Below are 56,570 nucleotides of genomic sequence, written 5' to 3'. Positions count from 1 at the left end.
GGCTGAGCGAGGACGACCGGCCGGGGCTCAGGGGGTCCGAGTCGGCCGGTTCACGGACACCAGCCCCGCCTCGTACGCGATGATCACCAGGTGGACGCGGTCCCGGGCGTCCAGTTTCGACAGCAGGCGGGTGAGATACGTCTTCGCCGTGGCCACGCTGATGAAGAGCCGCGCGGCGATCTCCGTGTTGGACAGCCCGCTGCCGACCAGCGTCAGAACCTCGCGCTCACGCTCGGTGACACCCTTCAGCTCGGCGCTCCCACGGGCCAGTTCGGGACGGGCCGCGGTGAAGTCCTGGATGAGCCGGCGGGTGACGCCGGGGGCGATGAGGGCGTCCCCGGCCGCCACCACGCGAACCGCCGCGATGATGTCGTCCAGACCCATGTCCTTGACCAGGAATCCGGACGCGTCGGCCCGCAGCGCCCCGTACACGTAGTCGTCGTCGTCGAAGGTGGTGAGGACGACGATCCTCGTGGGGTCCGCGGGTCCGGCGGCCTCCGACGTGATCCGGCGCGTCGCCTCGATGCCGTTCATACCGGGCATGCGGATGTCCATGACGACGACATCGGGGCGCAGTTCCCCGGCGAGCGCCACCGCCTGCTCGCCGTTCTCGGCCTCCCCCACCACCTCGATGTCCTCGATGTCGGCGATGACCATGCGCAGGGCGGTGCGGATGAGTTGCTGGTCGTCGGCGAGGACGACCCGCACCGTCATCGGACGCCCGCCTGGCCCGTGGCCGGGATCGGGAGGCGGGCGCTCACCCGGAATCCGCCCTCGGGACGCGGGCCCGCGGTGAACTCGCCGTGCAGCAGGGCGGCCCGCTCGCGCATGCCGATGAGACCGAACCCCGTGTCGGTGGTGCTGCCCCTGCCCCGGCCGTCGTCGGTGATCTCCACCGCGACCTCCGTGTCACGGTGGTCGACTCTCACCCGGCACACGGCCGTCGCCGCGTGACGTATGACGTTGGTGATGGACTCCTGGACGATCCGGAACGCGGACAGGTCTATCTCCGGAGGGAGTTGGCGCCGCTCGCCGGTCCAGTGGATGTCCACGCGGACCCCGGCCGCGGTCGCCGCGGCGGCCAGCCGGTCGAGGTCGGCCAGCCCCTCGGCGGGGTTCGGTGTCACGTCCCGCGCGCTGCCGGAGCGGTCGTCGGCCGAGGCCTCGGAAAGGTCCGCCGCTCGGGGGCCGTCCGCACGGGCCGGGCTCGGCGGGTCGGACTCGCCGCGCCCGCCCGGCCCGTCCGGGGTGTCGGAGGTTCCGCCGCCCGGCCCTCCTGACGAACGGGACCGCTCGCCCCGGTCCGTCCGGCCCGCCGTGTCCCCGTGGTCCGCCTCTCGCAGCGCGACGAGCATGCGGCGCAGCCCGGCGAGGGTCTCGCGGCCGGCGGTCTCGACCGCCGTCATCGCCTCGCGGGCGGCGTCCGGCTGGGTGCGCACGACCCGGGCCGCCGCGCCCGCCTGGAGGGCGATGATGCCGATGCTGTGGGCGACCATGTCGTGCATCTCGCGGGCGATGCGCAGGCGTTCGTCGGTGACGGCCTGGCCCGCGGCCCGGGCCCGCAGTTGCTCGGCGTGGACGCGGTTGCGGTGGGTGGCGTCGCCGAGCAGCCAGGAGACGAAGACGGTCAGGGCCACGGTCAGTTCGACGAGTGTGCCGACGTCCCATCCGCACAGCACTCTCACCGACAGCCAGACCACCAGGAGGGCGAGCGCCATGGTGAGCGCGGTGACTCCGGTCCGGCGGGAGCGGGAGGCCGCGATGAAGTAGAGGGCGACGTCGACGGCCAGGTACTGGGCGAGCTGGATCGCGCCCACGGCGAGGTTGGTGGTGAGCGCGGCAGCCGCCGCGAGCAGCAGGGTCAACGCGGTCAGGGGCTGCCGCCCGAGCCGTAGGCTGCCGGCCAGGGCCAGGGCACAGGCCACCGCGAGGAACAGCAGGCCGTCCCAGCGGTAGAACTGGACGGCGGCCATCTCGTTGGCCGCCTCCTCCCCGGGCAGCCGGATCCGCGCGAGGTAGGTGAACACGGTGCTCGCGGACCAGGCCAGCGCCACCCAGACGCCGGGCGGGACACGCTTGAGCGGGGGAATCGACGGCGTGACATGCATGCGCCGATCGTAGGCAGGCGGTGCGGCGCGGACATCGGACCGGGGACGTACAACCGGGGTCGACACCGCTCCGGCACGCCCCGCCGCCCCGCCTGCCCGCGAGGGCCGTTCAGGGCCGGGGCGGCCGCCCGGATCAACCCCGCTCGCCGAAGCGGCGTACGTACGCGCGCTGCCACGGTGTCTCCACCGCGTGCCGGTCGTAGTGCCGGCGTACGTATGCCACCGCGTCCTTGGGCGGTACGCCGTCCAGGACGGCGACGCAGGCCAGGGCGGTGCCGGTGCGGCCCCGGCCGCCGTAGCAGGCGATCTCGACACGTTCGCCTGCGGCTCTGCGCCAGGCCTCCATGAGCACCGCGCGGGCCTTCGCCCGGTCGGCCGGAAGCCGGAAGTCCGGCCAGCGCAGCCAGTGGGCCTCCCAGCGGACCGGGGGCGGTTCCTTGCCGAGCAGATACACGGCGTACGCGGGCTCGGGGCCTCCGCCGGCCGGAAGCGGCCTGCGCAGTGCCCGGCCCCGGATCAGCCGGCCGGAGGGCAGCGACACCACCCCGGCGCCGTCCGCGTCCCAGGTACCGCCGTCGGCGCCGGTTCCGGGCCGCGCGTCGGTGTGCGCGTGGGTGTGTGCGTCGGGTGCGGCTTCGGTCCTGGCTTCGGTTCTGGGTTCGCTTCTGGGTTCAGTCCTGGGTTCGCTTTCGGCCACGGCACCAGCCTAGGGCGGTGTGCGGAGCCGGTGACCGGGGTTGCGGAGCCGGTGACCGGGCCCTCGTTCAGCTCACTCCGCGGGAGCCCTGGGCGGCACGCGTCTCGATGCCCCGGAAGTGGTCGGCCATGGCGCGCTGGGCGCCCTCCACGTCCCGGACCCGCAGGGCGGTGAGGATGTCGCGGTGGCGGCGGGCCGTCACCTCCGGGGTGATGTCGTCGGTCCAGCCGCGCACCACGGCGACCCGCCGGAAAACGGTCCAGAACGCGCCGAGCAGCTGGGGAACGAGCGGGTTGCCGAGCGAGGCGTAGAGCAACTCGTGGAACCGGCTGTCGAGTTCGGGGAACGAGCGGCCGTCGTCGCCCGCCGTCTCCATCTCCGTGACGACGGCTTCGAGCCGGTCCAGCTCCTCCTCGGTCAGCACCTGGGCCACCCGGCTTATCAGGCCCTCCTCCAGCACCTCGCGGACCTGGAGGATCTCGGCCAGCGCCGCGGTCGGATCGTCCGGACGGGCGAGTGTGCGGAAGGTCAGTCCGTCGACGAACGGCGACATGGACGCCTCACCCACATAGGTGCCGTAGCCGTGCCGGATCTCGACTATGTCGAGGGCCTGGAGGGCCTTGAGCGCCTCCCTGACCGAATTGCGGCTCACCCCGAGATTGTTCATCAACTCGGTCTCGGTGGGCAGCGGCGCACCGGCCGGAAGGCCCTGGTCGAGGATCAGCTGCATGACCTCGCGCTGGATCTGGCTGCTCACCCGGCGCTCGGGCCGGCGCCGGTTCCCGGTCTCCTCAGGCATGCGCCGCATCGTACGCTCGCTGGACATCGGACGTCCCACCTCCGGGCTGATTAAACGCCAAGTTCGGCCAACTGTCCCTGTTTCATACCGCCATTGGTCGTGCCTGTGGAAGATACGCCATTCGTGTGCGGGCCCTTGACCCTCTCCGCGCCCCCTTTTATGGTCGCGCTGCCCCCAATGACGTAGGACGTCGTATCTCCTGCTCCCGGGCCATCGCACCGACCGCTCCACCGGACGACACCGACCGCTCCACCACCTCACCGGACCGTTCAACCGGACCACTCCCTGCTGGACCACTCCTTGCTGGAGGAACCGTGCGCGACGTGACCGACACTCCGGCGCCGCACCGCCGGTCGTTCCTGAAGTACACCGGGGCCCTGGGCGCGGCCGCCGCCCTCTCCTCGACGCTCGGCGCCTGCTCGTCCGGACCGGAGTCGACGAACGACACCGGCGGTTCGGGCGGCGGGCAGAACGCCACGCTGACGGCCGTGATCGGCTACGGGAACGACGGCAGCTGGGATCCGACGCAGACCGCGTCCGCCTTCTGCATGGCCGCCAACAACCATGTCTACGAAGGCCTGCTCGACACCGACCCGATCTCCCGTGAGCCCTACGCGGCGCTCGCCACCCAGGTGCCCGCCGACCTCACCGGGACGTCCTGGAGGTTCACACTGCGGGCGGGAGCCACCTTCCACGACGGGAAGCCGGTCACGGCCGACGACGTGGTCTTCGTCTTCGACCGGATACTCGACCCGAAGACCCAGACCCTGGCCAAGGGCTTCTTCGCGAGCTGGCTGAAGGAGGTCCGGAGAATCGACGCGCAGAACGTCGAGCTGGTCCTCAAGTTCCCCTTCCCCGAGGGGATCTCGCGGCTCACGCTGGCGAAGATCATGCCCAAGCACGTCTTCTCGCAGCCGGGTGCCTGGGACGACGCGATCAAGGGCAAGGCGATCGGCTCGGGGCCGTACCGGCAGACCGCGCACCACCCGAAGTCCAACACCACGTTCGAGGCGTTCGCCGCCTACAACGGGCCGCGCAGGCCCGCCTTCAAGAAGATGAACTGGCTGACCATAGTGGACGCCGCTCCCCGCGTCGCGAAGATCTCCGGGGCGAGCGCGGGCGCCCAGATCGCCGACAACATCCCGTACGCCAACATCGCGCAGCTCCGCAAGGGCGGTATGACCGTCCAGGGCGGCGCGGGCATGAACAACCTGTTCCTGATGTTCAACACCCGGCACAAGCCGTTCGACGACGTGCGCGTGCGCCAGGCGCTGCACTACGCCATCGACACCGGCAAGATGGTCGAGGCCGCCCTCAGGGGGCACGGGAAACCGTCGAGTTCCTTCCTCAACGAGGCCAACCCCTCCTACCGGCCCGCGAAGACCGTCTACTCCTACGACCCCGAGAAGGCGAAGAAGCTCCTGAAGGCGGCCCGGGTCGAGGGGCTGAAGATCGAGATCCTGTCGGTGAACGTCAGCTGGATCGTCGACTGTCTACCGACCATCAAGGCGTCCTGGGACGCGATCGGCGTGCGGACGACGCTGGCCCCGCAGGAGACCACGGCCGTGTTCACCAAGATGGACCAGAAGCAGGACTACCAGGTCGTGGCCGCCGCCTCGAACCCCAACCAGTTCGGCCTCGACGCCGACCTGATCATGCACTACAACTACGGCCCCCAGAACCTCTGGATGGGCTACGCCCGCTGGGCCGGCGACCCGGTCGCCAGGCAGCTCTTCAAGGACATGGACCGGGCGACGCGGGAACCGGACGCCGCCAGGAAGAAGGCGATGATCCAGGACTACATCGACGTCGTCGCCGAGCAGGCCGTGCTCTACCCGGTCGTGCACAACGAGCTGATGACGGCGTGGAATCCGCGCCGGCTCGCCGGGATAAGGCCCCAGCCCTACCCGGGCATCAACCTGCTGCAAGCCAAGTGGGCATAGGCGACAGGAGAGTTCGTACGTGGTCGCCATCGTCAGGATCCTGCTGCGCCGTCTGGCGCTGCTCGTACCGCTGATGCTCGGGATCGTCCTGTTCGTGTTCCTGGTGATGCGGTTCTCGGACGTCGACCCGGCGTCCGCGTTCTTCCAGGGCGCCAACCCGACCCCGCGGCAGCTCCACGACTTCAGGGAGCAGAACGGACTGCTCGATCCGCTGCCCGTGCGCTACTTCGACTTCGTATCCGACCTGCTGCACGGCGACATGGGCACCAGCGCGCTGACCCGGGCGCCGGTCGCCGAACAGGTCACCACCGCGCTGCCGCTCACCCTCCAGCTCACCTTCCTGGGGCTCGGCATCGCGGTGGTGCTGGCGCTGCTCGGCGGGGTCACGGCCGCGATCCACCGCGACCGGCTGCCCGACCAGATCATCCGGGTGGTGTCCCTGACCGGTGTCGCCGCACCGGGCTTCTGGCTGGCCCTGCTCATGATCCAGTACCTCGCCGTCGACCAGGGCTGGTTCCCGACCGGCGGCTACATCAACCCGGCCGACTCGCTGTCCGGCTGGCTGAGGACCATGGCGCTGCCCGCGCTCGCGCTCTCCCTGCCGGTCGCGGCCCAGCTCACCCGGATCGTCCGGACCTCCGTGGTCGAGGAACTCGACAAGGACTACGTGCGCACCGCGATCGGCAGCGGGCTGCCGCCCCGGGTGGTCGTCGGCCGCAACGTCCTGCGCAACGCCCTGATGAATCCGCTGACCGTGCTGGGCCTGCGGGTGGGCTATCTGCTGGGCGGCGCGGTCGTCATCGAGACGATCTTCTCGCTGCCCGGCATGGGCAAGCTGATGATCGACGCCGTGCAGAACGGGGACCCCGCAGTCGTCCAGGGCGTCGTCCTGACCACGGCCATCGGCTTCGTGGTCGTGAACCTCGTCATCGACATTCTGTATCTGCTGGTCAACCCACGACTGAGGGAAGCCTCCTGATGTTCACACGGAAGGAACTGGCCCTCGCCCTCGCCCGGCCCGGTGTCCGGCTGCGCGGCCTGCGCAGACTGCCGCCGCTGTCGAAGGTCGCGGTCTGTTTCCTGGCCGTGGTCCTCGTGGTGGCGCTGTTCGCCCCCCTGCTCGCGCCGCACGACCCGCTCGACCAGCAGCCGCAGACGGACGGCACCGGGCATCCCTCGGCCGCCCACTGGATGGGGCAGGACAGCCTCGGCCGGGACATCCTCAGCCGGCTGATGTACGGGGCTCGCTGGTCCCTGGCGATCGGTCTCGGCGCCACCGCGCTCGCCCTGGTCGTGGGTGCGCTGCTCGGCGCGCTCGCCGCGACCTCGCGCAAGGCGGTCGACGAGACGCTGATGCGCTGCCTGGATGTCGTGATGGCGTTCCCCGGGATCGCGCTCGCCGCCGTGCTCGTCGCCGTGTTCGGCGGCGGCATCACCGTACTGATCTGCGCGATCGCGTTCCTGTTCACCCCGCCCGTCGCCCGGGTCGTACGGGCGAACGTCCTCGACCAGTACGGCGAGGACTACGTCACGGCCGAGCAGGTGATCGGCGCCCGCACCCCGCACATCGTGCTGCGGCACGTGGCCGTCAACTGCGCCGCTCCGGTCCTGGTGTTCTGCACCGTGCAGGTCGCCGAGGCGATCGTGTTCGAGGCCTCGCTGTCCTTCATCGGCGCGGGCGTACGGCCCCCGGACCCGTCCTGGGGCAGTGTCATCGCCGACGGCAAGAACATGGTCCTGACCGGCGGCTGGTGGGCCACGGTCTTCCCCGGCCTGCTGATGCTGGTCACCGTCCTGTCGCTGAACATCCTCTCCGAGGGGGTCTCCGACGCGTGGGCGGCGCCGGCCGGCCGGGAGGTGTCCGTGCCTCCCGCCGAGGACCGGCTCGAAGCCCCGGAGCCGGGCAGCGGCACGGTCGTCGAGCTGCCCGGTCTGGCGCGGGCCGCGGCCCGGCTGCGGGCGCGGGCCCGTCCGCCGGTCACGGGCGGGCAGCCCGTTCTCGCCGTCGAGCGTCTGGCCATCGGCTTCGACGACCGGCACGGCGGAGTGGACATCGTCGACGGCATCAGCTTCGAGGTGTATCCCGGCGAAGTCCTGGGCCTGGTGGGCGAGTCGGGCTGCGGGAAGTCGCTGACGGCCCTGGCCGTGATGGGCCTGGAGCCGAAGGGCGCCCGCGTGCGCGGCCAGGTCCGTTTCCGGCAGCGGCAGTTGGTGGGCGAGCCGATGCGCGTGCGGCGCCGGCTGCTGGGCCACGAGATGGCGATGGTCTACCAGGACGCGCTGTCGTCCCTGAATCCGGCGATGACGATCAAGGCGCAGCTGAAGCAGGTGATACGGCGGGGCGGCAGGCGCACCGCGGCCGAGCTCCTCGCCCTGGTGGGCCTCGATCCCGAGCGCACCCTGCGCAGTTACCCCCACGAGCTCTCCGGGGGGCAGCGCCAGCGTGTCCTGATCGCGATGGCGCTGTCCCGCGAGCCCGCGCTGATCGTCGCGGACGAACCGACCACGGCCCTGGACGTGACGGTCCAGGCGCAGGTCATGGAACTGCTGCTGCGGCTGCGGGCGGAACTGGACTTCGCCCTGGTCCTCGTCTCGCACGACCTGGCGCTGATCTCGGCGGTCACCGACCGGGTGGTCGTGATGTACGGCGGCCAGATCGTCGAGACGGGGGTGACGGCGGACCTGGTGGAATTCCCGGCCCACCACTACACGCGCGGACTGCTGGGCAGCGTCCTGTCCCTGGAGTCGGCGGCGGAGCGCATGACGCAGATCAGGGGGGTCGTCCCCTCCCCCGCCGACTTCCCGGCCGGCTGCCGGTTCGCCGACCGGTGTCCGCTGGCGGACGAGGTCTGCCGGACGACGGCACCGGACCTCATCGGCCCGCACACGCACACGGCGGCCTGCCATCACCCGGCCGTCGACCTGGTGACCACGGAGAGCGAGGCCGTGACGTGAGGATCGCGCGCGAGGCACACAAGGCGCCCGAGGCGCCCAAGGCGTCCGAGGCTCCTGAGGCGCCCGAGGCGCCCGAGGCTCCTGAGGCGTCCGAGGCGCCCGAGGCTCCTGAGGCGTCCGGGGGATCCATGGCCACTGAGGCGTCCGGGGCCGCCGTATGACCGGGCAGCCGCCGGAGGCCGGGGCCCTCCCGACGGACGCGCTCGTCCGGCTCACCGACGCGCATGTCGTCCACAAGGCGCGCAGCGGCGGTGTGTTCACCCGGGACCGGGTGTACGCCCTGACCGGCGCCGATCTCGCCGTCGCGCCCGGCGAGACGATCGGTGTCGTCGGCGAGTCCGGCTGCGGCAAGTCGACGCTCGCGAAGGTGCTGGTGGGGGTGCAGCGGCCGACGTCGGGCACGGTGGTCTTCGGCGGCCGCGACCTGTGGTCACTGAAGCCGGACGAGCGGCGCACGGCCGTCGGCGCGGGCACGGGCATGATCTTCCAGGACCCGTCGACGGCCCTGAACCGCCGGCTGCCCGTGCGGCGGATCCTGCGCGATCCGCTGGATGTCCACCGGCGCGGAACGACGGCGGCACGAGACGACCGGGTAAGGGAGTTGATGGCCCTGGTCGGTCTGCCCCGGGCCCTCGCGGACGCGCTGCCCGGGCAGCTCTCCGGCGGTCAGCGCCAGCGGGTGGCGATCGCCCGCGCCCTGGCCCTGGACCCCGGGCTCGTGGTGGCGGACGAGCCGACGAGCGCGCTGGACGTGTCGGTGCGGGCGCAGATCCTCAATCTTCTCCTCGATCTGAAGGAACGCCTCGGTCTGGCCCTGGTGTTCGTGTCCCACGACATCCAGACGGTGCGCCGGATGAGCGACCGGGTGATCACGATGTATCTCGGCCGGATCGTGGAGGAGTCACCGGCCGGCGAGGTCACCGACCGCTCCCGGCACCCGTACACCCGGGCGCTGTTCTCGGCGACCCCGGGCCTGCTCGATCCGATCGAGCCGATCCCGCTCACCGGTCCCGTCCCCTCGGCGACCCACCCGCCGAGCGGCTGCCCCTTCCGCACCCGGTGCTGGCGGGCGGACGGGGAATGCGCGACCCGGATGCCGGACTTCACGGCCGCGTCGGCCCCCGGCCACCGCTTCCGGTGCCACCATCCTGTGGAGGAGGGCCGGTCGACGCGCACCCTCGTCGCGCAGGCCGAGTCCGCCGCCGAGGCCGCCACCCCGGCCGACGTTCCGCCCCAGCAGCACATCCGGGAGCCTTCATGACCTTCCCCGCCCCGCTGACCGGTGTCGTACCGCCCGTCTGCACGCCCCTGACACCGGACCGCGAGGTGGACGTCCCGTCGCTCACCCGGCTGATCGACCATCTGGTGGACGCCAGGGTGCACGGACTGTTCGTCCTCGGCTCGACGTCCGAGGTGGCCTATCTGACGGACGCGCAGCGCCGGCTGGTGGTGGAGACGGCGGTGGCGCATGTCGCCGGTCAGCTTCCCGTGCTGGCCGGGGCGATCGACATGACGACGCCCCGCGTCCTGGAGCACGCGAACACCGCCCGTGCCGCGGGCGCGGACGCGGTCGTCGTCACGGCCCCCTTCTACACCCGCACCCATCCCGCGGAAGTCGCCCGTCACTTCCGTGTCGTCGCCGCCCGCGCCGCGCTGCCCGTGTTCGCGTACGACCTGCCGGCCTCCGTCCACACCAAGCTGAGCCCCGAACTCGTCCTCGAACTCGCCGCCGACGGTGTCCTCGCCGGCCTCAAGGACTCCAGCGGCGACCTCGGCGCCTTCCGTACGGTCGTCACCGGCGCCCGTACGCGCCCCGGAGCCGGCGGCTTCAGCGTGCTCACCGGCTCCGAGGTGATCGTCGACTCGGCGCTGGCCCTCGGCGCGGACGGCGTGGTCCCCGGTCTGGCCAATGTGGACCCGGCCGGCTACGTACGGCTGTACGAGCTGTGCGCGGCGGGCGACCTGGAGCGGGCCCGGGCCGAACAGGAGCGGCTGTGCGAGCTGTTCGGCCTGGTGGGCGTGGGCGACCCGGCCCGGATGGGCGGCAGTTCCTCGGCGCTCGGCGCCTTCAAGGCCGCGCTGCACCTGCGGGGCGTCATCGACTGTGCCGCGACGGCGGAACCCCAGGTGCCGCTGTCGCCTGGCGAGGTCGAGCACGTGGGCAAGTACCTGGCTTCGGCGGGACTGCTCTAGGTCGTCGGTGCCGTTCGGGCACGTACGGAGGTGACGCTCGGGTACGGCTGTCCGAGCAGCCCGCTCAGCGGCAGCCGCCGGAACTCGATGGTCTCGTACGGTCCCGTGTCACCCGTCTCGTAGAGGATGCCGACCCGGGAGGCGCCGAGCTGGACGAGGTCCGAGTAGGCGGCCCGCCGCGTGGACAGGGTGGCCGCCTTCACGAAGTCCGCGCCGCCGGTCGTACTGCGCCAGACGGACATGGACTGGCGGACGGTGGGGACCGAGGGACCGGAGAAGAGCAGCGGGGCGGAGCTGCCGGTGAGCTGGAGGACGCTGCCCTGGACGACGGGGACGTCGTTCAGGGAGGGCTGGACGGCGAAGGGGCGGTCCAGGGTTTCGGCGCCGTCGCTCGAATAGGAGTCGAGGCGGTTGCCCGGGCTCGTGCCGTTCTGGTCACGCGAGGTGAAGTAGAGCCGTCCATCGGGGAGTTCGGCCACCGAGCTCTCGTTGGCGTTGTCGAGTCCGTCGTAGGTGTCGTCGACGAAGCCGAGCCGCCAGGTGCGCCCGCCGTCGTCGCTGTAGAGCGCGTGCGCTCCGTAGTACCTGGGCTCCTGACCGGTGTCGGAGGACCCGGCGGGCGGGGCGGCGGAGTGGTTGGCGGGCACGACCAGGCGTCCGGCGTGCGGTCCGTGGCGCAGGGCGATCGCGTGGCCGGGCCCGGTGGCGTACCAGCGCCAGCCCGGCCGCTTCGCCTGGTCCGTGATGTCCCGCGGCGCGGTGAAGTGCCGCCCGTCGTCACGGCTGGTCTGGACGAAGACGCGCCGGCTCTGCTCCGCCGTGGCCTCGCCCCGCATGATCTGCGCCTCGGTCACCGCACCGCTGTTGTAGGACGTGAGCAGGACGATCCGGCCGGTGCCAGGGTCCACCACCGGCGCCGGGTTGCCCCGGGTGTCGCCGTCCCCGGACGCGACGACCCGCAGCGGGCTCCAGGTGCAGCCGCCGTCGGAGGAGCGTCTGAGGACGACGTCGATGTTCCCGGTGTCGCCCGCTCCGCTGTGCCGCCCCTCGGCGAAGGCCAGCAGCGTGCCGGCCCTGGTCATGACGGTCGCCGGGATGCGGTAGGTGTCGTAGCCGTCCCGGCCGGCGGTGTACGGGACCGAGGAGGTGCAGTCCCCGCCGCCCCGGGGCGCGGCCGAGGCGGTGCCGGTGGCGGCGAGGGCGGTGAGGAGTCCGGTGGCGGCGGCGAACGCGAGCATGCGGCTCATGCTGGTCATGACACTCCCTGGACTGCGTCGGACATGGGACGTGGGATGTCCCGGTGAACCCAATGTGCCCGGGGTGCCGCAGCGATACCCGTTTTCCCACGGCATGGTGATGGGACGTCAGTCTTCACCGGCCGCGTTTCGGGCGGCCGGCGGGTCAGGCCGGGCCCATGTCTCCGGGAGTCACCAGGCCCGACTCGTACGCCACGATGACCAGCTGGGTCCGGTCGCGGGCGCCCAGCTTGCCCATGATGCGGCTGACATGAGTCTTCGCGGTCAGCGGGCTGAGCCCCAACGCGGCGGCGATCTCGGTGTTGTTGAGGCCGCGCGCGACCAGGGTGAGCACCTCGCGCTCACGATCGGAGAGTCCTTCGGGACCGCCCGCCGTGAGTGCGGGAACGGACGGGCCGCGCAGGAAGCGGGCCACCAGACGGGCGGTGGGGCCCGGCGAGAGCAGCGCGTCCCCGGCGGCCACCGTGCGGATCGCGTCGAGGAGTTCGGCGGGCCGGGTGTCCTTCACCAGGAAGCCGGAGGCGCCCGCGCGCAGCGCCTCCACGATGTGCTCGTCGGTGTCGTACGTCGTGAGCACGAGCACCCTGACCCCGGCGAGGTCCTCGTCGGCCGCGATGAGCCGGGTCGCCTCGATGCCGTCCAGGTCGGGCATGCGGATGTCCATCACCACCAGGTCGGCGCGCCCGGCGCGGGCCAGCTCGACGGCTTCCCGCCCGGTGGCCGCCTGCCCGACCACCTCCATGTCGCGCGCCGACTCCACGAGCATGGCGAACGCGGCCCGTACGAGGTTCTGGTCGTCGGCGAGGACCACCCGGATGGTCATCGCGGCCCTCCCTGTCCCGGCTCGACCGCGGCCACGGAATCGGCTCCGGCCAGAAGATCGGGCTCGTCCCCGGGACCCCGTACGCAAGCGCTGTCACGCGCCGCCCCGGCATCAGGTACGGAAGAAGCACTGTCACGAGCCGCCCCGGGATCCCGTACGGGACCGGAGGCGGCCGGTGCCGTGAACGGGTCCGGGCCGTCCGCCGGCGCCCCCCGCTCCGGCTCCCGCCGCTGATCCGGCACCGTCGTGCCCAGAGGCAGGACCGCCACCACCGCGAATCCGCCCTCCTCCCGTGTCCCGGTCTCCAGCGTGCCGCCCACGCTGCGAGCGCGCTCCCGCATGCCCACCAGACCGAAGCCGGGCGGGCCGCCCGCGTCGCCGATGCCGTCGTCCGTGACCCGCACACGCAGGGCCCAGCCGTCCGTGGCCAGGTCCACCCGGACGCTCGCCCCGGGGCCCGCGTGCCGTACCGCGTTGGTCAGCGCCTCCTGGACGATGCGATAGGCGGCGGCGCCTACGGCGGTGGGAACACCGTCGGCCCCCACCACGGCCGGCGACTCCACCTTCGCGCCCGCCGCGCGAGCCGCCGCCACCAGATCGGGCAGCCCGTCGAGGCCGGGCAGCGGACCCCGGCCGTCGCCGCCGCGGTGATCGTTCTCGCGCAGCACCTCCAGCGTGGTGCGCAGTTCACCGCGCGCGGTCCGGCAGGTCTCGGAGATGTCGTCGAGGGCCTTGGCGACGGCCGTACGGTCCAGGCGGTCGGGATCGGCGGCCAGGACGTGGGCGGCGACGGAGGTCTGCACCCCGATCAGGGTGATGCTGTGGGCGAGCAGGTCGTGCAGGTCCCGGGCGATGCGCAGCCGCTCCTCGGCGACCCTGCGGCGGGCCTCCTCCTCGCGGGTGCGCTCGGCGCGCTCGGCCCGTTCGACGACCGAGGCGAAGTACTGCCCGTGCACCCGGACGTACACGCCGAGGACGACGAACGAGACGATCCAGCCGGCGACACGCAGCGCCTGGGTGCCCTCCGCGGTGCCCTGCCCGAACTTGACCGCCAGCATGATGCCGATGACCCCGGTGCCGATGACCAGGGAGCGCAGCGGGCGCCCCGTGACGGCGACGGTGAACAGCGCGGTCATGGACACGAGCAGCGGCGCGCTGTGGTCGTAGTTGAGTGCGTGGTACGGGCCGACGCACGCGACGAGCGCGAGGAACGCGGTCAGCGGGGCGCGCCGCCGCCAGATCACCGTGATGTGCGCGGCGATCAGCAGGGTCCAGCCGAGCGCGTCCGGGCGCCGGCTCTCGGTGTGCAGGGTGAGCGCCACGGCGATGTCGATGATCAGCAGCACGCCCGCGAGCAGCGCGTCCTGGCGCAGGACCCGCGCCGGGTCGACGTTCCCCCGGTGTCCGAAGCCGGTGAGGTGCAGCATGCGTTTGACGTCCACCGCTTCATCTTCCGTGAGAGGGCGCCCCGCCGGGAGACGGGGCGCCCGATGTCCATGGTCCGACGCCGGGTCAGCCGACGGGGACGGGCTCCCGTCCTCCGGCCGGCTCGGGGTCCGGCTCGCGGGAGAGGCCGCCCGGCCACCACACCTTGCGTCCCAGTGCCACGCTCGCGCTGGTCACCAGGTACGTACGGACGAGGAAGGTGTCGAGCAGCACCCCGACCGAGATGACGAAGCCCAGCTCGACGAGCTGGAGGAGCCCCATGTTCGTGAGCACCGCGAAGGTGGCCGCGAGGACGAGACCGGCCGAGGCGATCACGCCCCCGGTGGTGCGCAGCGCGGTCAGCGCGGCGGCGGCCGGTTCGGCGCCGGAGAGGGATTCCTCCCGCATCCGGTGCATGAGGAAGATCCCGTAGTCGACGCCGAGGGCGACGAGGAACACGAAGGACAGCAGGCCGAGGCCGGGATCGGTCCCCGCGAACCCGAGCAGCGGGCCGAAGACGAGACCGCCGATGCCGAGTGCCGCTCCCCACACCGCGATGACGGCCGCGACGAGCAGCAGCGGCGCGACGAGGGAGCGCAGCAGCAGGACCAGGATGAGCAGTACCGAGACGAGGACGATCGGGACGACGACGAGCCGGTCGCGGGCGTCGGTGTCCTGGAGGTCGATCTGCTGGGCGCTCGGGCCACCGACGTACGATCCGCGGAGGTGCGCCCGCAGGGCCTTGATCGTGGCGGTCTCGGCCGCCGACTGCGGGGCGCCGCGCGCGATGACGGAGAGCTCCGTCCAGCCCCCGCCGCTGCGTCCGCGCCCGGCGCTCGCGACCCCGGTGTGGCCGCGTACGGCGGCCAGCGTCGCGTCCGCCCGTCCGGTGGGGGTGATCACGGTGATCGGCTGGGTGCCCCGCCCGGGGTAGGCGCGGGCGAGTGTCTCCATCGCGGTGACCGAGTCGGGCCGGTGGGCGAAGGAGTCCTGTTGCTTGAGCGGTCCCGGCAGGTTCAGTGTGCCGAGGGCGAGCGCCCCGAGGAGGGCGGCTCCGCTCGCGAGGACGACGAGCGGCCGGCGGCCGGCGGAGGTCCCCATCGCGGCGAACAGGCTCCGCCGCCGCCTGGGCTCGCTGCCGTGGGCGGGGACGAGCGGCCAGAACACCCGTCGCCCGAGCAGGACGAGCACGGCGGGCAGCAGGGTCAGCATCGCCACGAGGGCGCAGAGCACTCCGACGGTGCCGGTCGGGCCCATGCCGCGGCTGCTGTTGAGGTCGGCGGCGAGCAGGCAGAGCAGTCCGGCGGCGACGGTCCCGGAGGAGGCGAGCACGGCGGGCCCGCAGCCGCGCAGGGCCTCCTTCATGGCGTCGTAGGGCCGCTCCACGCGCCGCAGTTCCTCCCGGTAGCGGGAGATGATCAGCAGGGCGTAGTCGGTTCCGGCGCCGAAGACGAGGATCGTCATCACGCCCGTGCTCTGGCCCGAGACGCTCGTGCCGAACGCCTGGTGCAGGCCGTAGGTGACGCCCATCGACAGATAGTCGGCGACGCCCGCGACGGCGAGCGGGACGAGCCACAGCAGTGGGCTGCGGTAGATGAGGATCAGCAGGAGGGCGACGACGGCGACGGTGGTGTAGAGCAGGGGCCCGCCGAGGGAGTTGTAGACCTCGCCCGCGTCGGTGGCCAGGGCGCCGGGACCGCCGACGACGACGCTCAGGCCGTCCGTTCCCCGGGCGGTGTCACGGACGTCGTTCACGAACGCGTCGCGCTTCTTCTCGTCGGTGCCGGGCGCGGTGCTCGCGAGGGGGTACATCAGGGTGGTGCCGTCGGGGGACGGCACGGCCCGGGGGGTACCGGTGAGCGGGTTCGCCCGGGTGATCGCGGCGACCTGGCGGTTCGCGGTGGCCCGGTCGGCCGGGCGCAGGCCCCCGTCGCGGTGGTAGACGAGCACCAGCTCGGTGGCCTCCCCGCCCGGCAGCCGGTCCTCGATCTTCGCGACCCGGGTGGAGTCGGCGCTCGACGGCAGATAGTCGACGGCGCGGTCGTGCTGCACGTCCGACAGCTTCGCCGCGAACGGGCCGACCACGGCCAGCAGCCCGATCCACAGTGCGAGCACCGCCCACGGCACGGCCCGCAGGCGCGACCGCGTAGTTGTCTCTCCGGCCCCCATGGACAGGGCCTCCCTTCGGTCCGGATGTCTGACTTACGCGTTCCAGACTTCCGGGCCTCCGGCCGCCTTTCGTCACCCACGGGATCGAGCCGGGCCGTACTGCGGGGGGTGTCCCGGGGCCGCCGTTACTCCCCGGGGAGTACGGCGGCTGGGCGGGCGGGAGGCGTGCGGCGGCGCGCTCAGGGGCCCCGTACAGGCACCCGGCACTGAGGCGGGCAGGGAGGACGAGGTCGGGCTATGAGGGCGTGCGGGCTGTCGCCAGGAGGCGGGTCACGTCGTCCGTGCAGATCGTCAGGGCCGCGCCCACGGTGGCGAGGGCGTCCCGTTCGGCGGGGGTGTACGGGCCGTCGGCGAGGGCGATGCGGGCGCCCTGGAGGAGGATCGCCTCGCGGCCCGTCGCGGCGAGGTGCGGGGCCAGCGGGTCCAGGGCCTCGTGGAGCTCTATGGCCAGGCTCGCTCCGCAGGGCTCGCCCAGGAAGCGGCCCGTGTCGGCGGCGAGGGCCTCGACGAGGGCGCCCAGCTGGTCCTCGGTGCAGTCGTCGAACCCGGCCGAGCGGACGGTCGCGGCGGCGGTCTCCAGGGACGCGCGGGCGCAGCAGCCGCCCGCCGCGAGGACGGCGAGGGCGACGGTGTGGACGGCGTCGCGGAGCATCGCCGAGAAGCGGGTGGTGGTGGGGTGGTCCAGGACGTCGGCGCCGTAGTGGCTCCGGCAGGCCGCGCATTCGACGACGGGCCCCGTCTCCCCGCGCGGAAGGATCGGAACACCCAGAAGAGTGAAGCGGCGTCGGCCGGTCAGCCGCTGGTAGTTGCGGTCGCCTCCGCAGCCCGGGCAGAAGAACTCCCCGTCACCGACGGTGCTCCACGCCGTACGGGTGCCCAGGATACGGGGAACCTGAACTGCACGACCGTTTCGTCCCCATCCTGGCAGCACGTCGCACACCTCCGTAACGCCACGGCAACATCGCCGCGCTGGCGTGATGTTAGCCACATCGGTGAGGTGTAGTCAGTACCTAGGACGAGACCTGCTTGTGACCTGCACATGGATTGGCCGGTATACGACCCGGCCCCGCCCGCCTCGAAAGGCGGACGGGGCCGGAAAGAACCAGGTGAACGAGGTCAGCGGGCAGCGCGGTTGACGGCGGAGACGACGGCCTTCAGAGAAGCGCGTGTCGTGTTCGCGTCGATGCCGATTCCCCACAGGACCTTGTCGCCGATCGCGCACTCGATGTACGAGGCGGCCTGAGCGGAGGCGCCCTCGCTCATCGTGTGCTCCTGGTAGTCCAGCAGGCGCACGTCGATGCCGATGGACTGGAGGGCGTCGAAGAAGGCGGAGATGGGACCGTTGCCGGTACCGATCAGCACGGTGTCGACGCCGTCGACGGTGGCCTCGACGGTCAGCGTGTCCACTCCGTCCTTGTCGGTGGTGGACTGGCCGGTCCTGACCTGGATACGGCCCCACGGGTTCTCGGGGTTGGGCAGGTACTCGTCCTGGAAGGTCGCCCAGATGTCCTTCGGCGTGACCTCGCCGCCCTCGGCGTCGGTCTTCGCCTGGATCAGCTTCGAGAACTCGATCTGCATCCGGCGCGGCAGGTCCAGCTTGTGGTCGTTCTTCAGGACGTACGCGATACCGCCCTTGCCCGACTGCGAGTTGACGCGGATGACGGCCTCGTAGGAGCGGCCGACGTCCTTGGGGTCGATCGGCAGGTACGGGACGGCCCACTCGATGTCGTCGACGGTGACGCCCCTGGCGGCCGCGTCGGCCTCCATCGCGTCGAAGCCCTTCTTGATGGCGTCCTGGTGGGAGCCGGAGAAGGACGTGTAGACCAGGTCGCCCACGTACGGGTGGCGCGCGTGGACCTCCATCTGGTTGCAGTACTCCCACGTACGACGGATCTCGTCGATGTCGGAGAAGTCGATCTGCGGGTCGACGCCCTGGGAGAACAGGTTCATGCCCAGGGTGACCAGGTCGACGTTGCCGGTGCGCTCGCCCTGGCCGAACAGACAGCCCTCGACACGGTCGGCGCCGGCCATCAGCGCCAGCTCGGCGGCGGCGACGGCGGTGCCGCGGTCGTTGTGGGGGTGGATCGACAGGCAGACGTACTCGCGGCGGGACAGGTGGCGGCCCATCCACTCGAAGCGGTCCGCGTGCGTGGAGGGGGTCGAACGCTCGACCGTGGCGGGCAGGTTGAGGATGATCTCGCGGCCCGGACCGGGCTGCCAGACGTCCATGACCGCCTCGCAGACCTCCAGCGCGAAGTCCAGCTCGGTGTCGGTGAAGATCTCGGGGCTGTACTGGTAGCCGAACTCGGTCTCGGGGCCCAGCAGTTTCTCCGCGTACTCGGCGACCAGGCGCGTGCCGTCGACGGCGATCTGCTTGATGTCGTCCTTGGAGCCGCGGAAGACGACACGGCGGAAGACCGGGGCGGTGGCGTTGTACAGGTGCACGTTGGCGCGCCTGGCGCCCTTCAGCGACTCGACGGTCCGCTCGATCAGGTCCTCGCGGGCCTGGGTCAGTACGGAGATCGTGACGTCGTCCGGGATCGCGGTCTCGTCCTCGATGATCGAGCGGACGAAGTCGAAGTCCGTCTGGCCCGACGCCGGGAAGCCGACCTCGATCTCCTTGTAGCCCAGCTTCACCAGCAGGTCGAACATCTCACGCTTGCGCGCCGGCGACATGGGGTCGATCAGTGCCTGGTTGCCGTCGCGCAGATCCGTGGAGAGCCAGCGGGGGGCAACGGTGATCCGGTTGTTCGGCCAGTCGCGGTCGGAGATGTCGACCTGCTCGTAGCGGCCGTACTTGTGGACCGGCATCGACGTGGGCTGCTGACGGTTCACACGGGTCTGCTGGCTGCTGTGGCTGTTCGCCATGATGCGTAGGCTCCTCAGGATGTCCGAAAGGACGGCCGACGGCGCAACGCCAGACTCCGCGGGGAGGGGGTCGGCCTCGACTACAGGCCCTCGCCGCGGCAGCTAAGGAGAAGCAGCCCGAAACGCATGATGCTCAGCAGACTAGCGGAGCCGCGCTGCGTGCGGAGGGCCGTATCAGTATGCGGGATCGCACCCCCCGAAAGGGGCAAAACGTGCGCTATACCACCTCCGGGCGGAACCTCAGGCTCCTTGTCGCCCCAGTTCACCAATCATGGTTGCACGTAGTGACATACAGATCACCCAGTGCAAGGGTGCCGGGCATGACGACCAACGGGGGCTTCGAGCCCGTCCACTGCACCATCGTTCCGCCGCACGTCCTCGACAAGCTCGCCCAGCACGAGGACCCCGCGCTCTCCGGTCCCGCGCGCCAGACCCTGGAGCGCGACGCCTACGAGCGCACCCACCGGCGGCTGACCACCGTCCTCGGCGCCCCGGCGGTGCCCGCGCCCGCGGGGGCCGACGGGTCCACGCCGCACCGCACGATCTACGACGCCCGCCACCGTCAGGACCTCCCCGGCAAGAAGGTCCGGTCCGAGGGCGACAAGCCCGGCAAGGACGCCACCGTCAACCGCGCGTACGCCGGCCTCGGCGCGACCTTCGACCTCTACCTGAACGCCTACCAGCGCACCTCGATCAACGGCGAGGGCCTGCCGCTCGAAGCCACCGTGCACTTCGACACGCACTACAACAACGCCTTCTGGAACGGCGAGCAGATGGTGTTCGGCGACGGTGACGGCGAGATCTTCCTCGACTTCACCATCCCGGTCGACGTCATCGGCCACGAACTGACCCACGGCGTCACCCAGTACACGGCGAACCTGACCTACTTCGGCCAGCCGGGCGCCCTGAACGAGTCCATGTCGGACGTCTTCGGCTCGCTGATCAAGCAGCACGCGCTCGGCCAGACCGCCGCCGAGGCCGACTGGCTGATCGGCGCCGGGCTGCTCGCCCCGCGGGTCACCGGCACCGCCCTGCGTTCCATGAAGGCCCCGGGCACCGCGTACGACGACGACGTGCTCGGCAAGGACCCGCAGCCCGGGACCATGGACGGCTACGTCCGCACCGGCCGGGACAACGGCGGGGTCCACATCAACTCCGGCATCCCCAACCACGCCTTCTACCTCGTCGCCCAGGCACTCGGCGGCAACGCGTGGGAGCGGGCCGGACAGATCTGGTACGACGTACTGACCGGCGGGGAACTGCCGCAGCAGGCCCTCTTCTCCGACTTCGCGCGGCTCACGCTCGCCGCGGCGCGGACCCGGTACAACGAGGGAGAAGAACTCCAGGCCGTGTCGAAGGCCTGGGAACAGGTCGGGGTCCCCTCCGCGTAGCCCCGGCGCCCGAGTCGTACTAGACAGGACCCCATGCGTATCGAAGTGCGGCGCACGGGCGGGTTCGCGGGCATCGAGCGCCGTGCCGAGGTGGACACCTCGGCACGGCCCGACGCCCCCGAGTGGCACGCCCTGGCCGAAGGGGCTCTCGCCGCCGGACGGGACACGCCGCCGGCCGGCGTCCCGGACGGCTTCCACTACGAGATCACCGTGGACGGCAGGACGGTCCACACCGCCGACCCGCGACTCACGGAGGACCAGCGCGAGCTGATCTCACGCGTGCTGAAGGAGGGTGCCTGACGGGAACGTCACGGGAGCCACGGGTTCACGCCGAACCGTTGACTTCCGTTACCGCCGGTACGGATGATCGCGCGCATGGCGACGATCCCCCTCCCGCGCTTCCCGTCCGGCTTCCTCTGGGGCGTGTCCACCTCGGCCCACCAGATCGAGGGGGCCGTGGACGAACGCGCCCCCTCGGTGTGGGACACCTTCACCGCCGGGCCCGGACACATCAAGGACGGCTCCACGGCGGCGGTGGCCTGCGACCACTTCCACCGCTACCCCGAGGACGTGGCACTTCTCGCCGGCCTCGGCGTGGACGCCTACCGCTTCTCGGTCTCCTGGCCCCGGGTGAACTCCCCCGGCGGCCTCGACTTCTACGACCGCCTGGTCGACGCCCTGTGCGCGGCGGGCGTACGGCCCGTGCCCACCCTCTTCCACTGGGACCTGCCGGCCGAGCTGGACTGGATGGACCGGGACACCGCCGAGCGGTTCGCCGAGTACACCTCGGTCGTCGCCGGACGCCTCGGCGACCGCGTCAAGAAGTGGATCACTCTCAACGAGCCCGCCGAGCACACCCTGCTCGGGCACGCGCTCGGCGCGCACGCCCCCGGCAAACAGCTCCTGTTCGACGCCCTTCCGGTGGCCCACCACCAGCTCCTCGCCCACGGACTGGCCGTACGGGCCCTGCGCGCCGCCGGTGCGGGCGACATCGGGATCGCCAACTCGCACGGCCCGACCTGGGCGGCCTCGGACCGTACCGAGGACGTGGAGGCGGCCGACTTCTACGACCTCCTGCTCAACCGGCTCTTCGCCGACCCCGTTCTGCTGGGCCGCTACCCCGACGGCATCGCCGAGCTGATGCCCGGTGACGTCGAGGCCGATCTGAAGATCATCGGCGAGCCGGTCGACTGGTACGGGATCAACTACTACCAGCCGACCAAGGTGGGCGCCCCCGAGGGAGCGGAGATCGAGTTCGGCGGACTCACGCTGCCCGCCGAACTGCCCTTCACCGTCAAGGAACTCGAGGGCTACCCGGTCACCGACTTCGGCTGGGCGGTGGTGCCCGAGGCGCTGACCGAACTGCTCACCGGCTTCCGCGAGCGCTACGGCGACCGGCTCCCGCCCGTCGTCATCACCGAGAACGGCTGCTCGTACGAGGGCCTCGACGACCAGGCGCGCATCACCTTCCTGGACGGCCATGTCCGGGCCCTGCACGCGGCGTTGGAGCAGGGCGTCGACGTACGCGGCTACTTCGTCTGGTCGTTGATGGACAACTTCGAGTGGGCGGAGGGATACGCGCGCCGCTTCGGCCTCGTGCACGTCGACTACGACACGCTGGAGCGGACGCCGAAGGCCTCGTACGCCTGGCTGCGGGACGCCCTGCGGGCGCAGAGATGACCGCGGCCGACCACCCGGCCATACCCGTGGACGCCCTCGCCGAGCCCGCCCGGCGGGTCGGCCGGGGCTGGACCTCGGCGCTCTCGCTCGCCAACGGGGCGATCTGGGTGGGCTGGTACGGCCCCCTCCAGATCCTCCTCGCCTCCCAGGCGGAGGACTTCGCACCCGGCTCCGGCATGTCCAAGGAGACGATGCTGGCCTGGGTGACGGGCGCGGGCGCGGTCGTCTCGCTGGTCGCCAACCCGCTCTTCGGCGCGCTCTCCGACCGGACGACCGCGCGACGGGGCCGCCGGACGCCGTGGATCGTGGCCGGAGCGGCCGGCGGCGCGTTGTCGCTGCTGCTCCTCGCGGGCGCGGGCGGCGTGTGGACGATGGCGGCGGGCTGGTGTCTGGTCCAGCTGACCCTGAACGCCGCGTTCGCCGCGGTCACCGCGGCCGTCCCGGACCGGGTGCCCCGGCTCCAGCGCGGCAGCGTGGGCGGCTGGCTGGGTGCGGCGCAGATCCTCGGCGTGGTCGGCGGCACGGGGCTCGCGACAGTGGCTGGCGGCACCGGCGGCGGATACGCGGCGTGCGCGGTGTTCACCCTGGTGGGCGTCCTGCCGTACGTGCTCCGCTTCCCTGACCTGCGCCTGCCGGTGGCGGCCCGGCCGCCCTGGTCGGGGCGGGCGTTCCTCGCCTCGTTCCGGCTGAGTCCGCGTGAACACCCCGACCTCGCGTGGGCCTGGCTGACCCGCTTCCTGATCAACCTCAGCAACGCCCTGGTGCTGCTGTACCTGCTCTACTACCTGCGGGACAGACTGCACCTGGACGACCCCGAGCAGGGCGTTCTGGTCCTCACCGCGGTGAACGGGGTCACGCTCCTCGCCACGGTCGTGGTGGGCGGGGTGTGGTCGGACCGGCTGGGCCGCCGCAAGCCGTTCGTGATCTGGTCGGGCGTGCTGATGGCGGTGGCCACTGCGGCGCTGGCCGGCTGGCAGACCTGGCCCGGCGCGATCGTCGCCGCGGCCGTCCTCGGCGTCGGCTTCGGCGTCTTCACCTCCGTCGACTTCGCCCTGATGACCGACGTCCTGCCGAAGGCCCGTGACCGCGGCAAGGACCTCGGCGTCATCAACATCGCCAACGCCCTCCCCCAGGTCGCGGCCCCGGTGCTGGCGGCCCCGGTCGTGACCTATCTGGGCGGCTACCGGGTCCTGTACCTGGTCGCGGCGGTGATCGGCCTCGTGGGGGCGGTGCTGGTGGTGCGGATCAAGGGGGTGGACTGAGCGGACGGCCCGGTGACCCGGGCCGCCCGCCGGGTCACCGGGCCCCGTCTGCCCACCGGGTCACCGGACCCCGGCTGTCCACCGGATCACCGTGCCCCTTCCACCCACCGGGTCAGGTCACCGGACCCCGGCCGCCCGCCCGGTCACAGGGCCCCGGCGTCGCGGGCCGTCCACAGGGACGGGTACACCGGGCGGAAGCCCAGGTCGTGGCGGATGCGGTCGGTGGACACGATGCCGTGCCAGGGGTCGGGGTCGGCGCGCTCGTACAGGGCGGGCGGCACCTCGACGCCGTTGATCCGGTGCAGGTCGACGGTGGTGACGGGGGCGTCGTCGGCGATGTTGTAGATCCGGCCGACGCCCACGCCGGGGGCGTACAGCAGGCGGCGCAGACCTTGGGCGACGTCCGCGTGGTGGACCATCTGGAGCCGCTGACCCGCCGCCCAGTGCGCGGCCCACCGCATCGAGGCGGCGAGATGCGGGTCGCCCTCCCCGTAGACGAAGGCGAGCCGGCCGATCCGTACGTCCATCCCGCCCTCCATCGCGAGCAGGCCGCGCTCCGCCTCCGCTTTGGACGCCGGGTACGCGCCCCACATCTCGCCGCCCGGCAGGCTCTCGTCGTCCTCGGCCAACGGGCGCCCCCGGCCGGTCCCGTACACCAGGTTGGTGCTGACCTGCACGAACCTGCGCACCCCCGCGGAGACGGCGGCATTGCCCAGTTCCAGCGCGGCGTCGCGGTTGACCGCCCAGGCCTCGTCGTCCGGTACGCCGCGGAAGGCCGCCGCGATGTTCACCACCGCGTCCACGCCCGCGAGGGCCTTGCCCAGGGTCTCGGAGTCGCGCAGGTCCCCGACGGCGATCTCCGGCCCGAGGCCGGTCGGGCCGGTGAGCCCGGCCAGGGCCGCCGCCCGGGACTCGTCGCGGACCAGGACCCTCACCCGGTCGCCGGGGGGTGCCTGTCGCAGCAGGCGGGGCACGAAGCGGCGCCCGACCTCGCCGGTGGTTCCGGTCACCAGTGTCAGCATGATGTGTTCCTCTCGTCGGCCTCCACCGTCCCCCCGTGCCGCCCGGGGCGGGAGAGACCTCCTGATCCAGGGACCGGCGGTCCCTGGATAAGACCGGAGGCCTGCGTCACCCTGGAGAGGTGGACCGACCCGAGGTAGCCGACTTCCTACGCCGCGGCCGTGCCCGTCTGGAGCCCTCCGACGTGGGGCTCCCGGCAGGCTCCCGGCGCCGCACCCCCGGCCTGCGCCGCGAGGAGGTGGCTGCTCTCGCGGGCATGTCCGTGGACTACTACACCCGGCTCGAACAGTCCCGCGGACCGCGCCCCTCCCGGCAGATGCTGGGCGCGCTGGCGCGGGCGCTGCGGCTCACCGGCGACGAGCGGGACCATCTCTTCCACCTGGCCGGCGAGGAACCGCCCCGCACCGCGGGCGCCTCCTCGCACGTGCGCCCCGGGCTGCTGCTGATCCTCGACCGGCTGTACGACGCACCCGCCCAGGTCGTGACCGACTACGGCGAGTTGCTCGCGCAGAACGCGATGGCGGCGGCGCTGACGGGCGAGGCCGAACCCGGGCGCAATCTCGTACGCCGGTTCTTCACCGACCCGCGGTCCCGTACCCTCTTCCCGCCCGAGGACCGCCCCGAGCACGCCCGCTCCCATGTCGCCAACCTGCGCGCGGTCACCGCGGCCCGCCCCGACGACCCGGCACCCGCCGCCCTGGTGGCCGAACTCCGCTCCACGAGCCGGGAGTTCGCGGAGCTCTGGGAGTCCCACGAGGTCGCCGTGCGACGCTCCGCGACCAAGCGGTTCCTGAACCCGACGGTCGGTCTGCTGGAACTCGACTGCGAGATCCTGCTCAGCTCCGGCGACAACCAGCTCCTCGTCGTCCACACGGCACGCCCCGGCACCGAGTCCCACGAGCGTCTGCGGCTGCTGCGGGTGGTCGGCCTCCAGAACATGACTCCGGCCGGCGGTCACGGCTGACGTCCCGGGCCCGGAGGCAAGGCGCCGGTGCTCTTCCCGGGCCCGGAGGCGAGGCGCCGGCGGCCCTCCGCGCCGCCCGGGAGCCAACTTCGGCCACTTTCTCCGACCGTTGAAGGAAAGGGCCCGCTTCCCTTGCAATCGTGAGGCACCCGCGCCTCAATGGAACCGCACATTCCGACGGACCGTCGGTCACGCCTCCGCACGGCGTCCCGCATCCCCACGAGCGGACGGTCCGCGTACACGTCTCCCCGCACCCTCACCGGCACCAAGGTGAGGAGCCCGTGTGCCCGGACCAGGGCGGACGGCTCCGTCCCGACCATCCCCACATGGCAATTCCCCCACAAGGGAAGGGATTTCGATGAGAGGCAAGCGACTCGCAACGGTCTCGGCGTTAGCCGCCGGCACCCTCGCCGCGACCGGTCTGGCCTTCGCGCCGACCGCCGCGGCCGTCACTCCCCAGACAGCCACCATCAACGCGACCTGCACCATCGGTGGCGGTGGTGCGGCCACTCTCACGGCCACGCAGGACGGCACGGCCGCGACCATCACCCTCAGCTCGACCGCCATCACGGCCCCGATCCCGATCGCCGCGAACTCGGTCGCCTCGACCCTGACCCTGGCGAACGCGAACGGCGGGACCACCGCCTTCAGCGGCAGGAAGAACCCCGCGATGGCCACCGGCAGCGGAGTGTCGGTCGGCCCCCTCGACGGCACCGTCGCCCCGGGCGACAGCCTGGAGTTCTACGGGGGCTCCCTGAAGATGACGATCTTCGGCATCACGATCACCTGCACGGCGGACGCACCGCAGTCCCCGGGCCCGTTCGTCTTCGACTGATCCACCGCGCCCCGACGTGAGAAGGGCCGGTGCCGCCCGCGCGCAGCGACACCGGCCCGGCTCCCGGCGCCTTCTCCGTCACCTCGCCCCCGAACCCTCGACTCCACTTGCTGTCGGTCGAGTCGGTGACCATGACAGAACCTGATGGGCCATCAGTCACTGCACCAGGACTCCATTGACTTCTCACACCGCCGGCACATCAATGTCCCCCTGGCGGCGCAGACGAGCCGCTGCGCCCGCATCCCTCAGGAGGGGGCACCAACCATGTCACCAAAGGGTCCGACAACCCGAAGACGCCGCGTCGCGGCCCTGCTCGGGGCGACCGTACTCGCGCTCACCGCGGGAGGGGCGCTGGCCGCCCCGGCCGGAGCCGCACCCACGAACGTGGACTTCGCCACGCACTGCATCCCACCGGCGGTCGCGGGCCTCCCGCCGATCGACGGCACCACCACCGCGAAGATCGCGGTGGACAACGCCAGTCCCAAGGTCGGCGACACGGTCACCGTGACCTACACGGTGGTCGCGCCCGCCGCCAGCAACCCCACCGATCTCGCCCTGCCGGCCGACATCATGACGCCGACCGGCAAGGTCACCCTCGGCGGGGCGCAGACCGGCAGCGTCACCGTCGCCGGTCCCAAGAAGAACGACCCGGTGCCCGGCAAGGGCGCCTTCCCGTCGTTCAGCATGACCGGCACGTTCACCGTGACCGCGCCCGGCGCGATCACCCTGTCGCCCGGTGACTACAACATCCACACCAGCTACATCCTGGAACTGGACACCCCGTGCACGGTCACCAACCCGCCCGCCCCGGTGTCGGAGACGGCCACCGCGACGGGTGGCGGACAGACCAACACCCGGGCCATCCAGCTCGGTTCGGCCTCCGGGAACCCCGGTGACAGCGTGACCGTCACCGGCAGCAACTTCACCCCGGGCGCCGCAGTCACCCTCGCCGGACGGTCCGGGGCGACCCAGACCGCCGACACGGCGACCGTGACCGCGAACGCCCAGGGCTCCTTCAGCGGCTCGCTCGTCGTCAACGACAAGACGACGACCGGCGTGGTCGCGTACGAGGGAGGAAGCTGGAACGCGGACACCGGAGCAGGTCCCGCCGCGTATGTCGTCACCGACAACACGCCTGTCCCCGACGGCAGTCAGAAGCTCACCACCACGGTGAGGGCGGGCACGCTGTCGATGACCCAGGCCGGGGACGCCGTCGCGCTGTCGGCGGTCGACTACGGCAAGGGCGGAGCCTCCACGGGCGCCCTTCAGACGGTGACGGTCAAGGACTTCCGCGGCGGGCCCGCGGGCTGGTCCCTGACCGGCAAGGTCACCGACTTCACCGGCCCCGGCGCGAAGATCGGTGCCGGTGCCCTGAGCTGGGCCCCGGCCTGCGTCACCAAGGCCGGCAGTCCGAGCACCTGCCAGGCCGGCTCGTCCGGCACGGTGGGCACCTCGGGAGCGACCCTGGCGTCCACCCCCAACGGGGCGGTGACCGGCGGTGAGTTCACCGTCGACGCCGGACTGTCGCTGAACGTACCGGCGTTCACGCCTCCAGGCTCGTACTCCGGTGTGCTCACGCTGACGCTCAGCTGACCGGTCCGCAACTCGACCGGTCTTCCGCACCCCGGTGGCCGGGCGCGCACCCGCCCGTCCACGCAGGGGCTGTCACGACGACAGCCACCAGTCCGCCGATGCCGTCCGCGGGGGTCCGCACCCATGCGCAAGCCGTATGCCCTCCTCCTGAGCGTGTTCCTGGTCCTGCCCGCCCTCATGGCCCTCGCGGCCACACCCGCGTACGCGGCCGACAACGGCAGCTGGTCGGTCTACCCCGTCTCCTCGCGCATCGCCGCGCGGCCCTACTTCTACCTCTCCGCCGACCCCGGCCAGACCATCCGGGACAAGGTCACCGTCGCCAACAAGACCGGTGGTCCCCTGACGTTCCGGCTGTACGCGGCCGACGCCTACAACACCGCCCGCGACGGCGGTTTCGCCGTCCGCACCCTGGCGGAGAAACAGCGCGGGGTGGGGGCGTGGGCCCGGCCCGCGCGCTCCCGGGTCACCGTGCCGGCGCACGGCCGGGTCACCGTGCCGTTCACTCTGCGGGTCCCGGAGCGGGCCGAACCCGGCGACCATCCGGGCGCGCTGGTGGCGCTCGACGAACGGATCGAGACGGGCTCGGGCTCCCTCACGGTCGGGGTGCGACGCGCCGTCGCCGCCCGGGTGTACCTCCGGGTCGGTGGGCCCACCGTCCCCGCCCTGGCCGTGGAGAAGGTGCGTCTCAGCCACCACCAGCCGCTGATCCCCGGCACGGGCTCCGGCACGGCCACCGTCTCGTACACCCTCCACAACACGGGCAACGTGACGCTGAACCCGAAGGTGCGCCTGAAGGCCGAGGGCCTCTTCGGACGGACCCTGCTGTCCCGCGAGCTCGCGGGCATCCCCTCGGAACTGCTCCCCGGCCAGCGGGTCCGGCTCACCGCGCGCTGGCACGGAGCGCCTCAGCTCGACTGGGGTGATGTGACGCTGACGGCCAGCGCGCCGGGGACCAGGGAGTCGGCGAGTGTGTCGTTCCTCGCCCTGCCGTGGCTGGTGGCCTTGCTGGCGGCGGCCGCTGTCGCCGCGGCCGTGGTGACGCTCAGAGTGCGTCGGGCCCGCGTTCGCCCGTCCGTACCCGTACGACCGTCTCCACGGGTACGGACCACACCTTTCCGTCTCCGATCTTCCCGGTCTGCGCGGCCCTGACCACCGCGTCGATGACCGCGTCGGCCTCCGCGTCCTCGACGACGACCTCGATCCGGACCTTGGGGACCAGGTCGATCTGGTACTCGGCGCCGCGGTACACCTCGGTGTGCCCGCGCTGACGTCCGTACCCGCTGGCCTCGGTGACGGTCATCCCGTGCACACCGAGCTCCTGGAGGGAGGTCTTGACCTCGTCGAGTCGGTAGGGCTTGACGACCGCGGTGATGAGCTTCATGCCTGGGGCTTGACCTTCTGCGCGACGGGAAGGGACGACGACACCGGGGCGCCGTGGCCCAGGACCCCGTGATCGTAGGCGCTCTCGGCGTGCACCGTAAGGTCCAGGCCGGTCAGCTCCTGCTCCTCGTCCGCGCGCAGCCCCATGAACCGGTCGATCAGTGTGCCGATGCCGTACGTGGCGCCGAACGCGTACGTCCCGACGGCCGCCACGGCGACCAGCTGCCGGCCGAGCTGACCGAGCCCTCCGCCGTACAGCAGCCCCTCGGCGCCGCCGGTCATCCCGTGGACGGCGAAGAAGCCGATGAGCAGGGTGCCGATGACACCGCCGACCAGATGGACGCCGACGACATCCAGCGAGTCGTCGTAGTTCAGCCGGAACTTCCAGCCCACGGCGTACGAGCAGACGACGCCGGCGGCGAGCCCGACGACGAGCGCGCCCAGCAGGGACACCACTCCGCACGAAGGGGTGATCGCCACCAGCCCGGCGACCGCGCCCGAGGCCGCGCCCAGGGTGGTCGGGTGGCCGTCGCGGCGCTGCTCCACGAGGAGCCAGCCGAGCAGGCCCGTGCAGCCGGCGGCGAGGGTGTTGAGGAAGGCCGCGGCGGCCAGACCGTTGGCGCCGAGGGCGGACCCGGCGTTGAAGCCGAACCAGCCGAACCACAGGAGACCGGCGCCGAGCACGACCATGGGCAGGTTGTGCGGCCGCATGGCGTCCTTCTTGAAGCCGAGCCGCGGTCCGAGGACCAGGCACAGCGCGAGCCCGGAGGCGCCCGAGGCTATCTCGACCGGCATACCGCCCGCGAAGTCGAGCGCGCCGAGACCGTCACGGATCCAGCCGCCCGGGCCCCACACCCAGTGCGCGACGGGAACGTATACGAGCAGCGCCCAGACGGGCACGAACACGAGCCAGGCCCCGAACTTCGCCCGGTCGGCGACGGCGCCGCTGATCAGCGCGGCGGTGATGATCGCGAAGGTGAGCTGGAAGGTGGCGAAGAGCAGGGTGGGCACGGTGCCCTGCACGCTGTCGGGACCGATCCCCGCCATCCCGGCGTGCTCCAGCCCGCCGACGAGCCCGCCGAACGCGTCCGGGCCGAACGCGAGGGAGTATCCGGCGGTCAGCCACACCACCGTGACCAGGGCGATCGACACGAAGCTCATCATCAGCATGTTGAGCACGCTCTTCGCGCGGACCATGCCGCCGTAGAACAGGGCGAGACCGGGGGTCATCAGGAGGACGAGCGCGGTGGCGGCGAGCAGCCAGGCGGTGTCGCCGGTGTCGATCCGGGAAGCGGCCAGAGTCACGGTCTCTCCAACGGAGTGGGGGGCACGAGGTGGGGACTGGGGTGGGGGTATTGGGTGGGGGCGTCGTCAGAGCGTCGTCGGCGCGCGTTTCCGGTTGCGCACGCCCGCGTTTCCGCCGTGTTTCATTGCGCCGTGATTTCCGATTCCTCACCGGGGAGGCGGGCGGCACCGCGCCCTGGAGCGACCTGTTCGCGGGTCCCGGGACGACTCGTGCGCGGGTACCGGAGCGATCCGTTCACGCGTACCGGAACGACGGCTTCACGGGGATCGGGACCACGGCTTCGCACGTATCGAACACCTTGGTACGGCGGGCACCCGACGATCAGGGACAATGGGCGCCATGAGCGTTCGCAACCAGTCATCCGAGCCGTCCGAGGCAGTGGAGAACCACCGCGCCGGCTTCGCCTGTTTCGTGGGCCGCCCCAACGCGGGCAAGTCCACCCTCACGAACGCTCTGGTCGGCCAGAAGGTGGCGATCACCGCCGACCAGCCGCAGACCACGCGGCACACCGTGCGCGGCATCGTGCACCGGCCCGACGCGCAGCTGATCCTCGTCGACACCCCCGGCCTGCACAAACCGCGCACCCTGCTGGGCGAGCGGCTCAACGACATCGTCCGCACCACCTGGGCCGAGGTCGACGTGATCGGCTTCTGCCTGCCCGCGAACGAGAAGCTCGGCCCGGGTGACCGCTTCATCGCGAAGGAACTGGCGTCGATCAAGAAGACGCCGAAGATCGCGATCGTCACCAAGACCGACCTCGTCGACAGCAAGACGCTGGCCGAACAGCTCATCGCGATCGACCAGCTCGGCCGGGAGCTCGGGTTCGAGTGGGCCGAGATCGTTCCGGTGTCGGCGGTCGGGGACGATCAGGTGGGTCTGCTGGCCGACCTGATCGCCCCGCTGCTGCCGCAGGGCCCCGCCCTCTACCCCGAGGGCGACCTGACGGACGAGCCGGAGCAGGTCATGATCGCGGAGCTGATCCGGGAGGCCGCCCTGGAGGGCGTCCGTGACGAGCTTCCGCACTCCATCGCCGTCGTGGTCGAGGAGATGCTGCCGCGCGAGGACCGCCCCGCCGACAAGCCGCTCCTGGACATCCACGCCTTCGTCTACATCGAGCGCCCCAGCCAGAAGGGGATCGTCATCGGCCCCAAGGGCAAGCGCCTGAAGGACGTCGGTATCAAGTCCCGCAAGCAGATCGAGGCGCTGCTCGGCACGCCGGTCTTCCTCGACCTCCATGTGAAGGTCGCCAAGGACTGGCAGCGCGACCCCCGTCAGCTGCGCAAGCTCGGCTTCTGAGACTCGGCTTCCGAGACCGCTTCGAGGACGGCCCGGCAGTCCGGGCCGTCCTTCCGTTCGTCCGGGGGCGGGAGGGGAGCCTTCTCAGCCCGCGGTCACCGTCAGGTGTACGACACCGTCGAGCCCGGCCAGCAGCACCGGCGTCGCGGGCCCGGCGAGATCCCGTACGGCCGCGCGGTCCGCGTCGCTGACCGCCTCGGCCCCGGACACCACGGCCGCCGCCTCCAGGGACTTCGCCCCGGACGCCACGGCCATCGCCACGGCGGTCTGAAGGGCGCTCAGCCGCAGGGACTCCAGCTCCACGGTCCCGGCGACGTACGTACGCCCCGTCTCGTCGCGTACGGCCGCGCCCTCGGGCACACCGTTGCGGGCCCGCGCGGAACGGGCCAGGGTGACGATCTTGCGGTCCTCGGGGTCGAGCGCGCTGCTGTCGGTCATGACCAGAGCATACGAAGTGCCGGCACCGTCTCCCGCCGACGGGTCACCCGGCCACCGGATACATCGACCCCCGGCGCCCCTCGGGCGAGGCGAGCCACTCCAGCTTGGCGGCCGTGTTCTCCTCCGGCAGCGGCGTGTGCAGCACGATCGTGAGATCGGGCCTGACCGGCACCTTCATCGCGGTGGACTCGACGGCGAGCAGTCCCACCAGAGGATGGTCGAGCTCCTTGCGGATCTGCCCGGCGTCCTCGATGTCCCGCCGCTCCCACAGCTCGGCGAACTCGACGCTGGCGTCCGTCAGTTCGGCCAGCAGCTCGCGAAACCCCTCGTCGTCGGGCGCGGCGGCGCACGAGGCCCTGAACTGGGCCACGACCGTACGGGCGTTGTGCTCCCAGGTGCGTGAACGGCCCCGGTAGAGCGGGTCGGTGAAGAAGTCGACGATGCAGTTCTGGGTGTTCTCCGGACGCATGCCGAGGACCACCGCGGCGGCGTCGTTGTACATGACGCAGTTGTAGTACGGGTCCATGATGTGCGCCGGATACGGCATCCACGTGTCGATCAGCCGCCGCAGCCCGTCGCACATGTCCCGGTCCCCCGGGGCCACTTCGGGCGCGGGCGGGTTCAGCCCGGCCAGCGTGTACAGATGGCGGCGCTCGGTGTTGCTGAGCCGCAGCACACGGGCGACGGAGTCCAGGACCTGCGGCGACACGGAGATGTCCCGTCCCTGTTCCAGCCACTGGTACCAGGAGGCGCCCACGCCCGCGAGGACGGCGACCTCCTCGCGGCGCAGCCCCGGTGTGCGGCGGCGGGCTCCGCCGTCCGGGAGCCCGGCCTCGGCCGGTGACACCCGTGCCCTGCGGCTCATCAGGAACTCGCGCAGCTCCGGACGCCGTTGGGCCCTCGGCGCGTCCTCCGTCACGTGTCTCCCCCTTCGGTGACTGGTGGTGCGGCCACCAGCATAAGTTCCGGCTCCCCACGGATGTTCCGGCCGCCGCAAGCTCTTGCCATGACCACGGAGACGACCACCGAGTCCACCATCCGCACCCCCGGCGACGGCGCGCCGGGCATCGATCCGGGCACCACGAACGGCCCCCGGGCCGGGACCTCCGCCGCTCGTCCCACTCGCCGCGCCCGCCCGAAGGAGGACCGGCCACCGCGCGCGGACCGGCTGTCGGGACGGGACGCACTCGTGCTCCTGGTGCTGTGCGCCGCCCAGTTCATGGTCGCGCTGGACTTCTCCGTCCTGAACGTGGCGCTGCCCGTGCTCGGCCGGGACCTCGGCATGAGCCGGTCCGCCCTCCAGTGGGCCGTCACCGCCTTCGCCCTGCCGTCCGGCGGCTTCCTGCTCCTCTTCGGCCGGATCGGCGACCTGTACGGCCGCCGCAGACTCTTCCTCGCCGGGCTGACCGTGTTCGGGTCGGCCTCGCTGCTCGCGACCTTCGCCTGGGACCCGGCGTCGTTCCTGGCCGGACGGGCCCTGCAAGGGCTCGCGGCGGCGGCGATCGTGCCGACCGGCATGTCGCTGCTGACCACGACGTTCCCGGAGGGCCCCGCCCGTGACCGCGCGCTCGGCATCTCCGGCACGCTCCTGTCGCTCGGCTTCACGATCGGCATGGTGGCGGGCGGCGTCCTGACCGACGTGCTGGGCTGGCGTTCGACGATGGGGCTGCTGTCGCTGTTCGCGCTGATCGTGCTGCCGCTCGCGGTCGCTCTGCTGCCCACGTCCCGCACCCCGCACGCCGCCGCGGCCGGTGCCCAGGGCCGCCCTCGCCTGGACATCCCCGGCGCGGTCACCGTCACCGGTGGCCTGCTGGCCCTGATCTACGCGCTGTCGACGGCGGCCGAGCGCGGTTTCGGCGGCGCGGACGTCGTCACGACGCTCGCCCTGGGCGTGCTCCTGCTGGGTGCCTTCGTCCGGATCGAGTCCGGTGCCGACGCCCCGCTCGTCAGCCTGAGGATGCTGCGCCGCCGCACCGTGGCGTGGGGCAACCTGGGCGGCCTGGTCACCTTCTCGATGATGTCGACGGTCGTGTTCGCGCTGACCCTGTACCTCCAGGAGACGCTCGGCCTCTCCGCCTTCGAGACGGGCCTGGTCTTCGGTGTGCAGGGTGTGCTGTCGGCCGTTGCCGGGGTGTACGCCCCGAAGGTCATCGGCCGCTTCGGCGCCCGGCGCACGCTGGCCGGCTCGCTGGCCGGTCAGGGCCTGTTCGTGGCGGGGATGCTGCTGCTGAACGCGCACACCTGGTCGGTCTGGATCGCCGTCGCCGGGGTGTCGCTGGCCAGCATGTGCCACCTGGGCGCGATCATCTCGTACGGTCTGACCGTCACCTCGGGCGTTCCCGACGAGGAGCAGGGCCTGGCCACCGGTCTGGTGACCTCGACCCAGCAGGTGGGCATCACCGTCGGCATCCCGCTCCTCGGTGTCCTCGCGACCACCTCGCACGACCTGCTGAGCGGCGTCCACACGGTCCTCGCCCTGGACGCGGCCGTCGTGCTCGCGGCGGCGGCGCTCGTCTCGGTCGGACTCGGGCGGCGGGGCACGGCGGGCACCCGCTGAGGGTGGCGCCGGCCCGCACCGGGTCAGGGACGGTCGAGGCGCAGCCGCTCGGCCCGCGGCAGACCGGCCACGACGAGATCGTAGGAATCCTCGACGAGCTCCCGGACCAGACGGTCCGGGAGCTCGCCGTCGACGGTCACCGTGTTCCAGTGCCGCTTGTTCATGTGATAGCCCGGGACGATCAGCCCCTGGTGCTGCTCGCGCAGCCGGATCGCGTCCTCGGGGACGCACTTCAGGTTGACCGTGAGCGGGCGCCCGTCGAGGTTCGTCAGCGCGAAGAGCTTGCCCAGCACCTTGAAGACCGAGGTCTCGGGGTTGAAGGGGAAGTCCTCGACGGTGGCGTTGAAGGACAGGCAGAACGCGCGCAGCTGCTGCGGGGTCACTCCGGCTTCTCCTCGCGAGGGGGCCCGGCCGGGCCGACCGGCTCGACGAGCACCGTGACGATCTTGTTCCGACGGCCGGCCGCGGCCTCCGCGGTGAGCCGCAGCTCGCGCCCGTCGGGCAGTTGGACCACCGAGGAGGCACCGGCGATCGGGACCCGTCCCAGCGCCTTGGCCAGCAGCCCTCCGACGGTCTCCACGTCCTCGTCGTCGTAGGCCTCGAAGCCGTACAGCTCGCCGAGGTCGCCGATGTCGAGGCGGGCGGTCACCCGGAAGCTGTCGTCGCCGAGTTTCTGGACGGGCGGGAGTTCGCGGTCGTACTCGTCGGTGATCTCGCCGACGATCTCCTCGAGGATGTCCTCGATGGTGACGATGCCGGCCGTGCCGCCGTACTCGTCGATGACGACGGCGACGTGGTTGCGCTCCTGCTGCATCTCGCGCAGCAGGTCGCCGGCGTTCTTGGTGTCGGGCACGAACGCGGCCGGCCGCATGGCCGTGGAGACCAGCTCGGACTCGGCGTCGCGGCTGATGTGCGTCTTGCGGGCCAGGTCCTTGAGGTAGACGATCCCGACGATGTCGTCCTCGTTCTCCCCGGTGACGGGTATGCGCGAGAAGCCGGAGCGCAGGGCGAGGGTGAGGGCCTGCCGGATGGTCTTGTAGCGCTCGATGACGACGAGGTCGGTGCGGGGCACCATGACCTCGCGCACGAGGGTGTCGCCGAGCTCGAAGACCGAGTGCACCATGCGGCGCTCCTCGTCCTCGATCAGCGACTCCTTCTCGGCCAGGTCGACCATCGCCCGCAGCTCCGCCTCGGAGGCGAACGGGCCGCGCCGGAATCCCTTGCCGGGGGTGAGCGCGTTGCCGATGAGGATCAGCAGCGGCGGGATCGGTCCCATGATCCGCGCGAGCGGCAGCAGGACGTACGCCGCCGCGGTCGCGGTGTTCAGCGGGTGCTGGCGGCCGATGGTGCGCGGCGAGACACCGACCGCGACGTACGACACGAGGACCATGACGGTGATGGCGACGGCGAGGGCCTGCCAGGTCTTGTCGAACTCCTTCAGGCAGGCGAAGACGACGAGCGCCGCGGCCGCCATCTCGCAGACCACCCGGAGCAGCAGCGCCACGTTCAGATAGCGCGTCGGGTCCGCGGCGACCTGCGCGAGCTTGGCGCTGCCGCGCCGGCCGGCGCGGACCGCCTCCTCGGCACGGAAGCTGGAGACGCGCGCGAGGCCCGCCTCCGCGCAGGCGGCGAGCCAGGCCACGACGACCAGAACGATGGCACCGATGACCAGCTGAGGACTCATGACACGGTCGGGGCCGGAGACGGGCCCGTGATGCCCTTCTCCGCGCGCCAGCCGTCCACGATGGCTGCCTGGAGGCCGAACATCTCGGCCTTCTCGTCGGCCTCCTCGTGGTCGTAGCCGAGGAGGTGCAGCACTCCGTGGACGGTGAGCAGCTGGAGCTCCTCGTCCATGGAGTGCTGCGTCGGGGCGTCCTTGCCCTGCTGCTCGGCGACCTCGGGGCAGAGCACGATGTCGCCGAGCAGCCCCTGCGGCGGCTCGTCGTCGTCCTTCGACGGCGGGCGCAGTTCGTCCATCGGGAAGGACATGACGTCCGTCGGACCCGGCAGGTCCATCCACTGGATGTGCAGCTGCTCCATGGCGTCGGTGTCCACGACGATCACCGAGAGCTCGGAGAGCGGGTGGATGCGCATCCGTGCGAGCGCGTAGCGGGCGATGTCGAGGATCGCCTGCTCGTCGACCTCGGTTCCGGACTCGTTGTTGACGTCGATCGACATGGCTGTGCTGGTCTACTTCCCTTTGTGGCCCCGGCTCTTGTTCGAGCCGTTCTCGGTGCCGTTCTCGCTGTCGTACTTCTCGTACGCGTCGACGATACGGCCGACCAGCTTGTGCCGGACGACATCCTGGGACGTGAGCCGCGAGAAGTGGACGTCCTCGACACCCTCCAGGATGTCCTGGACCTGCCGAAGACCCGACTTCGTGCCGCTCGGGAGGTCGACCTGTGTCACGTCACCCGTGATCACGATCTTCGACTCGAAGCCGAGCCGGGTGAGGAACATCTTCATCTGTTCGGGGCTCGTGTTCTGGGCCTCGTCCAGGATGATGAAGGCGTCGTTGAGGGTCCTGCCGCGCATGTACGCCAGCGGCGCGACCTCGATCGTCCCCGAGGCCATCAGCTTCGGGATCGAGTCCGGGTCGAGCATGTCGTGCAGCGCGTCGTACAGCGGGCGCAGATAGGGGTCGATCTTCTCGTAGAGCGTGCCGGGCAGGAAGCCCAGACGCTCACCGGCCTCGACCGCCGGGCGGGTCAGGATGATCCTGTTGACCTGCTTGGACTGGAGCGCCTGGACGGCCTTCGCCATGGCGAGGTACGTCTTGCCCGTACCGGCGGGGCCGATGCCGAACACGATGGTGTGCTTGTCGATGGCGTCGACGTAGCGCTTCTGGTTGAGCGTCTTGGGGCGGATCGTGCGGCCTCGCGAGGACAGGATGTTCTGCGTGAGCACCTCGGCCGGAGTCTCCCGGCCGTCGCCCTCCCCGTTCTCGCTCGCCCTGAGCATGGCGATCGAGCGTTCCACTGCGTCCTCCGTCATGGGCTGCCCCGTGCGGAGCACCAGCATCATCTCGTCGAACAGGCGCTGGACGAGAGCGACTTCACCGGCGTCGCCGACCGCACTGATCTCGTTTCCCCGGACGTGGATGTCGGCCGCCGGGAAGGCCTTCTCGATCACGCGAAGCAGAGCGTCCCCGGAACCCAGAACAGTCACCATGGGGTGCTTGGCCGGGACGGTGAAGTGCGCGCGCGCCTGCCCCTGGACGGGGCCGTGAGCTGTGGGTGTCTGAGTCATGGGCCGGCTCTGTAGGCCTGCGTATCCTCCTCGGTCGGCACGCTTGCCACACGGGCAGCCTTGCGTTCCCAGCGTACGTCGCGGGGCTCATGGACCCGTAGGGCTTTTCCTCAGGTGACGAGGTCGTGACCTGAGAGCACACCGAGGACGCCGTGCCGTCGCGTGCCGGACATCATCAGGCCGAGCGGCCGAAACCGATCGTCGGCACCGCCCGGCGCAGCGGCCAGGGGCGGGTGACCTCCGGGAGCAGGCCCTCAAGGAAGGCGTACCGGCTCAGGGCCGCCGGGTCCTGGTCGTCGACCGACTGGACCCGGCGCCACCAGGCGGCGATCTCCGACCAGCCGGGCGCCGACAGCGATCCGCCGAACTCCTGGACCGAGAGCGCGGCCGTCAGCCCGGCGAAGGCGAGCCGGTCGGCGAGCGGCCAGCCGGCCAGGGTCCCCGTGACGAAACCGGCGACGAAGACGTCCCCGGCGCCGGTGGGGTCCAGTGCCTCGACGGCGATCGCCGGGACCTCGGCGCTCTCCCCGGAGCGCCCGTCCACGGCGTAGGCGCCGTCGGAGCCGAGGGTGACGACCGCCAGCGGCACGTGCTCGGCCAGCGCGTGCGCCGCCGCGCGGGGGCAGTCGGCGCGGGTGTAGCGCATGGCCTCCTCGGCGTTCGGCAGGAACGCCTCGCAGTGCGCCAGATCGGCGAGGCCCGCCAGGTCCCAGCGGCCGGTGTCGTCCCAGCCGACGTCCGCGAAGATCCGGGTGCCCAGGCTCGCGGCCTGCTCGATCCAGGGCGCGCGGACACCCGGGGTCAGCGAGGCGACGGCGGCACGCGCGCGCGGCGGGCATTCCGGCGCGGGTTCCTCGGGCGGCGGCTCGTGCCCATGGCTGACCATGGTCCGCTCGCCCTCGTACGCCATCGACACGGTGACCGGCGAGTGCCAGCCGGGCACGGTCCGCGACGGTGTCAGATCGATGTTCTCGCCCTGCTCCAGGGCGTCCCAGCAGTACTCCCCGTAGTGGTCGTCGCCGAAGGCGGCGGCGAGGGAGGTCCTGAGGCCCAGCCGGGCGAGGGCGGTCGCCATGTTCGCGACGCCGCCGGGGCTCGACCCCATGCCGCGCGCCCAGGACTCGGTGCCGCGCACGGGGGCGGAATCGAGCCCGGTGAAGATGATGTCCAGGAACACCGTGCCCGTCAGATAGACGTCCCAGGGGGGATCGCCGGCCTTGCGCAGCCCGGCGAGCGGGTCGACATGGGCCTGACGGAACGGTCCCTCGCCGTTGATCACGGTGCGCTCCCTGGGGATGGTCCGGATCTGGCCAGTGTGCACCACACCGGCCACACGGGCCGTGGATCACGCCGGGGTGTCCGCGCCCCACACCCCCCACGGAACGAGCCCTCCCGGCCGCGCACTCGCCTTCTCGCGACCCACGCCCCGCCCGCGGCCCGGTGCTCGAGACGTCGGCTTCTCGGTCGGAAAGCGGGTCCGATACCCCGCGTTCCCCGCCGCAAACAAAGAGTGGGCCAGATCACATCGCCACGCCTTTTTCGCGGACCCCCACCTTGATACAAATTGCCCGCGCGTTCCTGTCCGTCGACAGCCGCCCCTCCCCCTCTCTTCTTGAGCCGCTCTCGCCTGCCCTGGGAACGCCCGTGTCCGCCCGCACCCCCACGCCCTGGCCCCTCGTCGCCCTTTTCACGGCCGGGTACCTCGCCGCGTATCTGCTCCCCACCACCGTCGGCCGCCTCGACGCGGGACTCCCGCTGTCGGCCACCCAGGCCGGAGCCGTCGGCAGTGTCCTGCTGCTGAGCTCGGCCTCGGCCGGCTTCCTGCTCGCCTCCCGCGTAGACCGTTTCGGCCCGCGCGCGTTGGCCCGCGCCGGGCTGCTCCTCGCGGCCGCCGGCTACGGCACCGCCTCGCTCTCCTCGGCGCTGCCGCTCGTGGTCGGCGGCGCGATCGTCGGCGGCCTCGGCTCCGGTACGGCCACCACGGTCGCCGCCACCGGAATCGCCGGCCGGCCCGATCCGCACCGGATCACCGCCCTCGGCCTGTTCGGCGTCTCCGGCCTCGCGGGCGCGCTGTACCTGACCATCCCCCATCTCGGCCCGGGCCACGGTTACCCGCTCGCCGCGATCGCCTGCACCGCGCTGCTCGCGCTGGCGCTGACCGGACGGCTTCCCGCGCGCGCACCGGCCGCCCACGCCCGGCCCGCCACCGCCCCGCTCCCGCACCGCCGCTCCGGCCTGGTCCTCGCCGGCGCGATGCTCTTCTGGTCCCTCGCGCAGAACTCCCTGTGGGGCGTGAGCGGCCGGATAGGCCTGACCCAGGCCGGCCTCTCCGAGGTCGAGGTCGGCGCGGTCTTCGCGGTGGCGCTCGGCGCCGGCCTGCTCGGGACCGTCGGCGCGGGTGCCCTCGGCGCACGGCTGGGCCGGGCGCTGCCGATCGGCCTGGGCACGGCGCTGATAGCCGGCTGCATCGCGCTGAGCGCGAGGGCCACCGATCTGACGTCCTTCGCGTCGGGCGAGATCGCCTGGAACTCGCTGTACCCGGTCGTGCTCTCGTATGTGATCGGACTCGCCGCGTCCATGGACCCGCGCGGCCGGTGGGCCGTCCTCGTCGGTTCCGCCTCCTCGCTCGGCACGGCGTGCGGCCCGCTCACCGGCAGCCTGCTGTCGGCGCGGGAGGGATACCCGGTGATGGGAACGGTCCTGGCGGCGGGCCTGCTGCTCGTCGGCGTCCCGATGACCTTCGTGGCCCTGCGCCCACGCCGCACCATCCGGATCGTCGGGATCCCCGTGCCCGAGCTCCCTGTCACGGAGATCAGGGTGACCGAGGTCCCCGCCATGGACATACCCGCCATGGACATACCCGTCGTCGGGATCCCGCTGGAGGGCGTGCCCGCCCAGCGGGAGGCGTTCGGGACGGCGGGGCCCCGGCACACGGCGGCCGTCGCGGCCGCACCGGGGCCGGCGAGCTTCTGACGTTCGCCCGCCGACCCGGCCTTCCGTCCGGTCACCCGAACTCGTACGCCTCGACCTCGGCGAGGTAACGCGCGCGCCGCTCCTCGTCATGCTCCAGGAAGGACGCCTCGAACGAGTTGCGCGCGAGCTCCCGCAGCCGCTCCTCACCGAGGCCGAGGGCCTGACGTACGGCGGCGAAGTTGTCGCCGACGTAACCGCCGAAGTAGGCCGGGTCGTCGGAGTTGACGGTGCACAGCAGCCCGGCGTCCATCATGGCGGGCAGCGGGTGCTCCGCCAGGACGTCCACGGCGCGCAGCCGTACGTTCGACAGCGGGCACAGGGTCAGCGGCACCCGCTCCCGGACGAGCCGTTCGACGAGCTCGGGGTCCTCCATGCAGCGCAGCCCGTGGTCGACGCGCTCGACGCCGAGGATGTCGAGGGCCTCCGTGATGTACGCGGGCGGCCCCTCCTCCCCGGCGTGCGCGACGCGCCGCAGACCGAGCTCGGCGGCGGCCTCGTACACCGCGCGGAACTTGACGGGCGGGTGGCCGACCTCGGCGGAGTCGAGGCCGATGCCGGTGATCCGGTCGAGGTAGGGCCTCGCCGCCTCCAGGGTGTCCATGGCGGACTCGGCGGACTCGTCACGCAGGAAGCACATGATCAGCTGGGTGGAGACGCCATGGGTCTCCTCACTGCGCCCGAGCGCCCGCCACAGCCCCTCGACGACCGTCCCCATCGGCACGCCCCGGGCGATGTGGGCCTGCGGGTCGAAGAAGATCTCCGCGTGCCGTACGCCCTGTGCGGCGGCGCGGGCGAGGTAGGCGTCGGCCAGGTCGGCGAAGTCCGCCTCCGTCCGCAGGACGGCCATGAGCTCGTAGTACAGGTTCAGGAAGGTCTGGAGGTCGTCGAAGAGGTACGCCTTGCGCAGCTCCTCGGTGTCCGCGTACGGCAGTGTGACGCCGTTGCGCGCGGCGAGCGCGAAGGCCAGCTCGGGTTCGAGGGTGCCTTCGATGTGCAGGTGCAGTTCAGCCTTGGGGATGGACATCGAAGCATCGTACGGTTCATCCCCCGACGTACCGAAAACAGCACCTTCCCGGCACACGAACACCCGGCACGCCCACTCGGCACGCCGGTCCTTCCGGCACACGGACACCCGGCACGCCCGCCCACCCGGCACGCGAACCCCGGCCCGCCCGCCCTCTCGGCACCCCGGCACGCCCACCCTCCCGGCACACGAACACCCGGCCCCGGCGTCACGGAACCGGAGCCGGCCCCGGGCCGTGACCTCGGGGCCGTCGTGTCCTCAGTGCCGCTTCGGCACCGGCACCCGCACCAGGTCGTGCGCCACCGTCAGGTCCCCGTCGAAGCCCGCCGCGCGGGCCTCGCGCTCGAACTCCCCGGGGTCGGGGTAGCGCTGGCTGAAGTGGGTGAGCACGAGGTGCCGTACGCCCGCCTCCCTGGCCACCCGGCCTGCCTGGCCGGCCGTCAGATGGCCGTGGTCGGCGGCGAGCTGATGGTCGCCGTCGAGGAAGGTCGACTCGATGACCAGCAGGTCGCAGCCCTCGGCGAGCGCGTCCACTCCCTCGCACAGCCGGGTGTCCATGACGAACGCGAACTTCTGTCCCGGCCGCACCTCGCTGACGTCGTCCAGCGTGACACCCCGCAGCGAGCCCTCCCGTTGCAGCACCCCGACGTCGGGCCCCTTGATCCCGTGCTCGGCGAGCCGCTCCACCAGCATGCGCCGGCCGTCCGGTTCGACCAGCCGGTACCCGAAGGACTCGACGGGGTGGGAGAGCCTGCGGGCCTCGAGCGTGTACGCGGGGGTCGTCGCGAGGACGCCGTCGTCCTCGACCGGCGCCTCGGTCAGCCGCGCGGTCTCGCGGTAGGCGGTGGCGTACCGCAGCCGCTCGAAGAAGTGCGCTCCGGAGAGCGGGTAGTGCGCGGTCACCTCGTGCGGTACGCGGTCGAGGTTGATGCGCTGGATCACCCCGCCGAGTCCGAGCGCGTGGTCACCGTGGAAATGGGTGACGCAGATACGGTTCAGGTCGTGCGCGGCGACCCCGGCACGCAGCATCTGGCGCTGGGTGCCCTCGCCGGGGTCGAAGAGGAGACCCTCGCCGTCCCAGCGCAGCAGATAGCCGTTGTGGTTGCGGTGCCGGGTCGGGACCTGGCTGGCGGTGCCGAGGACCACCAGTTCACGTGCGGACAAGGCCGGTTATCCCGGCGGCCACTGCATGCCGCGGCCGCCCAGGAGGTGGGCGTGCGCGTGGAAGACGGTCTGGCCGGCACCGCTGCCCGTGTTGAACACGATGCGGTAGCTCTCCAGCTTCTCCTCGGCCGCGACCTCGCCGGCCTCGCGCAGGACGTCCGCCGCGACGGCGGGTTCGGCGGCGGCCAGGGACGCCGCGTCGGGGTGGTGCACCTTGGGAATGACCAGGATGTGCGTCGGTGCCTGCGGGTTTATGTCGCGGAACGCCACGGTCGTGTCGCTCTCGCGCACCAGCGTCGCCGGGATCTGTCCCGCCACGATCTTGCAGAACAGGCAGTCGTCCTGCGGTTCTTCCCCGCCCGCGTCCCGCCCCGGCTCCTGCGCCATGCGTGTGCCTCCTCACGCCAGCCGATCATTACCTCCGCATGCTAGCGGCCCCGCGCGTCCGACGGCTCGCGGGCGACTCGCGCCGCCGGCCCCCGTACCGGGGCCCCGGTCACAGCGGCGGCAGCGTGGGCGCGGCCTTCGCCGGGTTCTCCTCCAGTGCGGCCAGCGCGATCCTGACCGCCTCGTCGAGCTGGGTGTCACGCCCGGCCGCGTGGTCCTGCGGCGTCTGGACGACCTCGACGTCGGGATCGACGCCGTGGTTCTCGACGTTCCACTCGTAACCCTCCATCCAGAAGGCGTACTTGGGCTGGGTGACGGAGGTGCCGTCGACGAGGCGGTAGCGGCTGTCGATGCCGATGACACCGCCCCAGGTGCGGGTGCCGACCACGGGACCGATGCGCAGCGCCTTGATCGCCGCGTTGACGATGTCGCCGTCGGAGCCGGAGAACTCGTTGGCGACGGCGACGACGGGACCGCGCGGCGCGTCCTCCGGGTAGCTGTAGGGGCGCAGGCCGCGGGGCAGGTCCCAGCCGACGATCCGCCGGGCGAGCTTCTCCACGACGAGCTGGGAGGTGTGGCCGCCGCGGTTCTCGCGGACGTCGACGACCAGGCCCTCGCGGGCCACCTCGACCCGCAGATCGCGGTGGAGCTGCGCCCACCCGGCGCCGACCATGTCCGGCACGTGCAGATAGCCGAGGCGTCCGCCGGAGTGTTCGTGGACGTAGGCGCGCCGGTCGGTCACCCACGCGTGGTAGCGCAGCGGCTCCTCGTCGGCGAGCGGCACGACGACCGCGTGGCGCGGATCGCCGCCGCCCGAGGGCGAGACGGTCAGCTCGACGGGTTTGCCCGCCGTGCCGACGAGCAGGGGCGCCGGCCCGGCCACCGGGTCCACCGGCCGGCCGCCGACCGCGAGGATCGCGTCCCCGGCACGCACGGCGACGCCGGGTGCGGCGAGCGGGGCCCGCGCGTCGGGGTCGGAGGTCTCCGAGGGGAGGATCCGGTCGATGCGCCAACTGCCGTCCTCGTGACGGGAGATGTCCGCGCCGAGGAGCCCCTGTGCCCGGTCTCCGCCGCTCCATCCGCCGCGCGGGGTGACGTACGCGTGCGAGGTGCCGAGTTCGCCCTGCACCTCCCACAGCAGGTCGACGAGGTCGTCGTGGGTGGCGACCCGGTCCAGGACCGGCCGGTACCGGTCGAGCACCGCGTCCCAGTCGACGCCGCCCAGGTCCGGCCGCCAGAAGTTGTCCCGCATCAGGCGGCCGGTCTCGTCGTACATCTGGCGCCACTCGGCGGCTGGGTCGACGCTCTGGCGCACCCGCGACAGGTCGACGGTGATGTTCGTGTCGCTCTCGTCGTCGTTCGAGGCGCGCCGGTCGCTGGGGACGACCTTGAGCTTGCCGTCGGTCCACAGCAGGACCCGCTTGCCGTCGCCGGTGACGGTGAAGTGGTCGGCGTCGGCGGCGAGATGCTCGATGCGCTGCTGGGCGAGGTCGTACCGCTCCAGTTCGTTCTTCGGGTCCGGGTCGTCCGGGGTGGCGCGGGAGGAGCCGAGCACGCCCCGTACGGGGTGGCGCAGCCACAGCAGTCCGTCCTTGGCGGCGCGCAGTGTGGAGTAGCGGGCGGCCTCGACGGGGAACGGCACGATCCGGTCGGCGAGTCCGTCGAGGTCGATACGGGTGCTGGGGGCGCCCTCGCTGTCGGGTGTCTCGTCCTTGTCGGGGGCCTCGAAGGGCCTGCCGTGGCGCTGCGGCCCGAAGGGGGACGGGGTCGTCGCGGCCAGGGTGATCAGATACGGCCGGGAGCCGCCGACGAAGGCCAGGTCGAAGACGTGCTCGTCGTAGACGGGGTCGAAGGCGCGGGCCGACAGGAAGGCGAGGTGCTTGCCGTCGAGGGTGAACGCGGGGGCGTAGTCGCGGAAGCGCAGCGGGGTCGCCTCGGTGACCGACAGGTCGGTGGTGTTGGCGAGCTTGAGCTGGCGCAGCGGGCGGGGTCCGGGGTGGGACCAGGCGAGCCAGGCCGAGTCGGGTGAGAAGACGAGTCCGGTGACCTCCCCGTCCTCGCCGCGGTCGACCTCGCGGACCTCGCCGCTCTCGCGCTCGACGAGCAGCACGCGCCCGTCGTGCGAGGCGACGGCGGCGCGGCTTCCGTCGGGCGCCATGGCGAGGCCGAGGACCCGGCCGAGCACGCCGGCGGCGAGCCGTCGCGGGGTGGCTCCGGGGGCGACTCCGGTGGCGGGGGCGAACTCGAGGGCGTCGTCACCCTCCGCGTCGGTCACCCACACCACGTGCTCCTCGCCCTCGGCGCGGAAGGTTCGGGGCAGCCGGGCGCGGACGCCCTGTTCGGCGGCGAGGGCGCGGGTGGGGCCGGAGCGGTGGGTGACCCAGTGGACGGCACCGCGTACGGAGATCGCGCTGCCGCGTCCGGTGTGGTCGGGCGCGGCGGCGGAGAACCAGCGCGAGGCGCTCACGGGGTACGGCTGCCGGTCGACGCGCTGGCCGCCGAGCCGGATGCCGAGGCGGCGCGGCTCGGTGCCGTCGAGGTCGTCGAGGAGCCACAGTTCACCGGCGGACGTGTACATCACCCGGGCGCCGTCGGTGGCCGCGTGACGGGCGTAGAAGCCTCCCCCGCTCTCGGCTTCGCTCGAGCGCGAGGTGCCCCCAAGGGGGGTGTGGCGGCGCAGGTCGGATCCGTCGGCGAGGGAGGAGTACAGGGCGCCGACGCCCTCGTGGTCCGACAGGAAGGCGATCCGCTCTCCCACCCAGAAGGGGTATTCGAGGTTGCCGTCGACGTCCTCGTGCAGCCGGACGAACTCGCCGTCGCCGTCCCGGTCGATCCACAGCTTGCCGGCCGTGCCGCCCCGGTAGCGCTTCCACCAGGCGGCCTCGCGCCCCATCGGGGCGGACAGCAGGACGACGCCGTGCTCTCCGTGGGCGACGTCTCCGACGGGCCCGTACGGCAGGGTCGTCGCGGGGCCGCCGTCGAGCGGGACGGCCCGGGCCCAGGTGCGGCGCAGGCTGGCCTGGCCCTGGGTGCTGAGGGCGAGCACCTGTCCGTCGGGAGTCCAGCCGCGCACCTGGGTCTTCGCGCTGCCCCAGTACGTCAACCGTTGCGCGGGCCCGCCGTCCAGGGAGGCGGCGTGGACCTCGGGGGCTCCGTCCCGCGTCGACGTCCAGGCGACGGTCGTTCCGTCCGGGGAGATGCGTGGATGGCTGACCGGTACGTTGTCGGCGCTGACCCGCCAGGCCCGGCCGCCGCCGTCGAGCGGCGCGGCCCAGATGTCGTCCTCGGCGGTGAAGACGGCCAACTCGCCGTGCAGATGCGGAAACCGGATGTACGCGGAGGCTGCGGACTCAGTCACCCGGTCACCCTATGCAGCGCGCGTGTGGCCCGACAGGGGTTCGGATCACTTGATCCCTGTACGGTCCGGCAGGTCACTTGCCCTGCGAGGGCCAGCAGGTGGGGTCGCCCTTGCACCACATCGTCCTCGTCACGGTGACGGTGACGGTGGGGGCGGGCTGTCCGTTCGTGGGGTGGTAGGTGACCGGCGGGGTGGGTCCCGTGGCGCAGTCGCCCAGGCCCTTCACGTGGAAGATCTGCCTGCCGCCGACGGTGGCGCGCAGATCTCCGCGTACGCAGGCGCCGTTGACGGCCCGGGTGACCTTGCCCTTGACGACGATGGCCCGGCCGTCGCCGGTCTGGCCCCGGCAGTCGACGGTCGCCACGCTGTTCTCGGCCGGCGAGGACGCCTTTCCCGGCGCGGAGGCCTTGGCCGCGTCGCCCAGGCGGGCGGTGCAGGTGAGCCAGCGCACGTCCACGTGCTGCCGTTTCAGTTCCCTGGTCGCCGTCTGGTCGGTCGTGTAGGCCACGGTCGCGGTGCTGAGCCCGTCCAGGGGCCGGCATCCGGTCACCGCGAACACTCCGGCCACGCCCAGTCCGACGGCCATCAGCGCCCGCCCGCGCCTCGTACGGCGCCTGAAATACCTCAAAGCCCCCATGGACGGCAGCGTCCCACCGCACGGCGGCGCGCGGTAGACCGCATGCGGCCATCGGGGGCACAACCACCCGAAGGAGTTGTCCGGCAGCACCGGGAGATGACGAAGGTGACGATCTCCCGGGGCCGGACCGGTTCCTGACTGTCCGTCAGCCGAGCATCAGCAGCCACTCCTGGAGCTCCACCAGGTTGCCCTCGGGGTCCTTGAGGTGGGCGACCCGCATGCGGTCCGTCATGGGTGCCGGGCCGTGCAGCAGGGTCCCGCCGCGTGCGACGACCTGCTCGCAGTGGACGTCGAGGTCGTCGACCCGCAGCACCACCAGCGACCGGTGTCCGGCCACTTCGTCACCGAGCTCTCCCAGGATCTCGGCCATCATGGCGCGGTCCTGGAGAGCGATGCCCGCCGATCCCACGACGGGACTGAACTTCTCGTACGGTCCCTCGGTCGCCCCCGACTGGGGCTTGAGGCCGAGGACTTCGGAGTAGAAGCGGTAGCAGGCGGCGAAGTCGGAGACGAGCAGTCGTACCTGAGCGAGTTCCATGGATTCCCCGGTGGAGTTGCGGTCGGTGCGGCCGGTCCTGCGCGCGGTGGGTCAGGACCAGCGGCCGGTGCGGGCCAGCAGCAGTGCGGTGGCCACGGTGCCGGCCGTCGAGGTGCGCAGCACCGTCCGCCCCAGGTGGAAGGTCCTCGCGCCGGCCTCGGTGAAGAGCGCGACCTCTTCGGCGGAGATCCCGCCCTCGGGGCCGACCACCAGGACGATCTCGCCGGAGGCGGGCAGCGCGGCGGTCGCGAAGGGCTCGGTTTCCAGCGCAGTGTCCTCGTGGAGCACGGCGGCGAACTCGGCTTTGGCGAGAAGTGCGGCAACCTGCCTGGTCGTCATCGCGTCCGCGACCTCCGGGAAGCGCGCCCGGCGGGACTGCTTGCCGGCCTCCCGGGCGGTGGCCCGCCACTTGGTGAGCGCCTTCAGGCCCCGCTCGCCCTTCCACTGCGTGATGCAGCGGGAGGCGGCCCAGGGGACGATGGCGTCGACGCCGGTCTCGGTCATGGTCTCGACGGCCAGCTCGCCCCGGTCGCCCTTGGGCAGGGCCTGGACGACCGTGATGCGCGGCTCCTCGGCCGGCTCCTCGGTGACCGCGCCCATCCGTACGATCAGCCGGTCCTTGCCCTCGGTGCCGAGGACCACGCAGTCCGCCCGGCGCCCTTCTCCGTCGGTGAGGACGACGTCCTCACCGCTGTGCAGCCGTTTCACGGAGACGGCGTGCCGTCCCTCGGGTCCGTCGAGGACATGGCGACCCTCGCCGTCCGTGTCGAAGTGCTCGACCAGGAACACCGGTGCCGTCATCGGGCCGCACCCTCTTCCGGGGTCTCGGCGGCGGCCGACAACGCTGTCCCGGCGGCCGCGATCTCTGCGTTCAGTACCTCCACCAGCTGCCCGGCGGGCAGGTCACGCGCCATGCGGTGACCCTGCCCCGCCCACAGTGCCATGCCCTGCGCGTCGCCCGCCTTGGCGGCCGCCTTGCGCAGCGGCAGGGTGAGGTGGTGGATCTCGGGGTAGGCGGCGGGGGCGTACGGGCCGTGCTCGCGCATGAAGCGGTTGGCCAGCGCGCGCGCCGGACGTCCGGAGAAGGCGCGGGTGAGCTCGGTGCGTACGTAGAGGGGGTCGGTCAGCGCCTGCTTGTGCACGGTGCCTGCGCCGGACTCGGGGGTCGCGAGGAAGGCCGTGCCGAGCTGGGCCGCGTTCGCGCCTGCGGCGAGGACCGCGGCGATCTGGCTGCCGCGCATGATGCCGCCGGCCGCGACGACCGGGATGTCCACCGTCCCGCGGACCTGTGCGACCAGGGTGAGCAGGCCGACGCCCGTGCCGTCCGTCTCCGGGTTGTCCCGGTGGGTGCCCTGGTGTCCCCCGGCCTCGATGCCCTGGACGACGACCGCGTCGGCTCCGGCCCGCTGGACGCCGAGTGCTTCCTCGGCGGTGGTGGCGGTGACCAGGGTGAAGGTGCCGGCGCGGCGCAGCGCCTCCAGCACCTCGGGCTTCGGCACGCCGAAGTGGAAGGAGACGGCGGCCACCGGGTTGTCGAGGAGGACGGCGAGTTTGGCGTCGTAGCCGTCGTCGCGTCCGCTGTCCGGATCACCGAGCTCGGTCTCGTACCAGGCGGCCTCACCGGCGAGCTGGTTGGCGTACACCTCGACCGAGGCGGCATCCGCGTGCTCGGGCTGCGGGAGGAACAGGTTGACGCCGAAGGGACGACCGGTCAGCCCGCGCAGCTGCTTGATCTCCTGGTACATGCCGTCGGCCGTCTTGTACCCGGCGGCGAGGAAGCCGAGCCCGCCGGCCTCGGAAACGGCGGCCGCGAGCTGCGGGACGGAGACTCCGCCCGCCATGGGGGCCTGCACGATCGGGTGAGGGAAGAGATCGGTCAGCGCGGAGGACATGACGGCATGTTGTCACGTCCCCCGGACAAGTCCGAATCCGGTCGTCCGCCCGGATCCGGCCCTCGAAGCAAAAGGGCACGGGGTGGTCTCCACCCCGTGCCCCGCCTGGATCAACGGCCGTTGAAGGCGTCCTTCAGCCGGGAGAAGAGCCCCTGCTGACCGGGCTGGAACTGACCGGTGGGCCGCTCCTCCCCGCGCAGCAGGGCGAGCTCGCGCAGCACCCGCTCCATCTCCGGGTCGAGCTTGGTCGGCGTGGTGACCTCGACGTGCACGATGAGGTCGCCGCGGCCGCCGCCGCGCAGGTGGGTGATGCCACGGCCGTGCAGCGGGATCGACTGGCCGGACTGCGTGCCCGGACGGATGTCGACCTCCTCCATGCCGTCGAGGGTCTCCAGCGGCACCTTGGTGCCGAGGGCCGCCGCGGTCATCGGGAGGGTGACCGTGCAGTGCAGGTCGTCGCCGCGCCGCTGGAAGGTCGAGTGCGGCAGCTCGTGGATCTCGACGTACAGGTCTCCGGCGGGGCCGCCGCCGGGGCCGACCTCGCCCTCGCCCGCGAGCTGGATCCGGGTGCCGTTGTCGACACCGGCCGGGATCTTGACCGTGAGGGTGCGACGGGAGCGGACCCGGCCGTCGCCCGCGCACTCGTGGCACGGGGTCGGGACGACGGTGCCGAAGCCCTGGCACTGCGGACACGGCCGCGAGGTCATGACCTGGCCGAGGAAGGACCGCGTCACCTGGGACACCTCGCCGCGGCCGCGGCACATGTCACAGGTCTGCGCGGAGGTCCCCGGTGCGGCGCCCTCGCCGTTGCAGGTGCCGCAGACGACGGCCGTGTCGACCTGGATGTCCTTCGTGGTGCCGAAGGCCGCCTCGTCGAGCTCGATCTCCAGCCGGATCATGGCGTCCTGGCCGCGGCGGGTGCGCGAGCGCGGTCCGCGCTGCGACGCCGTGCCGAAGAAGGCGTCCATGATGTCGGAGAAGTTCCCGAAGCCGCCCGCGCCGAAGCCGCCGGCCGCGCCGCCCTGCTGGGACAGCGGGTCACCGCCGAGGTCGTAGACCTGCTTCTTCTGCGGGTCCGACAACACCTCGTAGGCGGCGTTGATCTCCTTGAAGCGCTCCTGCGTCTTCGGATCGGGATTGACGTCCGGGTGCAGCTCGCGAGCGAGCCTCCGGAACGCCTTCTTGATCTCGTCCTGGGACGCGTCGCGGCGCACGCCGAGCACGGCGTAGTAGTCCGTGGCCACCTATGACTCCGCCAGGATCTGTCCGACGTACCGTGCCACCGCTCGTACCGCTCCCATCGTTCCCGGGTAATCCATGCGGGTCGGGCCGACCACGCCGAGTTTGGCTACTGCCTCGCCGCCCGAACCGTAGCCGACGGAGACCACGGACGTGGAGTTGAGTCCCTCATACGCGTTCTCGTGCCCGATTCGCACGGTCATGCTCGAATCTCCGGCCTCTCCAAGCAACTTGAGGAGCACGACCTGCTCCTCCAACGCCTCGAGCACCGGCCGGATGGTGAGAGGGAAGTCATGTCCGAATCGCGTCAGATTGGCGGTGCCGCCGATCATCAGCCGCTCCTCGGTCTCCTCGACGAGTGTCTCCAGCAGTGTGGAGAGCACCGTCGAGACCGTACCCCGGTCCTCCGCCTCGAAGGCTTCGGGGAGGTCCTGGACGAGCGGCGGGACGTCCGCGAAGGGGCGTCCCGCGACCCGGCTGTTGAGCCGGGCGCGCAGGTCCGCGAGCGACGTCTCACCGAACGGCGCAGGGCAGTTGATCATGCGCTGTTCGACCCGGCCGGTGTCCGTGATCAGCACGAGCATCACCCGCGCGGGGGCGAGTGAGAGCAGCTCCACATGACGCACGGTCGAGCGGGTCAGCGAGGGGTACTGCACGACGGCGACCTGCCGGGTGAGCTGCGCGAGCAGCCGCACGGTCCGTCCGACGACGTCGTCCAGGTCGACCGCGCCGTCCAGGAAGTTCTGGATGGCGCGGCGCTCGGGCGCGGTCATCGGCTTGACGCCGGCGAGCTTGTCGACGAAGAGGCGGTAGCCCTTGTCCGTGGGGATGCGCCCGGCGCTGGTGTGCGGCTGGGCGATGTACCCCTCGTCCTCCAGGACCGCCATGTCGTTGCGGACGGTCGCGGGCGAGACGCCGAGACGGTGCCGCTCGGTGAGCGCCTTGGAGCCGACCGGCTCCTCGGTGCCCACGTAGTCCTGGACGATGGCGCGCAGCACCTCGAGCCTGCGTTCACTGAGCATCGCGCACCTCCAGAAGTCGACTCGATGGTCTTCGTGGCCTTCGTGGCCTTCGTGGCATTCGCCTGGCACTCAGCGCACGCGAGTGCCAGCGTTCCCCGGCCCAGTGTACGGCGGTGAGGCACGACCCGGGCAAGGGCGGGCCTGCGATGTCGTACACGGCACCCGATCACCGTTAGCGTCGCCGCATGAGGCTGACTTGGGAAGAGCTGGGGTGGGAAAGGGTGGCGCCCGGTGTCGGGCGACGGCGGCTTCCGGACTGGGACTGCACGGCCGGGCTCGTCGTCGGTGAGGCGGCGGCACTGATGATCGACGCCGGGTCGAGCCTCGCGGAGGGCGCCCGGCTGCGCGCCGAGGCGCAGGCGCTCGCCGGCCGGCGTGTGACCCTTCTCGCTCTCACACACCCTCATTTCGACCATGTCTTCGGCGCCGCGGTGTTCGCGGGCGCGGAGACTCTCGTCGCGGACGGCTCGTCCGAGGTGTACGGGAACGGCCGCGACGAGCTGTGCGCGGACGCGGTGCGCAACGGGCTGGATCCGGGGGCGGCGGCGGAGGCGGCCGACGCCCTCGTGCGCCCGCGGCGGTTCGTCCGGGACACGTGGGACCTGGAACTCGGCGGCGGGGTCCGGGTCCGGCTGGTGCGGACGGGCGAGGGCCACACCGCCCAGGACCTCGTGGCCGTCGTGCCGGGCGACCCGGCGGTGGTGTTCTGCGGCGACCTGGTCGAGGAGTCGGGCGAGCCGCAGGCGGGCCCCGACGCCGTGCCCTCGCGCTGGCCGGCCGCTCTGGACCGGCTGCTGGAACTGGGCGGCGAGGACGCGCTGTACGTCCCCGGGCACGGGGCGGTCGTGGACGCCGCGTTCGTACGTGCCCAACGGGACGCCCTGGCCACACGCTTCGGCGTGCCGGGCTCCGGGGCGGGTGGTTCCGGGGACTCGGCAGTCTCTGGAGCGGGGAGTTCCGGGGGCTCGGCGGGGTCAGGGGCGGCCGGTTCGGGAAGCTCGGCAGGGTCCGGGGCGGCCGGTTCCGGAGGGGCGGCCGGTTCCGACGTGGCCGGATCCGGATGCTCGGCAGGGTCCGGAGTGGCCGGATCCGGAGGCTCGGCCGGTTCCGGGGTGGCCGGTTCCGGCGTGTCGTGGTGAGGGGCGCCGGGATTCTCCTATCGTCATCCGAATGCGCCAGTACCCTCCGGACCTGACCCCGCCGTGGAAGAAGCCCCGGTCCGTTCCCGAGGTCCCGGCGGACCCCGGTCTGGTCGTCGAGGAGCCCGGCACCGGCTTCTGCGGCGCGGTGATCCGCTGCGAGGCGGGCACGGTGACCCTGGAGGACCGCTTCGGCAAGCACCGGGTGTTCCCGCTGGAGCCGCTCGGTTTCCTCCTGGAGGGCAGGGTGGTGACGCTCGTACGCCCGGCGCCCGCGGCTCCCGTACGCCCCAGCCGTACGGCCTCCGGCTCGGTGGCCGTGCCGGGCGCGCGCGCCCGGGTCGCGCGGGCGGGACGCATCTACGTCGAGGGCCGCCACGACGCCGAACTGGTCGAGCGGGTCTGGGGCGACGACCTGCGCGTCGAGGGCGTCGTCGTGGAGTACCTGGAGGGTGTCGACGACCTCCCGGCGGTGGTCGGCGCGTTCGCCCCCGGCCCGGACGCCCGGCTCGGCGTCCTCGTGGACCACCTGGTCCCCGGTTCGAAGGAGTCCCGGATCGCGGAGGCGGTCACGAGCGAACACGCCCTGGTGCTCGGCCACCCGTACATCGACGTCTGGGAGGCCGTGAAGCCGTCCTCCGTGGGCATTCCGTCCTGGCCCCGGGTCCCGCGCGGCCAGGACTGGAAGACGGGCGTCTGCCGGGCCCTGGGCTGGCCGGAGAACACCGGCGCGGCCTGGCAGCACATCCTGTCCCGGGTCCGCTCCTACAAGGACCTGGAGCCGGAACTCCTGGGCCGCGTGGAGGAACTGATCGACTTCGTCACCGCGCCGGAGTGACGGGCCTTCCGGGGCCGCGCCCGGGGCCGGCGCCAGCGGTGTTCAGTCCACCAGGTCCCGCACGACGGCGTCCGCGAGGAGGCGGCCGCGCAGGGTGAGGACGGCACGGCCGACGTCGTACGGACCGGCTTCGAGGAGCCCGTCGGACAGCGCGCGACGGGAGGCCGCGAGGCCGTCGGGGCGGAGCAGGGAGAGCGGGCAGCCCTCGCGCAGCCGCAGTTCGAGGAGGATCCGCTCGACCCGGCGGTCCTCGTCGGACAGGAGCTCGCGCCCCGCGCCCGGGGAGCGGCCGGAGGCAAGCGCGGCTGCGTACGCCCCGGGATGTTTCACGTTCCACCAGCGAACACCGCCCACGTGGCTGTGCGCGCCGGGGCCCGCGCCCCACCAGTCGGCGCCCCGCCAGTAGAGCTCGTTGTGCAGGCAGCGGCTGTCCGACGAGCCGGCGGTGGCCCAGTTCGACACCTCGTACCAGTCGAAGCCCGCCGCCGACATCACCTCGTCCGCGATGAGGTACCGGTCCGCGTGCACGTCGTCGTCGGTCATGGGGACCTCGCCGCGGCGGATGCGGCGCGCGAGCTGCGTGCCCTCCTCGACGATGAGCGCGTAAGCGGAGATGTGGTCGGGACCGGCGCCGAGAGCCGCTTCGAGCGACGCCCGCCAGTCGTCGTCCGACTCCCCGGGCGTGCCGTAGATCAGATCCAGGTTCACATGTGCGAATCCGGCCGCGCGGGCCTCGGCGACACACGCCTCCGGGCGGCCCGGGGTGTGCGTGCGGTCGAGCACCTTCAGGACGTGCTGCCGGGCGCTCTGCATGCCGAAGGAGATCCGGTTGAAGCCGCCCGCGCGCAGCGTCGCGAGGTACTCGGGGTCGACCGACTCCGGGTTCGCCTCCGTCGTGATCTCCGCGTCGTCCGCGAGCCCGAACTCGTCCCGGATCGCGCCCAGCATCCGTACGAGATCGTCGGCGGCCAGCAGTGTGGGCGTACCGCCTCCGACGAAGACCGTGCGGACGGGGCGGGGGTCGTCGCCGAGGACCTTGCGGGCGAGGCGGACCTCGTCGGTCAGGGTGTCCGCGTAGTTGTCGCGGGAGGCGAGCACACCGCCGGTGCCCCGCAGCTCGGTGGCCGTGTAGGTGTTGAAGTCGCAGTAGCCGCAGCGGGTCGCGCAGTACGGAACGTGGAGGTAGAACCCGAGGGGCCGCTCGGCCGCCCCGGCCAGGGCGTGCGCGGGCAGCGCCCCGTCGTCGGGGACGGGCTCGCCGTCGGGAAGTGCGGAAGGCATGCGTTCCATTGTCCAGCACCGGCGCGGTGCCTGGTTCCGTCCCGTGCGCGGGCCCGGTTCCGCCCCGTGCGCGGGCCCGGTTCCCGGGGCGCGGGCCGATCCGGGTACGGGAGCGTCGAACCGGGGATCGCCCGGTGGATGAAGGCGCCCACCACCCCGGCCGTCGGGTACGGGCATCCGGGTGCGGGCGCGCCTGGCGTACGGATGGGGCGCGCCCGGCTACTCCGCCTGCAACACCAGCAGGGCCATGTCGTCCTCGGGCGGGCGGTTGCCGAACGCGTGGACCAGCGCGCGGATCCGTTCCGCGATCAGCTCGGCGTTCAGGCCGGTGCAGCCCCCGAGGGCGTGCGCGAGACCGTCGTCGTCGTCGAACTGGCGGGAGCCGTCGCGCCGCTCCGTCACGCCGTCGGTGACGCACAGAAGGGTGTCGCCGGGGTACAGCTCGAAGGAGTCGGAGGTGTATTCGGGGTCCTCGAAGACGCCGAGCAGGGTCTGCGGCCTGGCCATCTCCCGTACGACGCCGTCGGGGCCCAGCAGCAGCGGCAGCGGGTGCCCGGCCGAGGCCAGGGTGCAGCGCACTCCGCCGTCGAAGGGGACGAGCTCGCCGTAGAGCATGGACAGGAAACGGGTCTGCGGGCCGAGGTCGCTGCCGAGCCCGGGTCCGCCCGCGGCCACGAGCGCGCGGGCGGCCGCGTCCGCGGCCTCCGTGGCGTCGTCGAGGAGGAGCTGGTTGAGGCGGTCGAGGACGTCCGCGACGTCGTAGCCCTCACGGGCCAGCAGCCGCAGCCAGGGCCGGGCGAGACCGATCACGACGGCGGCCTCGGGGCCCTTGCCCTGGACGTCGCCGACCGCGAAGCACCAGCGCCCGTCG

Annotated in this window: 51 protein-coding genes and 1 pseudogene (2 of these 52 cut by a window edge); 20 read left to right on the top strand and 32 right to left on the bottom strand. The window is 72.1% G+C overall.

What is annotated here, in order from left to right; translation table 11 throughout:
* Positions 1-6: the end of a DUF397 domain-containing protein gene (locus ABZV42_RS16280; protein WP_356052297.1), read on the top strand. It extends 189 nt beyond the left edge of the window; the window shows 6 of its 195 coding nt (coding positions 190-195); its start codon lies beyond the left edge, outside the window; it ends in the stop codon at positions 4-6.
* A gap of 21 nt (positions 7-27) precedes the next feature.
* On the opposite strand, the gene ABZV42_RS16275 is transcribed toward ABZV42_RS16280, so the two are convergent.
* From ABZV42_RS16275 to ABZV42_RS16260, 4 genes are all read right to left on the bottom strand, one after another.
* Complete coding sequence (locus tag ABZV42_RS16275; RefSeq protein WP_356052295.1) at positions 28-714, bottom strand: response regulator transcription factor; 687 nt, start codon at positions 712-714, stop codon at positions 28-30.
* The gene (locus tag ABZV42_RS16270) at positions 711-2,108 is read right to left on the bottom strand and encodes a histidine kinase (protein ID WP_355976426.1); all 1,398 of its coding nucleotides are present in this window, start codon (positions 2,106-2,108) and stop codon (positions 711-713) included. Before ABZV42_RS16270 ends, ABZV42_RS16275 begins: the two co-directional genes overlap by 4 nt.
* A 133-nt stretch (positions 2,109-2,241) precedes the next feature.
* Positions 2,242-2,652, bottom strand: coding sequence for a protein phosphatase (locus tag ABZV42_RS16265; protein ID WP_355976761.1), 411 nt, complete (start codon positions 2,650-2,652; stop codon positions 2,242-2,244).
* A 220-nt stretch (positions 2,653-2,872) separates the two neighbouring features.
* Positions 2,873-3,613: a FadR/GntR family transcriptional regulator gene (locus ABZV42_RS16260; protein WP_355976764.1), complete on the bottom strand. Its 741-nt coding sequence runs from the start codon at positions 3,611-3,613 to the stop codon at positions 2,873-2,875.
* 305 nt (positions 3,614-3,918) lie between these two features.
* Between ABZV42_RS16260 and ABZV42_RS16255 the strand changes: the two genes are divergently transcribed.
* Genes ABZV42_RS16255 through ABZV42_RS16230 form a run of 6 tightly spaced genes read left to right on the top strand, consistent with a single transcriptional unit; the run spans position 3,919 to position 10,695 of the window.
* Positions 3,919-5,547, top strand: a complete 1,629-nt coding sequence (locus ABZV42_RS16255; RefSeq protein ID WP_356052292.1) for an ABC transporter substrate-binding protein — start codon at positions 3,919-3,921, stop codon at positions 5,545-5,547.
* A 19-nt stretch (positions 5,548-5,566) separates the two neighbouring features.
* Positions 5,567-6,526, top strand: coding sequence for an ABC transporter permease (locus tag ABZV42_RS16250; protein WP_355976432.1), 960 nt, complete (start codon positions 5,567-5,569; stop codon positions 6,524-6,526).
* Entirely contained in the window at positions 6,526-8,502 is a 1,977-nt protein-coding gene (locus ABZV42_RS16245) for a dipeptide/oligopeptide/nickel ABC transporter permease/ATP-binding protein (RefSeq protein ID WP_356052290.1), read from the top strand. Before ABZV42_RS16250 ends, ABZV42_RS16245 begins: the two co-directional genes overlap by 1 nt.
* Positions 8,499-8,663 (top strand): hypothetical protein, encoded by a 165-nt coding sequence (locus ABZV42_RS16240; protein WP_356052288.1) that lies wholly within the window; start codon positions 8,499-8,501, stop codon positions 8,661-8,663. The genes ABZV42_RS16245 and ABZV42_RS16240 overlap by 4 nt, the downstream gene beginning before the upstream one ends.
* A complete protein-coding gene (locus tag ABZV42_RS16235; protein ID WP_355976438.1) occupies positions 8,660-9,763 on the top strand; it encodes an ABC transporter ATP-binding protein in 1,104 nt (367 codons plus the stop codon). Before ABZV42_RS16240 ends, ABZV42_RS16235 begins: the two co-directional genes overlap by 4 nt.
* Positions 9,760-10,695 (top strand): dihydrodipicolinate synthase family protein, encoded by a 936-nt coding sequence (locus tag ABZV42_RS16230; protein WP_356052286.1) that lies wholly within the window; start codon positions 9,760-9,762, stop codon positions 10,693-10,695. Before ABZV42_RS16235 ends, ABZV42_RS16230 begins: the two co-directional genes overlap by 4 nt.
* Here the strand turns inward: ABZV42_RS16230 and ABZV42_RS16225 are convergent.
* The 6 genes from ABZV42_RS16225 to leuA all read right to left on the bottom strand — a co-directional run bounded on the left by ABZV42_RS16225 (position 10,692) and on the right by leuA (position 19,236).
* Positions 10,692-11,951, bottom strand: a complete 1,260-nt coding sequence (locus ABZV42_RS16225) for a sialidase family protein (RefSeq protein WP_355976444.1) — start codon at positions 11,949-11,951, stop codon at positions 10,692-10,694. The genes ABZV42_RS16230 and ABZV42_RS16225 overlap by 4 nt on opposite strands.
* A 145-nt stretch (positions 11,952-12,096) precedes the next feature.
* The gene (locus tag ABZV42_RS16220; protein WP_355976447.1) at positions 12,097-12,774 is read right to left on the bottom strand and encodes a response regulator transcription factor; all 678 of its coding nucleotides are present in this window, start codon (positions 12,772-12,774) and stop codon (positions 12,097-12,099) included.
* Positions 12,771-14,216, bottom strand: coding sequence for a histidine kinase (locus tag ABZV42_RS16215; RefSeq protein WP_355976450.1), 1,446 nt, complete (start codon positions 14,214-14,216; stop codon positions 12,771-12,773). Before ABZV42_RS16215 ends, ABZV42_RS16220 begins: the two co-directional genes overlap by 4 nt.
* A gap of 70 nt (positions 14,217-14,286) precedes the next feature.
* Positions 14,287-16,368 (bottom strand): MMPL family transporter, encoded by a 2,082-nt coding sequence (locus ABZV42_RS16210; RefSeq protein ID WP_355976453.1) that lies wholly within the window; start codon positions 16,366-16,368, stop codon positions 14,287-14,289.
* 235 nt (positions 16,369-16,603) lie between these two features.
* Positions 16,604-17,299 (bottom strand): TerB family tellurite resistance protein, encoded by a 696-nt coding sequence (locus tag ABZV42_RS16205; protein ID WP_355976456.1) that lies wholly within the window; start codon positions 17,297-17,299, stop codon positions 16,604-16,606.
* Positions 17,300-17,484: 185 nt separating this feature from the next.
* Positions 17,485-19,236 carry a 2-isopropylmalate synthase gene (leuA, locus tag ABZV42_RS16200; protein WP_355976458.1) on the bottom strand — a complete coding sequence of 584 codons (1,752 nt, stop codon included), beginning with the start codon at positions 19,234-19,236 and terminating at the stop codon, positions 17,485-17,487.
* Positions 19,237-19,556: 320 nt separating this feature from the next.
* Between leuA and ABZV42_RS16195 the strand changes: the two genes are divergently transcribed.
* The 4 genes from ABZV42_RS16195 to ABZV42_RS16180 all read left to right on the top strand — a co-directional run bounded on the left by ABZV42_RS16195 (position 19,557) and on the right by ABZV42_RS16180 (position 23,569).
* Complete coding sequence (locus ABZV42_RS16195) at positions 19,557-20,627, top strand: M4 family metallopeptidase (RefSeq protein ID WP_355976461.1); 1,071 nt, start codon at positions 19,557-19,559, stop codon at positions 20,625-20,627.
* Positions 20,628-20,660: 33 nt separating this feature from the next.
* Positions 20,661-20,927 (top strand): protealysin inhibitor emfourin, encoded by a 267-nt coding sequence (locus tag ABZV42_RS16190; protein ID WP_355976464.1) that lies wholly within the window; start codon positions 20,661-20,663, stop codon positions 20,925-20,927.
* 63 nt (positions 20,928-20,990) lie between these two features.
* Positions 20,991-22,307 carry a GH1 family beta-glucosidase gene (locus tag ABZV42_RS16185; protein ID WP_355976467.1) on the top strand — a complete coding sequence of 439 codons (1,317 nt, stop codon included), beginning with the start codon at positions 20,991-20,993 and terminating at the stop codon, positions 22,305-22,307.
* The gene (locus tag ABZV42_RS16180) at positions 22,304-23,569 is read left to right on the top strand and encodes an MFS transporter (RefSeq protein ID WP_355976470.1); all 1,266 of its coding nucleotides are present in this window, start codon (positions 22,304-22,306) and stop codon (positions 23,567-23,569) included. Before ABZV42_RS16185 ends, ABZV42_RS16180 begins: the two co-directional genes overlap by 4 nt.
* 143 nt (positions 23,570-23,712) lie before the next feature.
* On the opposite strand, the gene ABZV42_RS16175 is transcribed toward ABZV42_RS16180, so the two are convergent.
* Positions 23,713-24,591 (bottom strand): NAD(P)-dependent oxidoreductase, encoded by an 879-nt coding sequence (locus ABZV42_RS16175; protein ID WP_355976473.1) that lies wholly within the window; start codon positions 24,589-24,591, stop codon positions 23,713-23,715.
* A gap of 119 nt (positions 24,592-24,710) precedes the next feature.
* Between ABZV42_RS16175 and ABZV42_RS16170 the strand changes: the two genes are divergently transcribed.
* The 4 genes from ABZV42_RS16170 (at position 24,711) to ABZV42_RS16155 (ending at position 29,130) form a co-directional block, all read left to right on the top strand.
* Positions 24,711-25,553, top strand: coding sequence for a helix-turn-helix transcriptional regulator (locus ABZV42_RS16170; protein WP_355976476.1), 843 nt, complete (start codon positions 24,711-24,713; stop codon positions 25,551-25,553).
* Positions 25,554-25,911: 358 nt separating this feature from the next.
* Positions 25,912-26,388, top strand: a complete 477-nt coding sequence (locus ABZV42_RS16165; protein ID WP_355976478.1) for a hypothetical protein — start codon at positions 25,912-25,914, stop codon at positions 26,386-26,388.
* Between the two features lie 264 nt (positions 26,389-26,652).
* The gene (locus tag ABZV42_RS16160) at positions 26,653-27,981 is read left to right on the top strand and encodes a beta-xylosidase (RefSeq protein WP_355976481.1); all 1,329 of its coding nucleotides are present in this window, start codon (positions 26,653-26,655) and stop codon (positions 27,979-27,981) included.
* 123 nt (positions 27,982-28,104) lie between these two features.
* Entirely contained in the window at positions 28,105-29,130 is a 1,026-nt protein-coding gene (locus ABZV42_RS16155) for a DUF916 domain-containing protein (protein ID WP_355976484.1), read from the top strand.
* Here ABZV42_RS16155 and ABZV42_RS16150 read toward each other — a convergent pair.
* Positions 29,024-29,362 (bottom strand): P-II family nitrogen regulator, encoded by a 339-nt coding sequence (locus ABZV42_RS16150; protein WP_355976487.1) that lies wholly within the window; start codon positions 29,360-29,362, stop codon positions 29,024-29,026. The genes ABZV42_RS16155 and ABZV42_RS16150 overlap by 107 nt on opposite strands.
* Entirely contained in the window at positions 29,359-30,666 is a 1,308-nt protein-coding gene (locus ABZV42_RS16145) for an ammonium transporter (RefSeq protein WP_355976490.1), read from the bottom strand. The genes ABZV42_RS16150 and ABZV42_RS16145 overlap by 4 nt, the downstream gene beginning before the upstream one ends.
* 331 nt (positions 30,667-30,997) lie before the next feature.
* Here ABZV42_RS16145 and era point away from each other — a divergent pair, with 331 nt between their 5' ends.
* On the top strand, positions 30,998-31,963 hold the full coding sequence (era, locus tag ABZV42_RS16140) for a GTPase Era (RefSeq protein ID WP_355976493.1): 966 nt from the start codon (positions 30,998-31,000) through the stop codon (positions 31,961-31,963).
* An 84-nt stretch (positions 31,964-32,047) separates the two neighbouring features.
* Here era and ABZV42_RS16135 read toward each other — a convergent pair whose 3' ends face one another.
* The gene (locus tag ABZV42_RS16135; RefSeq protein WP_355976496.1) at positions 32,048-32,401 is read right to left on the bottom strand and encodes a cytidine deaminase; all 354 of its coding nucleotides are present in this window, start codon (positions 32,399-32,401) and stop codon (positions 32,048-32,050) included.
* A gap of 43 nt (positions 32,402-32,444) precedes the next feature.
* Positions 32,445-33,320, bottom strand: coding sequence for a helix-turn-helix transcriptional regulator (locus ABZV42_RS16130; protein ID WP_355976498.1), 876 nt, complete (start codon positions 33,318-33,320; stop codon positions 32,445-32,447).
* 87 nt (positions 33,321-33,407) lie between these two features.
* Here ABZV42_RS16130 and ABZV42_RS16125 point away from each other — a divergent pair, with 87 nt between their 5' ends.
* Positions 33,408-34,958 carry an MFS transporter gene (locus tag ABZV42_RS16125; protein ID WP_355976501.1) on the top strand — a complete coding sequence of 517 codons (1,551 nt, stop codon included), beginning with the start codon at positions 33,408-33,410 and terminating at the stop codon, positions 34,956-34,958.
* A gap of 23 nt (positions 34,959-34,981) precedes the next feature.
* On the opposite strand, the gene ABZV42_RS16120 is transcribed toward ABZV42_RS16125, so the two are convergent.
* The 5 genes from ABZV42_RS16120 to ABZV42_RS16100 form a co-directional block, all read right to left on the bottom strand.
* A complete protein-coding gene (locus ABZV42_RS16120) occupies positions 34,982-35,341 on the bottom strand; it encodes an MmcQ/YjbR family DNA-binding protein (protein ID WP_355976504.1) in 360 nt (119 codons plus the stop codon).
* Complete coding sequence (locus ABZV42_RS16115; RefSeq protein ID WP_355976507.1) at positions 35,338-36,642, bottom strand: hemolysin family protein; 1,305 nt, start codon at positions 36,640-36,642, stop codon at positions 35,338-35,340. The genes ABZV42_RS16120 and ABZV42_RS16115 overlap by 4 nt, the downstream gene beginning before the upstream one ends.
* Positions 36,639-37,136: an rRNA maturation RNase YbeY gene (gene ybeY / locus ABZV42_RS16110; RefSeq protein ID WP_326787904.1), complete on the bottom strand. Its 498-nt coding sequence runs from the start codon at positions 37,134-37,136 to the stop codon at positions 36,639-36,641. The genes ABZV42_RS16115 and ybeY overlap by 4 nt, the downstream gene beginning before the upstream one ends.
* A 12-nt stretch (positions 37,137-37,148) precedes the next feature.
* Positions 37,149-38,207, bottom strand: a complete 1,059-nt coding sequence (locus ABZV42_RS16105; RefSeq protein ID WP_355976509.1) for a PhoH family protein — start codon at positions 38,205-38,207, stop codon at positions 37,149-37,151.
* A gap of 175 nt (positions 38,208-38,382) precedes the next feature.
* A complete protein-coding gene (locus ABZV42_RS16100) occupies positions 38,383-39,486 on the bottom strand; it encodes a PfkB family carbohydrate kinase (protein ID WP_355976512.1) in 1,104 nt (367 codons plus the stop codon).
* Between the two features lie 365 nt (positions 39,487-39,851).
* Here ABZV42_RS16100 and ABZV42_RS16095 point away from each other — a divergent pair, with 365 nt between their 5' ends.
* Positions 39,852-41,180 (top strand): MFS transporter, encoded by a 1,329-nt coding sequence (locus tag ABZV42_RS16095; protein WP_356052284.1) that lies wholly within the window; start codon positions 39,852-39,854, stop codon positions 41,178-41,180.
* 31 nt (positions 41,181-41,211) lie between these two features.
* Here ABZV42_RS16095 and ABZV42_RS16090 read toward each other — a convergent pair whose 3' ends face one another.
* The 10 genes from ABZV42_RS16090 to hrcA all read right to left on the bottom strand — a co-directional run bounded on the left by ABZV42_RS16090 (position 41,212) and on the right by hrcA (position 52,441).
* A complete protein-coding gene (locus ABZV42_RS16090) occupies positions 41,212-42,204 on the bottom strand; it encodes an adenosine deaminase (protein ID WP_355976515.1) in 993 nt (330 codons plus the stop codon).
* A 258-nt stretch (positions 42,205-42,462) separates the two neighbouring features.
* Positions 42,463-43,368: a ribonuclease Z gene (locus ABZV42_RS16085; protein ID WP_355976518.1), complete on the bottom strand. Its 906-nt coding sequence runs from the start codon at positions 43,366-43,368 to the stop codon at positions 42,463-42,465.
* A gap of 6 nt (positions 43,369-43,374) precedes the next feature.
* Positions 43,375-43,755: a histidine triad nucleotide-binding protein gene (locus ABZV42_RS16080; protein ID WP_355976521.1), complete on the bottom strand. Its 381-nt coding sequence runs from the start codon at positions 43,753-43,755 to the stop codon at positions 43,375-43,377.
* Positions 43,756-43,864: 109 nt separating this feature from the next.
* Positions 43,865-47,113, bottom strand: coding sequence for a S41 family peptidase (locus ABZV42_RS16075; protein WP_356052282.1), 3,249 nt, complete (start codon positions 47,111-47,113; stop codon positions 43,865-43,867).
* Between the two features lie 73 nt (positions 47,114-47,186).
* Positions 47,187-47,750, bottom strand: coding sequence for a hypothetical protein (locus ABZV42_RS16070; RefSeq protein WP_355976525.1), 564 nt, complete (start codon positions 47,748-47,750; stop codon positions 47,187-47,189).
* A gap of 145 nt (positions 47,751-47,895) precedes the next feature.
* Positions 47,896-48,288 carry a VOC family protein gene (locus ABZV42_RS16065; protein WP_355976527.1) on the bottom strand — a complete coding sequence of 131 codons (393 nt, stop codon included), beginning with the start codon at positions 48,286-48,288 and terminating at the stop codon, positions 47,896-47,898.
* Between the two features lie 51 nt (positions 48,289-48,339).
* On the bottom strand, positions 48,340-49,089 hold the full coding sequence (locus ABZV42_RS16060) for a 16S rRNA (uracil(1498)-N(3))-methyltransferase (RefSeq protein WP_356052279.1): 750 nt from the start codon (positions 49,087-49,089) through the stop codon (positions 48,340-48,342).
* Complete coding sequence (locus tag ABZV42_RS16055) at positions 49,086-50,180, bottom strand: nitronate monooxygenase (RefSeq protein ID WP_355976531.1); 1,095 nt, start codon at positions 50,178-50,180, stop codon at positions 49,086-49,088. Before ABZV42_RS16055 ends, ABZV42_RS16060 begins: the two co-directional genes overlap by 4 nt.
* A 110-nt stretch (positions 50,181-50,290) precedes the next feature.
* On the bottom strand, positions 50,291-51,424 hold the full coding sequence (gene dnaJ, locus ABZV42_RS16050) for a molecular chaperone DnaJ (RefSeq protein ID WP_355976533.1): 1,134 nt from the start codon (positions 51,422-51,424) through the stop codon (positions 50,291-50,293).
* Entirely contained in the window at positions 51,425-52,441 is a 1,017-nt protein-coding gene (hrcA, locus tag ABZV42_RS16045) for a heat-inducible transcriptional repressor HrcA (RefSeq protein WP_355976535.1), read from the bottom strand.
* A 185-nt stretch (positions 52,442-52,626) separates the two neighbouring features.
* Here hrcA and ABZV42_RS16040 point away from each other — a divergent pair.
* Both ABZV42_RS16040 and ABZV42_RS16035 read left to right on the top strand, forming a co-directional pair.
* Positions 52,627-53,343 (top strand): annotated as a pseudogene (locus ABZV42_RS16040) (MBL fold metallo-hydrolase); the annotation flags it as partial.
* 268 nt (positions 53,344-53,611) lie between these two features.
* Positions 53,612-54,418 carry a DUF3097 domain-containing protein gene (locus ABZV42_RS16035; protein WP_355976537.1) on the top strand — a complete coding sequence of 269 codons (807 nt, stop codon included), beginning with the start codon at positions 53,612-53,614 and terminating at the stop codon, positions 54,416-54,418.
* 42 nt (positions 54,419-54,460) lie between these two features.
* Here the strand turns inward: ABZV42_RS16035 and hemW are convergent, their stop codons facing one another.
* Both hemW and ABZV42_RS16025 read right to left on the bottom strand, forming a co-directional pair.
* Entirely contained in the window at positions 54,461-55,699 is a 1,239-nt protein-coding gene (gene hemW, locus ABZV42_RS16030; RefSeq protein WP_355976539.1) for a radical SAM family heme chaperone HemW, read from the bottom strand.
* Between the two features lie 219 nt (positions 55,700-55,918).
* On the bottom strand, positions 55,919-56,570 hold the final stretch of the coding sequence (locus tag ABZV42_RS16025; RefSeq protein WP_356052277.1) for a SpoIIE family protein phosphatase. The gene runs 1,478 nt beyond the window's last position; 652 of the gene's 2,130 nt are visible here — the last part of the coding sequence; its start codon lies off the right edge, out of view; its stop codon occupies positions 55,919-55,921.

Origin of the sequence: Streptomyces sp. NPDC005281 (assembly GCF_040607495.1) — a bacterium.
In the GTDB taxonomy this organism is placed as follows: Bacteria; Actinomycetota; Actinomycetes; order Streptomycetales; family Streptomycetaceae; genus Streptomyces.
This window is presented reverse-complemented; position numbering and strand designations above follow the sequence as displayed.

Excerpts from the sequence above, each read along its gene's own strand:
- ABZV42_RS16055 (WP_355976531.1), bottom strand. The coding sequence starts at position 50,180 with ATGTCCTCCGCGCTGACCGATCTCTTCCCTCACCCGATCGTGCAGGCC.
- hrcA (WP_355976535.1), bottom strand. The coding sequence starts at position 52,441 with ATGCTCAGTGAACGCAGGCTCGAGGTGCTGCGCGCCATCGTCCAGGAC.
- ABZV42_RS16090 (WP_355976515.1), bottom strand. The coding sequence starts at position 42,204 with ATGTCCATCCCCAAGGCTGAACTGCACCTGCACATCGAAGGCACCCTC.
- leuA (WP_355976458.1), bottom strand. The coding sequence starts at position 19,236 with ATGGCGAACAGCCACAGCAGCCAGCAGACCCGTGTGAACCGTCAGCAG.
- ybeY (WP_326787904.1), bottom strand. The coding sequence starts at position 37,136 with ATGTCGATCGACGTCAACAACGAGTCCGGAACCGAGGTCGACGAGCAG.
- ABZV42_RS16195 (WP_355976461.1), top strand. The coding sequence starts at position 19,557 with ATGACGACCAACGGGGGCTTCGAGCCCGTCCACTGCACCATCGTTCCG.
- ABZV42_RS16225 (WP_355976444.1), bottom strand. The coding sequence starts at position 11,951 with ATGACCAGCATGAGCCGCATGCTCGCGTTCGCCGCCGCCACCGGACTC.
- ABZV42_RS16185 (WP_355976467.1), top strand. The coding sequence starts at position 20,991 with ATGATCGCGCGCATGGCGACGATCCCCCTCCCGCGCTTCCCGTCCGGC.
- ABZV42_RS16275 (WP_356052295.1), bottom strand. The coding sequence starts at position 714 with ATGACGGTGCGGGTCGTCCTCGCCGACGACCAGCAACTCATCCGCACC.
- ABZV42_RS16080 (WP_355976521.1), bottom strand. The coding sequence starts at position 43,755 with ATGGCGCAGGAGCCGGGGCGGGACGCGGGCGGGGAAGAACCGCAGGAC.
- ABZV42_RS16235 (WP_355976438.1), top strand. The coding sequence starts at position 8,660 with ATGACCGGGCAGCCGCCGGAGGCCGGGGCCCTCCCGACGGACGCGCTC.
- ABZV42_RS16070 (WP_355976525.1), bottom strand. The coding sequence starts at position 47,750 with ATGGGGGCTTTGAGGTATTTCAGGCGCCGTACGAGGCGCGGGCGGGCG.
- ABZV42_RS16060 (WP_356052279.1), bottom strand. The coding sequence starts at position 49,089 with ATGACGGCACCGGTGTTCCTGGTCGAGCACTTCGACACGGACGGCGAG.
- ABZV42_RS16220 (WP_355976447.1), bottom strand. The coding sequence starts at position 12,774 with ATGACCATCCGGGTGGTCCTCGCCGACGACCAGAACCTCGTACGGGCC.
- ABZV42_RS16190 (WP_355976464.1), top strand. The coding sequence starts at position 20,661 with ATGCGTATCGAAGTGCGGCGCACGGGCGGGTTCGCGGGCATCGAGCGC.
- ABZV42_RS16135 (WP_355976496.1), bottom strand. The coding sequence starts at position 32,401 with ATGACCGACAGCAGCGCGCTCGACCCCGAGGACCGCAAGATCGTCACC.
- ABZV42_RS16160 (WP_355976481.1), top strand. The coding sequence starts at position 26,653 with ATGTCACCAAAGGGTCCGACAACCCGAAGACGCCGCGTCGCGGCCCTG.
- era (WP_355976493.1), top strand. The coding sequence starts at position 30,998 with ATGGGCGCCATGAGCGTTCGCAACCAGTCATCCGAGCCGTCCGAGGCA.
- ABZV42_RS16150 (WP_355976487.1), bottom strand. The coding sequence starts at position 29,362 with ATGAAGCTCATCACCGCGGTCGTCAAGCCCTACCGACTCGACGAGGTC.
- ABZV42_RS16260 (WP_355976764.1), bottom strand. The coding sequence starts at position 3,613 with ATGCGGCGCATGCCTGAGGAGACCGGGAACCGGCGCCGGCCCGAGCGC.
- ABZV42_RS16035 (WP_355976537.1), top strand. The coding sequence starts at position 53,612 with ATGCGCCAGTACCCTCCGGACCTGACCCCGCCGTGGAAGAAGCCCCGG.
- ABZV42_RS16165 (WP_355976478.1), top strand. The coding sequence starts at position 25,912 with ATGAGAGGCAAGCGACTCGCAACGGTCTCGGCGTTAGCCGCCGGCACC.
- ABZV42_RS16245 (WP_356052290.1), top strand. The coding sequence starts at position 6,526 with ATGTTCACACGGAAGGAACTGGCCCTCGCCCTCGCCCGGCCCGGTGTC.
- ABZV42_RS16230 (WP_356052286.1), top strand. The coding sequence starts at position 9,760 with ATGACCTTCCCCGCCCCGCTGACCGGTGTCGTACCGCCCGTCTGCACG.
- ABZV42_RS16180 (WP_355976470.1), top strand. The coding sequence starts at position 22,304 with ATGACCGCGGCCGACCACCCGGCCATACCCGTGGACGCCCTCGCCGAG.
- ABZV42_RS16155 (WP_355976484.1), top strand. The coding sequence starts at position 28,105 with ATGCGCAAGCCGTATGCCCTCCTCCTGAGCGTGTTCCTGGTCCTGCCC.
- ABZV42_RS16175 (WP_355976473.1), bottom strand. The coding sequence starts at position 24,591 with ATGCTGACACTGGTGACCGGAACCACCGGCGAGGTCGGGCGCCGCTTC.
- ABZV42_RS16115 (WP_355976507.1), bottom strand. The coding sequence starts at position 36,642 with ATGAGTCCTCAGCTGGTCATCGGTGCCATCGTTCTGGTCGTCGTGGCC.
- ABZV42_RS16270 (WP_355976426.1), bottom strand. The coding sequence starts at position 2,108 with ATGCATGTCACGCCGTCGATTCCCCCGCTCAAGCGTGTCCCGCCCGGC.
- ABZV42_RS16210 (WP_355976453.1), bottom strand. The coding sequence starts at position 16,368 with ATGGGGGCCGGAGAGACAACTACGCGGTCGCGCCTGCGGGCCGTGCCG.
- ABZV42_RS16125 (WP_355976501.1), top strand. The coding sequence starts at position 33,408 with ATGACCACGGAGACGACCACCGAGTCCACCATCCGCACCCCCGGCGAC.
- ABZV42_RS16065 (WP_355976527.1), bottom strand. The coding sequence starts at position 48,288 with ATGGAACTCGCTCAGGTACGACTGCTCGTCTCCGACTTCGCCGCCTGC.
- hemW (WP_355976539.1), bottom strand. The coding sequence starts at position 55,699 with ATGCCTTCCGCACTTCCCGACGGCGAGCCCGTCCCCGACGACGGGGCG.
- ABZV42_RS16105 (WP_355976509.1), bottom strand. The coding sequence starts at position 38,207 with ATGACTCAGACACCCACAGCTCACGGCCCCGTCCAGGGGCAGGCGCGC.